Genomic DNA, 57,671 nt, shown 5'->3' with positions numbered 1-57,671 from the left:
TGCGCGTCCACCACGCCTTGCAGGCGTAACGCGCCCGCCATGTGATACGCCGTGCTCTCGGGCTGCAAATGCCAGAGGAACCAAAGGCGCTGCTGCGCATACGACAGCGGCAGGCGCTGTCGATCGCGCGACGCGCACGGCCGCAATGGCGGCACGCCACTGCCCGATGCACCGGCCAACGCCAGCGCAAGCGCGGCCACCGTCTGCGCATCGAAGAGTTGTCGGGGGGTGAATTGCAAGCCCACGTCATGCGCGCGGGCGACCGCCTTCAGGCTGAGAATCGAGTCGCCACCGAGCGCGAAGAAGTTGTCGTCGCGACCGATGCGCTCGACGCCCAACAGGTCCTGCCAGATCCGCGCCAGCGCCCCTTCCACGTCGCCGCGTGGCGCTGCATAGGCTTGCGCCGTCTGTATCGGCGCAGGCACCGGCAAGGCTTTGCGGTCCACTTTCCCACTGGGCGTCAGCGGCAGTCGGTCGAGCACGACGATCGCGCCCGGCACCATATAGTCGGGCAGCAAAGCGGCGAGCGCGACGCGCAGCGCCTCCGGTGTCGGCATCTGATCCGGCTGCGCCGTGACATAGCCCACCAATCGCGTCCCGCCCGCGACGTCCTGCGCCACGACCACGGCCTCGCGAACCGCGGGATGCGCCAGCAACTGCGCCTCGACTTCGCCCAACTCGATCCGGAAGCCGCGAATCTTCACTTGATGGTCGATTCGGCCGAGATACTCCAATACACCGTCGGCACGCCAGCGCACCAGATCCCCGGTGCGATACAGGCGACCGCCCTCGCCGTCGAAGGGATCCGGGACAAACCGTTCCGCGGTCAGCGCGGAACGGTTCAGATAGCCACGTGCGACACCCGGTCCGCCGATGCACAACTCGCCCGACACGCCGCGCGGCGCCAGTTCGCCGCGCGCATCGAGCACATAGACCCGCCGGCCGGGGAGCGCGCGTCCGATCGGCACGCGACCGTCGTGCGCGTGCGATGCGAGCATCGCTGCACAGTCGAACAGCGTCGACGACACCGTCGTCTCCGTCGGTCCATAGGTGTTGAGCAGCGTCACGTGCTGCAGCCCGGCCGCACGCCAGGCCTTCACACCTTCGAGCGCCATCGCCTCACCGCCCGCGATGGCCAGCCGCAGCGCGCCGTAGTCGCGTGGACCGGCCGCGGCGAAGTCCTGGGCGAGCAGATGCCAGTAGGCCGTCGTGACGTCGATGATGCTGATTCGATGCGCGTGCAGCTTCTGGTAGAGCGTCTTGCTGTCCCAGAGATCTTCGCCCCGGAGCACCATCGCCGCGCCGACCGACAAGGTCGGATACATTTCCTCGACGAATCCATCGAAGCTGAACGTTGCAAACTGCAGCACGCGATCGGCGGCCGTCATCCGACAGAAATCGATCGTCGCGGACGTATGGATCGCGAGCGCGCGCTGCGAAATGCCCACGCCCTTCGGTTTTCCCGTCGATCCCGACGTGTAGATCACATAGGCGAGACTGTCCGGATGCACGGCAACGCTCGGATTCCCCACCGGCTCGGCGGACAGATCGACGCGGTCGATTTCAATGACCGAGGACACGTGTGCGGCGGGAACGCGATCGCGTACGTGCGACTGCGTCAGCAGCAAGTCGACGCGACTATCCTCCAGCATGTAGGCGAGCCGGTCACGCGGATAGGACGGATCCAGCGGAACATAAGCGCCACCGGCCTTCAGGATCGCGAGCAGACCGACGATCATATCGATCGAGCGCTCGACCGCAATGCCCACGCGCACATCCTGACCGACGCCCATCTGGATCAGCCGATGCGCCAACTGATTGGCGCGTGCATTCAAGGCCTCATACCGAAGCGCGCCTGTCCCCTCGATGACCGCTATCGCGTCGGGATCGCGCGCGGCACGCTGCGCGATGGCGTCGATGACCAGCGGCGGCGCGTTATCGGCGGCCATGCTTCCCGACCATGACAGCAGGAGGCTGCGTTCGCTATCGCCGTCCGATAGCGCATCCGCCACGCGGCGATCGGTATCGGCGGCAAAGGCGGCGAGCAAGGCGCGGTAGCGCGCGGCGATGCCGTCGATCGTCTGCGGTGCGAACAGATCGGCTGCATAGGTAAAGGTGCCGGACACCTGACCGTCGGCTGCCTCGTAGGTATCGAGCGTCAGTTCGAACGGCACCGTTTGATCCGGCACCCTGAAACGATGCGCGGTAACGCCTGCCATCGCCTGCACGACGCCGTCGATGGCGGGCTGATGCCCGTACATCACGTCGAACAACGGCGCCCCCGCGGCTCCGCGTTCCGGCCGCAGCGCATCGACCAACAGGTCGAAGGGCAGATCCTGCTTATCTTGCGCGCCGAGCACGGCAGTACGCATCACATGAAGCGCCTCGCTCAGCGACGCGTGCGGCGCGATCTGGCATCGCACGACCTGCGTATTGACGCAGAAACCCACCAACTCGCGCAGCGCGCTTCGCGCACGGCCATCCAGCGGCACGCCGATGCGAATATCGCTTTCCCCTGTATAGGCATACAGCGCGAGCGCGAATGCCGCGATCGACACCGTGAAGAAGGTCAAGCCCTGTTCGCGCTCGACTTGCCGCAGCGCGTCGCGCAGTTCGTCGGGAATCGCAAACGGCAGATGGCCGGCGGGATGGTCCGTCGCCGGAGTCCGTGCCTGATCGACCGGAAGCACCAGCGGCACATAGGGCGGCGTGAGCTGCGCGCGCCAGTACTGCAGCTGCGCCGTCTTCTCGGCGGTCTCGACCCATCGACGTTGCCAATGCGCATAGTCCGGATAACGCAGCAGCGGCGGCGCGAACCGCTGTGCTTCGCCCTCGCTGGCCACGCCATAGCGGCGCGCCAGCTCGTCGAGCAGCAGATCGACTGACCACCCATCGGCGACGACGTGGTGCATCGCGAGCACGATGCGGCTGTCGGTCTCGCCCACGCGGATTATCGCGGCACGCCATAACGGCCCCGCGACCAGATCGAACGGCGTGCCCACGAAGGTGTGCAGTAACGCGTCCACGCGGTCGGCGCAATGCCGCGCGTCGATCTCGGCGATCGCGATCGGCGCGGGCGCCTGCACGATTTGCACGACGTCCGCCGCCTCGTCCGCCGCGAAGGTCGTGCGCAATGCGCCGTGCTGTCTGGCAAGCGCGTCGAGGGCGACGTGCAACGCGGCGATATCGACGACGCCATGGACCGCGAGGCCACCGGCCATATGATAGGCATTGCTAAGCCGGTCCATCTGCCACAGGAACCAAAAGCGCCGTTGCCCCAATGACGCCGGATAGCGTCCGATGTCGTCACTCGCGGCGACGATCGTCTCGGTCCGGTATGACTCGCCCGCTGCGATCCGCGCGGCAATCACGGCAGCGCAACGGCGCAGTACCGGCGCGGCAAAGAGATCGGCCATCTCGAAACGCAGTTGCCAGCGCTCTCGGATACGCGCGGTCAGTTGCGTTGCGCGCAGTGAACTGCCGCCGAGCGAGAAGAAGTGGGCGTCGGCCGTGGCGACCGTGCGTTCGAGGACGTCGGACCATAGCGTCGCCAGCTCGGTCTCCAGCGCGTCGAGCGGCACATCGGCCGCGTCACCCTGCGCCGCTGGCGCGCCATCGACAAACTGGCCCGCTTCATAGATCGCATAGGCGTCGAGGTCGCGTTGCTGCCATCGCTGGGCCGTGGCAGCGCGTTGAAGCTTGCCGCTCGACGTCTTCGGCAGCGCGCCCGGCTGCAGCAGCACGGCCAGCGACAACGGCTCGCCGCACGCGACGCTGACGGCTTCGTTCAAGGCATCGACGAGTGCTTGGGGCGGCACCAGCTTCTGCGTGCTGCGCGACACCTCGACCGCCACGCCGATCCCTTCGCGTCCGGCCAGCGTGACACCGAAGGCGGCGACCCGCCCCTTGCGCACGACGTCCACCTCGGCTTCGATAATCCGCTCGATGTCCTGCGGGTACAGGTTTTGCCCGCGCACGATGATCATATCCTTGCGACGCCCCACGACATACAAGCCGCCGTCGTGGCGGAAGCCCAGATCGCCGGTGCGCAGCCAACGCACGCCGTCGTGCTCGACGAATGTCTCGTTGCTGGCGGTCGCGTTTTGCCAATAGCCGTGCGCGATGCTCGGCCCGCTGACCCAGATCTCGCCCGAATCGCCGTCGGGCAACGTCGCGCGGCTGTCGGGATCGACGATCTGGATGTCGTGGGCAAAGGCCGCGCGACCGCACTGCACGAGTCGGGCGCCTTGCGCATCGGCGCGCGCACGACCGGCACGCAAGTCCGCTTCCGCAAAGGCCGCGCTCACCAGCCCGACACCGCGCGTGCCGCCGCTGACGAAGAGCGTCGCTTCGGCCAGGCCGTAGCAGGGATAGCGTGCATCGGCGTCGAAGCCTGCCGCCGCGAAGCGTTCGGCAAAGTCCTCTTGCGTGTCATGCCGGACCGGTTCCGAGCCGCAAAACGCGACGCGCCAGCTCGACAGATCGAGCCCGCCGATTTGCGTATCCCGTACTCGCTCACAGCACAGGCGGTACGCGAAATCCGGACCGCCCGAGATCGTGCCGCGATGACGCGCGATCGCTTCGAGCCAGCGCACCGGGCGTTCGAGAAAGAACTGCGGCGACATCAGCACCAGCGGGATGCCGCTATGGATCGGCTGCAACAGTGAGCCGATCAGCCCCATGTCGTGATACAGCGGCAGCCAACTGACAAACACGTCCTCGGTCGTGACGCCGAGGCCTGCTTTGATCGCGTTCTCGTTCGCAAAGATATTCGCATGCGAGACCATCACGCCCTTCGGCGCCGCCGTCGAGCCGGACGTGTACTGAAGAAACGCGATATCGTCGCCGCCGCCAATGACGCGCGGCGCGACCTGCATGTCGCCGAGGCCGGGATCGGCACAGACGCGATCGATCACGACGATGGCCGCGCCCGGCGCGATGGCGGCAAGCGCGTCGGCATGCTTCTCATCGATATCGCCGGTGGTCAGCACGTAGGCGGCATCGCAATCCTGCGCGATGCCACGCAGCCGCGCGAGGTGCTGTTCGCGCGCCGACTCCGGCGGATAGACCGGTACCGCGATCACGCCGGCATAGAGGCAGCCGAAAAATGCCGCGACGTAATCGATGCCACTGTCGGCAAGCAATAGCGCACGCCGGCCCACCGCGTCGTGCGCGACGAACCAGGATGCGATGCATCGCGCGCGACGTTCGAGGTCGGCATAGTCATGGCGGGTATCGCCATCGGCAGACACCGTGATGATCGCCGTCGCATCGGGATGCGTCGCGGCCAGTTCGCCGAGTCGGCATGCCACATTCGACGGTTGAGGGGTTTCAAGCAGCATGACTGACCTTGCTATTCAGGGAGGAAAGAAGCGTCCGCAGTTCCCGCACGAAATCGGCGTGGTGCGGAAGTCCCATATGATCGGCATCGACGAAGGCCGACAGCCGAACCGCGCCATCGATGTAGTGTGACCAGTCGGATTGGCGTTCGGAGACCAGAGGCGTCCCTTCGAAGGCGATGCGACGTGCCCACCAATGCGTCAAGGGCACCTGCAGCGATTTGCGCTGGCCCTGCCGCACGATCGACGTGAAATACTCGTTCATCAGCGCGGCGGTCCGCAGCAATTCGAGCGCATCGCCCTCGGGCAGGAAATCGGTCCATTTCTGCGCTTCCAGCAGGAATTTGCGGAACCCTTCCAGTTCGTCGTCACTGAGGCGGCGCGGCAGGATCGCCCGGGCGGCGATGGCACCATCCCTGGCCTCGACGATCTCGTGCGGGGCCGCCGAATCGAGCAGCCCGAGGAAATGCACCGCTTGCCCGTCCTGTTCGAGCAGATGCGCCACCTCTGCCGCCAGAACGCCGCCAAGCGACCAGCCCAGTAAATGATAGGGACCGTCGGGCTGCACTTGCCGGATGCGCGCGACATAGTCGGCGGCGAGGTCGGGCAGCGTTTCCGGCCACCAGGTTTTGTCGGTGTAATACGGCGCCTGAATGCCGTAGACGGTGGCCGACCCTTCGAGGGCCATGGCAAACGTGCGATATTCGGCAACCAGACCGTACAGCGGATGGATCGCGAACAGATTGATCGACGCCTCGCCGGACGTCATCCGGATGATGTTTGCCGGCAGATCGCGCGAGGCCGTCATGGCCTCGATCAGCGAACGAATCGTCGGATGCGTGAAGAGCTGTTCGAGCTGAAGCGCATCGAAGCCTTCGGCGCGGGCATATTGCACGAGTTTGAGCGCGCGCAGTGAATCGCCGCCGGCTTCGAAGAAGTTGTCGGTGACACCGATGTCGTCTCGGCCCAGCACCGCGCGCCAGATCGTCAGCAACCGCGTCTCGGCCGGCGTGCGAGCCGCCACCGGCTCCCGGCTCGCCCCCGCCTCCGGCTCGGGCAACGCGCGACGATCCACCTTGCCGTTCTGCATCACCGGCAAGCGCTCCAGCACCACGAACGCGCTCGGCACCATATAAGCGGGCAGCTTGCCTTCCAATCCCGCGCGTAGCGCCGCGACGTCGATTGCGCCCGCGCCCGCGGCACCCGACACATAGCCCACCAAACGACGACCCTCGCCCTCGCCGCGCAGTTCCACTGCCGCCTGCCCCACCCCCGGCACCTGCCGCAGCACCGACTCGATCTCCCCCAACTCGATACGGAAGCCGCGCAGCTTCACCTGCTGGTCGATCCGACCCAGGAAATCGATCGTCCCGTCTTCCCGGCGGCGGCACAGATCCCCCGAGCGATACAGCCGCGATCCCGCCGCACCGAACGGGTTCGGGATGAACTGCTGCGCGCTCAAGCCCGGGCGTCCCAGATAGCCTCGCGCCAGCGTCTCGCCGCCGATGCACAACTCACCGAGCCCGCCCAGCGGCACTTCATTGCCCGACGCGTCCAGCACATAGACATTGCGCGAAGCATAGGGCTTGCCAATCGAGACGATCGCCTGCGTCACGTCCTCGGCCGTCGTGCGCCGATACATGCACGCCACCGTCGTCTCCGTCGGGCCGTACAGATTGTCCAGCTGGATATGCGTGAGCGGGCCTTCGCGCCACTGCCGCAGCGCATCGCCCGGCAATCCTTCGCCGCCCACGGTGATCTGACGCAGCGCCGCAAGCCGCGAGGCCGCCGGTGGCTCGCGCAGCCACTGTTGCCAGTAGGCCGTCGGAATACGCGAGAACGTCACGCCTTCCTCGGCCAGATGGCGGCTCATCGTCTCCAGATCCCAGGGCTGCGCTCCACGCATCTCTACTTGCCCGCCACACATCAACGCCGGCAGCATCTCGTGCAGCGACACGTCGAAGTTGATCGTCGAGGACTGCAACTGCTTGTCCTGTGCGCTGATCCCGTACGTCTCCAGGAAGTCCGCCAGGTGCAAGGCCAACGCGCGCTGGCTGATCGCCACGCCCTTCGGACGCCCGGTCGAACCCGACGTGTAGATGACATACGCCAATTGCTCCGGATGGATCGGCACCTCGAACGGTGCTGTCGCCGGCGCGGAAGAGGAGGTCGCAACCGCCGCCTCTTCCACCACGATCACCTCACGCCCCTGCAGCAGCGTCTGACGCGCCTGGGCCGTCTCGGCATCGGCCAGCACGCAGCCCACGCCCGCATCCTCGATCATGTAGGCAAGCCGGTCCTCCGGATACTCCGGATCCAGCGGCACGAAGGCCGCACCGGACTTCATCACGCCCAGCAACGCCGCCACCAGCCCCACCGAGCGCGTCATGCAAATGCCGATGCGCACATCGGCGCGCGCCCCGTGCTGCAGCAAGCGTTGCGCGATCGCGGTCGACCAGGCGTCCAGTTGCCCGTAGTTCAGGCGCACGCCCTCGCAGTGCAGCGCCGGCGCCAGCGGCTCGCGCCGCGCCTGTGCCGCGAACCGTCGAACCGCCGGTTCGTACGCCCGGCGTGGCGGTTCGTGCTGGAACCGCTGATCCACGCCCAAGCGCAACTGCCCCAAGGCGATATCGGGCTGCGCACCAATCTGCTCCAGCAACTCGACATAGTGATCCAGCATGCGCTGCACCACCGCCTCGTCGAAGAGATCGCGGGCATACGTCAACGACACCGACAACGTATCGCTCTCCACCACGTTCAACACCAGATCGAAACGCGCCGTCTCCGTCCCCGCCGAGATCGACGACACGGTCAAGCCGGGCAGCGTCAGCGCCGCGCGCTCGGCCACGACGTGGTTGAACATCGCCTGGAACAGCGGCGTGTGGCTCAAGCTCCGTTGCGGTTGCAGCACTTCCACCAGTCGTGCAAAAGGCACGTCCTGGTGTGCTTGCGCCGCGACGACTTGCTCGCGTACATAGGCCAACAAAGCGCCGAAATCACGGAGGTCCGTCAGATCGGTGCGGATCACCAAGGTGTTCACGAAGAAGCCGATCAGCGCCTCGATTTCCGCACGATCGCGACCGGCAGCGGGAACGCCCACCCGAATGTCCTGCTGACCGCTGTAACGCGAAAGCAAGACGTTGTAGGCGGCGAGCAGTGTCATAAACATCGTCGCGCCCCGTGCGCGCGAGACTTGCCGCAGCGCTTGGGACTGTTGCACCGTGAGATCGCGCGTCACGCGCCCGCCGTCAGCGGTACGTAAACCGGTGCGTTTGCGCGAGACCGGCAACTCCAGTATCGGATGCTCGGTGCCCAGTTGCTCGCGCCAATACGCGAGCTGCGCATCGAGCCGTGCCGGGTCAAGCCGCTCACGTTGCCAGGCGGCAAAGTCGCCGTATTGCACCGGCAGCGGCGGCAATGCACCAATCACGCCGTCCTGCAGCGACGCATAGTTTCGGACGAACTCACGCGTCAGAATCCCGAGCGACCAGGCATCGGAGACGATGTGATGCATCGCGAAGTGCAGAACATGTTCCTCGTCCGACATTCTCACCAGCGACACCCGCAGCAACGGACCGCGCTCGAGATCGAACGGCGCCCGCGACAGCGTCGATAGCAGTGCGGCCAGGGACGTCTCGCGTTCGGACAGAGCGAGCGACGACAAATCGTGCTCATGCCAGTCGAAGCGATCGTTCGAGACGATCTGACTGACGCCATCCACGCCTTCCTCGAAGCGCGTCTGCAAGATTTGATGACGGGCATGGATGATCGCGAAGGCACGCCGGACATTGCTGCTATCGATCGCGCCATGCAAGCGCGTCGCGCCGGTCGTGTTATAGGCCGCGCTGCTCGGGTCCAGACGCCACAGGAACCAGAGACGCTCCTGTGCGTGCGACAACGGCGCGCGCGCGTGATCCCCTATGCGACGCACCGGCCCATCGAACACACCGCGCTCGGATCCGTCCTCCACCGTCGCGGCCATGATCGCGGCCAGTTCGTGAAGGGCCGGCTGCGCGAAAACCGCCTGCAAAGGCAATTCGCGGCGGCACGCTTTCCGAATGCGCGACACCAGCCGGATTGCAAGGATCGAGTCGCCACCGAGTTCGAAGAAGTTATCGTCACGTCCAACACGCGCGACGCCGAGCACGTCCTGCCAGATCTGCGCCAACGCCTGCTCCACCGCACCGCGTGGTGCGTCGTAGCGGCGACCCGCATACTCCGGCGACGGCAGCGCCTTGCGATCGACCTTCCCGTTCGGGCTTAGCGGCAACGCCGCCAACACCACTATCACCGACGGCACCATATGGTCCGGCAGTTGCCGTCCCAGCGCCTCGCGCAGTGTGCCGACGTCGATGGTCACGTCCGGCTTGGCCGTCACATAAGCGACCAGACGCGTGCCTCCCGCTCCTTCCTGCGCCGTCACCACCGTTTCGGCAACCTCGCCTTGCGCCAGCAATTGCGCCTCGACCTCTCCCAACTCGATGCGGAAGCCCCGGATCTTCACCTGATGATCGATCCGACCGAGATAGTCCAAGGCGCCAGCGTCGTTCCACCGCACCAAATCGCCGGTGCGGTACAAGCGTGCCCCGCCCGCGTCGAACGGATCCGGCACGAATCGCTCCGCGCTCAGCCCGGCACGTTTCAGATAGCCGCGCGCCAGTTGCACGCCGCCCAAATACAGCTCGCCCGCCGCGCCGTGCGGCGCCAGATTCATCGCCCCATCCAGCACATAGGTGCGCACGTTCGCAATTGGGCGACCGATCGGCACGCTCTGCGCGCCCGCTTCGCACGTCCAGTGCGTCACGTCGATCGCCGCCTCCGTCGGGCCGTACAAGTTGTACACGCTCGCTCGCGGCAATAAGGCCAGCGTCCGGTTCGCCAGATCCGCCGGCAACGCTTCGCCGCTGCACACGATGCGCTTGAGCGAGGTACACGTGTCCACGCCCTCGTGTGCCACGAAGGCCTGCAGCATCGACGGCACGAAATGCAGCGTCGTTACGCCGTGGGTATTGATCGCATCGACCAGACGCTGCGGATCGCGGTGTGCGCCCGGCTCGGCGATTGCCAGCGTCGCCCCTGTCATCAGCGGCCAGAAGAACTCCCACACCGATACGTCGAAGCTGAACGGCGTCTTCTGCAGCACGCAGTCACGCTCATCGAGCCCATACGCCGACTGCATCCATGCCAGCCGATTCGACAAGGCGTCGTGATGGTTCGCCGCGCCCTTCGGGCGACCCGTCGAGCCCGAGGTGTAAATCACGTAGGCCAAGTTCTCGCCGCGCACCCGAATCGGCAGCGCCGTGCTTGGCTCCTCACGCACGTCCACCTTGTCCAATTCGAGAATCGGCAAGCCGTCTGGCACCGGCAAGTCCGCGCGCAGCCACGATTGCGTCAACAGCAGCGCCACCCCACTGTCCTCCAACATATACGCCAGACGCTCGCGCGGGTACTCGGGATCCATCGGTACATAGGCGCCGCCGGCCTTCAGAATCGCCAGCAATCCCACCACCATCTCGATCGAGCGCTCCACCGCGATACCGACGCGCACCTCGGCACCCACGCCCCGCTTCACTAAACGATGCGCCAGACGGTTCGCCGCCGCATCGAGCGCGTCATAGCGCAGCGTCGTCTCGCCATACATCAGCGCGATCCGGTCTGGATACGCCTGCGCCATCTCGGCAATGCGATCGTGCACCGTTGTCCGGTCTTTATACGGCTGGAGATCGGGATTCAGACGCAACAGCGCCGTCACTTCCTCGGCGACCGGAAGCACGACGTCACCGAGCCGCGCGACACGTGCCGACGCGAACGCCGACAGCACATTGCGCAGTTGTTCCGCGATCCGTTCGACCGCGTCTTTGCTGAACGATGCATGCGCAAAGCCGAATCGCATCCCCAGCGTCTCGCGTTGGAGAATCGCCAGCGTCAGCGGATAGTTGGTCTCTTCGCGGTTGGCGATCTCGCCGAACGTCAATCCGCCGGGCGCCGCCTGCTTCAACGCGGCATCCACCGGATAGTTCTCGTAGACCACCAAGGTATCGAACAAGGCTTGCCCGTTCGATCCGGCCCATCGTTGGATCTCGTTGAGCGGCGTATGCTCGTGCTCGCGCATCGAGAGCCCTTGCGCCTGGACATCGCGCAACCATTCGCCGGGCGCCCGATCCGATCGCGGCGCCACCACCACCGGCAGCGTATTGATGAACAAGCCCAGCAATTGCTGCGCGCCGGCCAACGCTTCCGGCCGACCCGACACCGTCGCACCGAACGCCACCGCCTCCTGCCCGGTATAGCGCTGCAACAGCAGCGCCCATGCACCCTGGATCACCGTGCTCACGGTCACGCGCTGCGCGCGCGCCCATTCGGTCAGCTGCCGCGTCAATGCCGCATCCAGTTGTAGCCGGTATTCGCCATAGCCGGATGCCGCTGCCGGCGAGGCATAAGACAAGGCGCCAGACAGCAAGGTCGCCCCGTCGAGCGGGCGAAGCTGTTCGCGCCAGAATGCTTCGTCTGCCTTGGCATCGCGCCGCTGCAGCCAATCGATGTAGTCGCGGTAACGTCCCCGCTGCGACGACAGGCCCGCGCCTGCGTAATGGGAAAGCACATCGCCCAGCAGTTGCGACACGCTCCATCCGTCGAGCAGCGCATGATGATGCGTCCAGATCAGCGTATGTCGCTGCACGCCCGTGCGTACCAGCGTCAAACGCATCAACGGGCTGCGCGTCACGTCGAACCCCTTGGCCTGCTCTGCTTGCGCCAACGCCTCCAACGCCGCTTCCGGCTGCGGCACATCGCGCCAATCCAATGCCACAAACGGGATCTCGGCGGCGTTCGACACCCATTGCAACCAGCCGTCGCCATGCTGCACGAAGGCGGTACGCAACACGGCTTCGCGCGCCACCACGGCGGCCCATGCCGCATGGAAGCGCGTCACGTCGAGTCCGTCCACCGCCACGCGCAGTTGGCTGACATAGGCGCTGTCTTGCGGGGCATAAAGCGTATGGAACAACATCCCCGACTGCATCGGCGTGAGCGGATAGAGATCGTCCAACTGCGCCGCCGGCAAGCCCAGCGCATCGAGTTCCACCTGATTCAGCGTAACGAGCGGAAAGTCCGAAGGCGTGACACCGCGTGCGCCACCGGTGCAATGCGCGATCACGTGCGCCAGTTCCGTTTGCAAGCGGCCGGCGAGTGCATCGATCGATTCTTGTCGATGACGCGCGCCACTGAAGCGGATCGTGAAATCCAGCCTGCCGTCATAGACGCGGCCATTGACCGACAATGCATGGCTCGCAACGGCGCCGGTATCCACCGTCACACCCGAGGATTCCTGCGCGGGCCGCCATGTGCTTGCGCCGTCGAATCCGGCATCGAACTGTCCGAGATAGTTGAATAGCACCTGAGACGGCGCCGCCGCCGCGAGTTGCCGCTGAGTGTCCGGTTCGCCCGCATAGCGCAGCAATCCAAAACCCAGACCCCGCCCCGGGATCGCGCGTAACGACTCCTTGACGGCGCGAATCGCGTCATCGAGCGCGCCCGACGGTTTCAACGTGATCGGATAAATAGTCGTAAACCAGCCGAGCGTGGCGCTGACATCCAGACCGTCCTCGATCTCCTCGCGACCGTGTCCTTCCAGATCGATGCGAATACTGTCGCGGCCGCTCCACGTGCATAAGGCCCGGCCGAGTGCCGTCAGCAGCAGGTCGTTCACCTGCGTCCGATACGCGGCCGGTGCTTCGTGCAGCAACGCGCGGGTCTGTTCACGCGTCAGGGAAACGGCGACGGACGCCGCATTGTCGAGCGTCTGTGAACCGTCGGGATCGTCCACCGGGATCTCCGCCGGCGTCCGCAGGATGTCGCGCCAATAGTCGCGCTCGCGCTCGCACGTTGCCGCATGGGCGACAAGCGCTTTCGACCAACGGCCAAAGGACGCGCCGCGACGCGGCCATTCCGGCGACCGGCCGCTGCAAAACTGCGTGTAGGCATGCTGCAGGTCTTCCAACAACACCCGCCAGGACACGCCATCGATCGCCAGGTGATGAATCACCAGGAGCAGGCGTGCGCTGCCATCGGCAACGCGCATCGACACGGCGCGCAACAGCGGGCCGGTTTCGATATTCAGACTGCGCTGTGCCGCGTCGCACAGTGCTTCGATCGCCGACGCATCGGCCACATCCCGCGTCCACAGATCAAGCGATGCCGGAGTGAGGGGCGCATACGTTTGGCGCCATTGCCCCTCGTCGCCTTGCTGAAACTGCAAACGCAACGCACCGTGCCGATCGATCAATGCCTGCAACGCCCGCGTCAGCGCCGCCGAATCCAAATGGGCGGGGGCTTCGAGCAATACGGCCTGATTCCAATGATGCCGATTTGGAATGGCTTGTTCGAAGAACATGCGCTGGACCGGCAGCAGCGGCACGTCGCCGACCGCATCGTCGACCATCGGTTCCGCGAGATCGACATGGCGCGCGCCGACACCGAGCGCGGCCACGGTCTGCTGCTCGAACAGCTGGCGTGCACTGAACTGCCAGCCCGCCCGGCGCGCACGCGCCACGATCTGCAAACTGAGGATGGAGTCGCCACCGAGTTCGAAGAAGTTATCGTCACGTCCAACACGCGCGACGCCGAGCACGTCCTGCCAGATCTGCGCCAACGCCTGCTCCACCGCACCGCGTGGTGCGTCGTAGCGGCGACCCGCATACTCCGGCGACGGTAGCGCCTTGCGATCGACCTTCCCGTTCGGGCTCAGCGGCAACGCCGCCAACACCACTATCACCGACGGCACCATATGGTCCGGCAGTTGCCGTCCCAGCGCCTCGCGCAGTGTGCCGACGTCGATGGTCACGTCCGGCTTGGCCGTCACATAAGCGACCAGACGCGTGCCTCCCGCTCCTTCCTGCGCCGTCACCACCGTTTCGGCAACCTCGCCTTGCGCCAGCAGTTGCGCCTCGACCTCGCCCAATTCGATGCGGAAGCCCCGGATCTTCACCTGATGATCGATCCGACCGAGATAGTCCAAGGCGCCAGCGTCGTTCCACCGTACCAAGTCACCGGTGCGGTACAAGCGTGCCCCGCCCGCGTCGAACGGATCCGGCACGAATCGCTCCGCGCTCAGCCCGGCGCGTTTCAGATAGCCGCGCGCCAGTTGCACACCGCCCAAATACAGCTCGCCCGCCGCGCCGTGCGGCGCCAGATTCATCGCCCCATCCAGCACATAGGTACGCACGTTCGCGATGGGGCGACCGATCGGCACGCTCTGCGCGCCTGCTTCGCACGTCCAGTGCGTCACGTCGATCGCCGCCTCCGTCGGGCCGTACAAGTTGTACACGCTCGCTCGCGGCAATAAGGCCAGCGTCCGGTTCGCCAGATCCGCCGGCAACGCTTCGCCGCTGCACACGATGCGCTTGAGCGAGGTACACGTGTCCACGCCCTCGTGCGCCACGAAGGCCTGCAGCATCGACGGCACGAAATGCAGCGTTGTTACGCCATGGGTATTGATGGCATCGACTAAGCGTTGCGGATCGCGGTGTGCGCCCGGCTCGGCGATTGCCAGCGTCGCCCCTGTCATCAGCGGCCAGAAGAACTCCCACACCGATACGTCGAAGCTGAACGGCGTCTTCTGCAGCACGCAGTCACGCTCATCGAGCGCATACGCCGACTGCATCCATGCCAGCCGATTCGACAAGGCGTCATGGTGGTTCGCCGCACCCTTTGGGCGGCCCGTCGAGCCCGAGGTGTAAATCACGTAGGCCAAGTTCTCGCCGCGCACTCGGATCGGCGGCGCGGTGCTTGGCTCCTCACGCACGTCCACCTTGTCCAATTCGAGGATCGGCAAGCCCTCCGGCACCGGCAAGTCCGCGCGCAGCCACGATTGCGTCAACAGCAGCGCCACCCCACTGTCCTCCAACATATAGGCCAGACGCTCGCGCGGGTACTCGGGATCCATCGGCACATAAGCGCCGCCGGCCTTCAGAATCGCCAGCAGCCCCACCACCATCTCGATCGAGCGCTCCACCGCGATACCGACGCGCACCTCGGCACCCACGCCCCGCTTCACCAGACGATGCGCCAGACGGTTCGCCGCCGCATCGAGCGCGTCATAGCGCAGCGTCGTCTCGCCATACATCAGCGCGATCCGATCCGGATGCGACCGCGCCATCTCGGCAATGCGATCGTGCAACGGCATCGCGTCGACGACCGTTTCGGCGCCTGTTCCCAACGCCAGCCATCGGCGACTATGCTGATCATCCTGAAGCGATACGTTGCCTAATGTGCCATCTGCGTCATCGCACAGCGCACCGAGTACCTGCGTCATCGCGGCAGCCAGCGCGGCGATCGCGTGATCGGTGAAGCTAGCGCGCTCATATCGATACTGAAGAACCATCTGCTCCGACAGCGTCGCAATGATGCTCAACGGATAGTTGGTTTGCTCGCGTGCCAGACGCATCTCGAATGCCAGGCCGGCCGGCGCGGCTTCCTTCAATGCGGCGTCCACCGGATAGTTTTCGTAGACGAGCAAGGTATCGAACAGGCCATGGCCGCCGACGCCGGCCCATCGATGGACCTCACTGAGGGGCGTATGTTCATGCTCGCGCATCGCCAGGCCTTGCGCCTGCACCTCGCCCAACCAGTCGGCAACCGTCTGGTCCGCACGCGGCGTCAGCACGACCGGCAAAGTATTGATAAACAAACCGAGGAGCTGCTGCGCGCCCGCCAGATCCGCAGGTCGGCCCGACACCGTCGTACCGAACACGACCGTGCCTTGGCCGGTGTAACGCTGGAGCAGCAAGGCCCATGCACCTTGCACGACCGTATTGAGCGTGACCTGCGTCGAGCGCGCCAACGCGACCAGACGTTGCGTCAACGGCACGCCAAGCGCCAGCCGATGCTCGTCCTGACCGGAGGCGGCCTGTTGCTGGCCATACGGCAAGGCACCAGATAGCAAGGTTGGCGCTTCGACGTGCGTCAGGCGCTCTCGCCAATAGGCCGCGTCGACCTTCGCGTCGCGGCGCGCCAGCCAGGCGATGTAATCACGATAGCGACCGGCGTGGACTGGCACGGCAGCCCCCTCGTACTCTGCCAGAACTTCGCCCAGCAGTTGCGACACACTCCATCCGTCGAGCAACACGTGATGATCGGTCCAGACCAGATCGTGATGGCCATCCGGTCTGCGGAAAACGTTGAAGCGCATCAGCGGCGGCTGGGTCAGATCGAATCCGCGCGCCACGTCGGCGACCATCCACTCGGTCAGCGCGTCCTCGTAGCGCTCCCCTTTGCCGTACCAGTCATGCACGTCGTAGGGCACGCGAACATCGCGGTAGACGAGCTGAACGATCTGGCCGCCATGTTTCCACTCGAACGCCGTCGCCAGGCTTTCATGCCGTGCAAGGGCGGCGTTCCATGCGTTCTGCATGCGCCCGTGATCCACGTTGCCGCGCACCGTCCACCGCTTCTGGTTCACATACACGCCCGAGCGCGGACCATCTTGCACGGCATGGAAAACCACGCCCTGCTGCACCGGCGAAGCCGCATAGATATCGCTGACCCGCGTCAGATCCGGCGCGAGCAGCGCGTATTCGGGCTGCGCGAGTTGCGCCAACGGAAAATCCGAGGCGGTAGCGCCGCTCTCGGCGACACGACAATGGGCGATCAGCGCATGGAGGCGGGTCTCGAAATCCCTGGCCAGGGCGGTGACGACGTCGTGATGCAATTCGCCTTCACGGTACTTCCAACTGATCGACAGACGACCCTCGACGATCATGGCGTTGAGGTCCAGCGCCATATCGGCCGGCTCATTGGCGGCCAGGGCCGGGCCGCTCGATTCGCTGGCAAAACTAAAACGGCCTCCGGTATCGAGGCTCTGATCGAATTGACCCAGGTAGTTAAAGCCAATTCGCGGCGACGGCAAGGTGTCCAGCCGATGCCGCAGCCAGCCATAGCCGATGCCATGCGGACGGAAGCGACGCAAGGTTTCCTTCGCCTCACAAATCGCCTGCGCGGGATCCGCGTGCGCCGACAGCCATACCGGGAATTGCGTCGTAAACCAGCCGACCGTGCGGCTGACGTCGATGGCGTCGTGATCCGGCAGCGCGCGACCATGGGCTTCCAAGCTCACCAGAAGACCCGGCGTCTCGCTCCACGCTGCCACGGCCTGCGTCAACGCGGCAAGCAGCACGTCTTCCACGCCGGCACGCCATGCTCGGGGCGCGCCGCGCAGCAACGCATCTGTCGCCTCGCGATCGAGTTCGATCTCGATCGCCGTCGCGGCCCATGTCGCGGGGGCGGCAATGGGGGCGAGCGGCAAATCGGCGCGCGCCGCCGTCAGTGCCTCGCGCCACCATGCGAGATCGGTTTCCAGTGCACCGCTCCGCGCCCAGGCATCTTGTTCGGCGACCCAATTTCCCCATGGCATCGACGCTTCTTGCGCAACGGTATCGCCCGTGGCCAGCGCTTCATAGGTCGATTGGAGCGTTTCGAGCAGAATCCGCCACGACACCCCGTCGACCACCAGATGATGCGCGATTAGCAGCAATCGGGACGTCTGCTGCATCTCGAAATAACCCACGCGGAATAGCGGTCCCTGTTCGAGATGCAGGCTTTTCTGCAGTCTTGTGGCGTGCTGCAATAGCGCGTCCGACCCTTCCGACCGATCGCGCAAATCGATGTACTCCAGCACCGGTTGCGTTTCTTGCGGGGCGACCCGTTGGTGCCAGCGTCCCTCGGCATCCCGCTGAAAGCGCAGCCGCAGCGCATCGAAGTTTTCCGAAAGCGCCGATAGCGCGGACCGCAATATCGTGCGATCGAGCTGCCCTTCGACGTTCAGTAGCACCGCCTGATTCCAATGGGACTCGCCGAGCGGAAAGCGCTCGAAGAACGATTGTTGAATCGGCGTCAGCGGCAATGCGTCGTGAATCTCGGCGAAGCCGACCGACTCGCCATCCTGAACGTCGGCGATGGCCGCAAGCGAGACGACGGTCGGGTGTTCGAACACCTGTCGCGGCGTCAGTTTCAGGCCGACGTCCTTGGCGCGCGCGATGATCTGCAAACTCAGAATCGAATCGCCGCCGGCTTCGAAGAAGTTGTCGGTGACACCGATGTCGTCTCGGCCCAGCACCGCGCGCCAGATCGTCAGCAACCGCGTCTCGGCCGGCGTGCGAGCCGCCACCGGCTCCCGGCTCGCCCCCGCCTCCGGCTCGGGCAACGCGCGACGATCCACCTTGCCGTTCTGCATCACCGGCAAGCGCTCCAGCACCACGAACGCGCTCGGCACCATATAAGCGGGCAGCTTGCCTTCCAATCCCGCGCGTAGCGCCGCGACGTCGATTGCGCCCGCGCCCGCGGCACCCGACACATAGCCCACCAAACGACGACCCTCGCCCTCGCCGCGCAGTTCCACTGCCGCCTGCCCCACCCCCGGCACCTGCCGCAGCACCGACTCGATCTCCCCCAACTCGATACGGAAGCCGCGCAGCTTCACCTGCTGGTCGATCCGACCCAGGAAATCGATCGTCCCGTCTTCCCGGCGGCGGCACAGATCCCCCGAGCGATACAGCCGCGATCCCGCCGCACCGAACGGGTTCGGGATGAACTGCTGCGCGCTCAAGCCCGGGCGTCCCAGATAGCCGCGCGCCAGCGTCTCGCCGCCAATGCACAGCTCACCGAGCCCGCCCAGCGGCACTTCATTGCCCGACGCGTCCAGCACATAGACATTGCGCGAAGCATAGGGCTTGCCAATCGAGACGATCGCCTGCGTCACGTCCTCGGCCGTCGTGCGCCGATACATGCACGCCACCGTCGTCTCCGTCGGGCCGTACAGATTGTCCAGCTGGATATGCGCGAGCGGGCCTTCGCGCCACTGCCGCAGCGCATCGCCCGGCAATCCTTCGCCGCCCACGGTGATCTGACGCAGCGCCGCAAGCCGCGAGGCCGCCGGTGGCTCGCGCAGCCACTGTTGCCAGTAGGCCGTCGGAATACGCGAGAACGTCACGCCTTCCTCGGCCAGATGGCGGCTCATCGTCTCCAGATCCCAGGGCTGCGCTCCACGCATCTCTACTTGCCCGCCACACATCAACGCCGGCAGCATCTCGTGCAGCGACACGTCGAAGTTGATCGTCGAGGACTGCAACTGCTTGTCCTGTGCGCTGATCCCGTACGTCTCCAGGAAGTCCGCCAGGTGCAAGGCCAACGCGCGCTGGCTGATCGCCACGCCCTTCGGACGCCCGGTCGAGCCCGACGTGTAGATGACATACGCCAATTGCTCCGGATGGATCGGCACCTCGATCGGTGCTGTCGCCGGCGCGGAAGAGGAGGTCGCAACCGCCGCCTCTTCCACCACGATCACCTCACGCCCCTGCAGCAGCGTCTGCCGCGCCTGGGCCGTCTCGGCATCGGCCAGCACGCAGCCCACGCCCGCATCCTCGATCATGTAGGCAAGCCGGTCCTCCGGATACTCCGGATCCAGCGGCACGAAGGCCGCACCGGACTTCATCACGCCCAGCAACGCCGCCACCAGCCCCACCGAGCGCGTCATGCAAATGCCGATGCGCACATCGGCGCGCGCCCCATGCTGCAGCAAGCGTTGCGCGATCGCGGTCGACCAGGCGTCCAGTTGCCCGTAGTTCAGGCGCACGCCCTCGCAGTGCAGCGCCGGCGCCAGCGGCTCGCGCCGCGCCTGTGCCGCGAACCGTCGAACCGCCGGTTCGTACGCCCGGCGTGGCGGTTCGTGCTGGAACCGCTGGTCCACGCCCAAGCGCAACTGCCCCAAGGCGATATCGGGCTGCGCACCAATCTGCTCCAGCAACTCGACATAGTGATCCAGCATGCGCTGCACCACCGCCTCGTCGAAGAGATCGCGGGCATACGTCAACGACACCGACAACGTATCGCTCTCCACCACGTTCAACACCAGATCGAAACGCGCCGTCTCCGTCCCCGCCGAGATCGGCTCGATCGTCAGACCGGGCAGCGTCGCATCGCCGGGCCCGGCGGCGGCATAATTAAACATCGCTTGAAACAACGGCGTATGGCTCAAGCTCCGTTGCGGCTGCAGCGCCTCGACCAATCGCGCGAACGGCACATCCTGATGCTCCTGTGCCTCGACCATGCGCTCGCGCACCTGCGCGAGCAATTCGTCGAAGCGCCGCACGCCCTCCAATTCGGCACGGATCACAAGGGTATTGACGAAAAAGCCGATCAGCCGCTCGACTTCGGGCCGATCGCGTCCTGCCACCGGGACGCCGATGCGAATGTCCTGCTGACGGCTGTAACGCGCCAGCAAGACGTTATACGTCGCGAGCAGGGTCATGAACAACGTCGCGCCTTGCCCACGCGACAGCGTGCGGAGTGCCTGCGTCAGCGGCGTCGACAAGGTGCGGATAAGTCGGCCGCCCTCGCTGCGTCGCAAACCCGTTCGCTTGCGCGCCACCGGGAGATCCAGCACCGGATGCTCGGTGCCGAGGCGCGTTCGCCAATACGCCAATTGCGTATCGAGACGCGCCACGTCGAGCCATTCGCGTTGCCAGGCAGCATAATCGACGTACTGCACCGCAGGTACCGCCGACGCTGCCGTCGTCCCCGATTGCAGTCGTATATAGTGCCGCGCGAAGCCCTGTGTCAGCACATCGAGCGACCAGGCATCGGAGACGATGTGGTGCGTCGCGAAGTGCAGCACATGCGCTTGCGCCGATAGACGCAGCAATGTCACGCGGAGAAGCGGACCGTGCGCGAGGTCGAACGGCGCGCGCGACAGCGCCGCCAGCCGTTCGTGCAACACCGATTCGCGCTCGGCCGACGGGATCGCCCGCAGATCGTTCTCATGCCAGGAATACGCATCCTGTCCGATCGTCTGACGCGGCACGCCATCGCGTTCGATGAACCGCGCCTTCAAAATTTCGTGATCGGCGCCGAGTGCCTGCAGCGCTCCCTGAACGAGACCCGGATCGAGCACGCCGAGCAAGCGGACGGCACTCGCCAGGTTATATCCGGGGGCGTCTGGTTCGAGACACCATAGAAACCACAGCCGCTCTTGGGCGTAGGACAGCGGAAAATCGGTGCCGCGTGCCGCGAACGGAAGGATCGGGAGCTGCTGCCCCGACATCCCTTTGTCCCAGAGTCGCTGCCGAAAAATGCGCCGTTTTTCTTCGGGCAACGCCGCGTAGGCGGCAGAAATGGCAAGCGATTCGCTGGCTCTATTACTCATCTTGAAATATACCCAAAGTCCCGTTTCCGCAGCCCGATCGACCGGAGCCGATGACGGCGCGCCAAGCCCCTCACCTTTCGTAGCAGGCTCAACCGTCGCGCTCGTCGTGAGCGCGCGATGCGCTTTCATGGCGAGGCGCGCTCTCGCGCGATGCGTCGCCGTCGAAGCGTCGCGATCCGTCGCGCGACAGGGAAAAGGGCTCGGAAGCGCCGGAAACCCCGCGGGCCACGTTCATGGCGGCGATCCGCTGCTCCGGGGTGAGTACGCCGCCGGCCGGAGGCGTCGCGCCCAATACGTCGGCTGCGACGATCGGGGCATTCGAAGGAGCCTTTTCCGCCATCGCGGAGCGTTGCTGCAACGTCGCATGACGACGGTTCAGGAAAGGACATTTATCGATCGCCGCGACGTTTTCATCGGAGAGGAAGTACTGCTTCCATTCGAGGTTGCCGGGATCGCCATAGAAACCGAGATCCGGATGCGGCTCGACGGCATCCCACTCGCGCAAACGCGCACGCACCTGATTACGCGCCTCTCGACCGATGACTTTGTTCGTAATGGTGTCGACGAACACCGCGCGCGGCTGAAACAGCAACACCATGCCAGGACCGAGATTGCGACTGTGACGCGTCTCGAAAGACGGACAGGCGCAGACGACGAACGTCTGCAGACCGGCGAAAGAAAACTCCCATGCCTCGTCATGCGGATCGGGTTGATAGTCGGCTTCCGGATCCGGATCGACATCATGCAGATGCTGCAAGGTGCGCCAGAAATGATCGTGATACGCCTGATGCGACAGGGGCTCGGCATCCGGCTCGAAAAACACGGCGATATTGTGTTTGCGATAGGCCGGTTCGTCGGCAAGCCGTGCGAACGTCGCCATCGTGGCCGCCATGCCGCTGATGTCCTTGCCCTGCACATAGGAATAGAACATCTCGCCGCGACGCTCCGCCTGCGTACCGAAAAAGCACGGATAGCGCGGGTCGATCACGATGTCGTAAAGCGTCTTGTACGACTGCGGCATCCAAGCGGGCGGATCTTCCACGCCGAGTTGGTCGCCGACGATGATGCGCGTGCGCCAGTCGCTTGTCTGTGGTTTTCGGCTGTCCTGTTTCGATCCGCCGCTTGCTTCTGACTGCATGATCCCCTCCACCTGCAACGGTGTTGATATGTGCCCGCTCACTTGTCTCGATCCGATATCGGCCTATGCGACGCTCGACACCGGCTCGGCCTGTTCGTCGAGCAGCGCCTCGATCCATTCGTCCGGGATGATCGGCTGGTCGTAGGTGCACTCCTCGCAAACGACGGTGGAGCCATGCAAACGGCCGTCGGGGATCAACACCTTGTCGCCCTCTTTCATTTCATGACGCATGCCGAGATTGCCCCAGAAATGCATCTGAATCGTCCCTTCCGGCGCCGGGCTGCGGATCACGACCAATCGGTGATCGTTATGCACATGGGTGGTCGAACACATGTCGCGCGGTTCGACGAAGGTCTCCCGATCGATTTCGGGACATTCGCGATTGACCCGCGTATCGATCTTCTCGGCGAATGCCACATAGCGCTCGATTGCCGAAAGCCACTTCAATTGCTCACCCAGATCCCAACGGGCGCGGTCGGCGATTTTTTCGCCGGCGCCCATCCCTTGTCCAGCGCGCAACAAACCTTCGGCGCCGAAGCGCGTTTGAATGGCGCTCAACGCACGCGCGAAACGCGCGACCACGGCCTCTAGCGCACCGGCAGCGTCCTGCGGGCGAGTGGCCGAGGGCACCAGATGCGGACAGGCCGTCGCCAACGCCGCCGAAAACGCCAGCGCTTCCGCTTCGGCGACGAAGGCGGCACCCAGCAAGGCAAACGCGCGATCGGGCCGCGAGCCCAGCGCGTACAACAAATTGCACTTGACCATGCTGGTCGGCAGATAGAACTGCCAGTACGAATGCTCACGCCGCGTCACGCCGACGAATTCGGCGACCCGGGCAAGCGTGGCATCGTCTGCAGCCGACGCGACATCGGGACGATCGTGCTCGGCCACGCAGTCGAAGAATCCGGACGCGGCGGCCCGCGCGACGGCGGACCGTCTGGACGGCGCAAGGCTCCAACGCTGGATCATGATGAAGCGCAGCCCCTCCACCAGATAATCGTTGCGCGACAACATCGCGAACATCTGCGCCCAGAACGCGGTTTCCTGCGCGATCAGCGCGCGAAAACGCCCGGTGAAGTCGCCGATGGTTTCGCTGGGATGCGCTTCGTTACCGAGAAACGTGAAACCGTAGTGCTCGAGATAGGGCCGGATGCGTGCGCCCAACAGTTGATTCTGCTCACCGTAGAACGCATCGAACCGGGCGTACTCCGCTGCCGCGTCGACCTGCGACCCGAGCACGTCCTCCGCCCGAGGAAAGCGCGCAATGGCCACCTCGTTAAGACTCAGCAGCAAGCGCTGCGTCGCCAGTGACGGCAGCCGACTGACCCGCTCCGAGAGAACCGGTTTCTTGAACTGCAGAAATTCCAGGTCCTCGGGGCGCAACGGTCGGCGATAGAAATCTTCATCCAGCTCCAGCTCTTCCACTGCCGCGCTGCGAAACGCCTGATGCGAAGCGAATTCGCGAATCAATTCGAGCACCGTCTCGCGCTGGGCGAGATACGGCGTGAAATCGAAAAGGGGCGACGACTTGATCACGATACAAACCTCCTCGATGGCCGCTGACTGTCAACCGTGCAGGCGTGTAGCGGCGTGGCATAGGGCCTGGATAGATGAACCGCACGCGCGAGACTGTCGACGACCATGTCGATCAATGCATCGCGATGCGTGTTGATGAAAAAATGTCCCGCGTCTATCACGCGTCGATCGCAGGTACCAAGGGTTTCTCTTGACCATTCGCTCAGCGTCAATGGATCGGCATGCATTTCGTAGTCCTCAGTGCCATTGACAACAAGCAAAGGACAGTGCAACGGTGTCATACGACCTGCATCGGGATACAGATAACTGCCGGACAAATGAAAATCGGCGCGCAGATAAGGGAGTACCAACTTCATGAATTCACGGTCCTGCAGCAGCGCCTCCGGCATGCCTTTCAGCGCCCTGACCTCGTCCAGAAATTCGTCTTCCGGGCAATCGAGCCAATGCAGCATCCGGGGTCGATGACTCGGGGCCTTGCCGGCCGATGCACCCACCCACACAGGCGGCCTGCCATGCCGGGCATCGAGGGCATAGGCCAGCTCGATGCCGACAAGCGACCCCAAGCTGTGACCGAAAATCGCATAAGGGCCGCTGACATGCGGCAAAGCGTCGGCCACCAGCAGATCGATCAATTCCGGCCAGCGATGCATGGGCCGCATGGCGAGTCGCACACCGCGCCCCGGCATATGCAACGGCATCAGCTTGATCCAGTCGGGCAAACGCGCCGTCCATTCGCGATAAAGGCTCGCGCTGCCGCCGGCATACGGCAAACAGAGCAAGGTCACCGTCTCGCGTCGTACGTCGGGTCGCATTCCATGTCCTGCGCTGTGCATGACGTGGATCAGTGCATCGGCTGGGTCGCGGGCGCAGACTCCGCCGCCGCCCCGTCCATTGCCTTGCGCAAGCTGGCCGGCCGCATATCGGTCCAGTGTTCATCGATATAGGCCAGGCACTCCGCCTTCTTTCCACGCTTGCCCACCGCGCGCCAGCCTCCTGGAATCTGCTTATAGCTCGGCCAGATCGAATACTGCTCTTCGTGGTTCATCACCACGTCGAACTCCGCGTTCTCGTCGTCCCAACTCATTGCATGCCCTCGCCTGAAAAGTTAGGCCCATGGCCCCCGCCGACGGTCGACGCGGGTTCCGCTTCGCACGTGCAACGCACGCCGCGTTCGACCCGCTCACGCCGTCGCCAGCCCGTGAGCCGTTACATCGATACGAACATTAGGAATGAGAATGATTCTCAATCGTGGGCTAAAATTATGCGAAGCTTAAGCCGATGTCAAGGCGTTTCCGAATCGTTAGCCACGTCGCGTTCCCGAATATCGGCTAGAAAGCACGCGTTTTATTTATTACATTTATCTTTCGACCGTTTCCTAAGTAATGGTATCCAAAGTGATATCTCAGAACCACGCCACATCGGTGCTGCGGCCCGGAAGTGACAGAATGGTCTAATGCGCGCTAAGGGATATCCCTGTCGTAAGAAAGGGCGTTACATCCGGTCACGCTAAATTCACATGGTAATGCGGCGTAATGCGCTTATAATCTCAGCCGGACCGCGATCCTGCCCCGCAGCCGGGCAGCACAGAGCGCACATGACAGGACGCCAAACGCAGCATTTAAGCGCCGCATAAAACGCCAAGATCGCTTCGTACGGCCAATATTACGAAAATCGTAATGGCGGACGATGACCGGTTCGTGAACGCGCGATGTCGGATACGCGTTCGCGGCACGAAGCATGTCGAAGCACGTCCACCTTCCCCCTCTGCATCATCCGCTGCGCCACTGCTTGGCTCGAAAGAATGTCGCGCCGGGCGTCGACGCGGCCGTCTCCACCTCGCTGTTGAACGACCGAACTTTTTCTATCGACGATGAAGCAACGCAGTCGCAGACACCTCCGATCCGGCCTCCTCGTCATCGTGGTGCTCGCGGTCGCCTGGATTCTTTGGATATCGTTCTTTCGTAGCGTCGAGAAGATCACGACCGTGCCGATCGCGCGCGGCAATATCGAAGTCAATGTGACCGCGCTCGGGACCTTGCAGCCGCATAGCTATGTCGATGTCGGCGCGCAGGCGTCGGGTGCCATTCGTCGCCTCTACGTGCAGGCAGGCGACACCGTGCATCGCGGCCAGTTGCTGGTGGAAATCGATCCGAGCGTGCAGCAGGCACAAGTCGACGCCGATCGGGCAACGCTCGACAGCCTGCGTGCGCAGTTGGCCGGCGCCCTCGCGCAGCGCGATCTCGCCGAGACGCAGTACCGACGCCAGCAGACGATGAATGCCAGCGGGGCCACGCGCCAGGAAGACCTGGAAACCGCACGGGCGGCATTGCGTGCCGCCCGCGCGTCCGCGGACAACGTGCGCGCGCAGATCGTCGGCGCGCAATCGACACTGCGCGGCGCCGACGCGCAACTCGGCTATACACGGATCTATGCGCCGATGGATGGCACCGTCGTGAGCCTGGATGCGCGAGAAGGGCAGACACTGAACGCCACCTACCAGACGCCGACGATTCTGCGCATCGCCGACCTGTCGACGATGACGGTCTGGACGCAAGTCTCGGAAGCCGACATCCTCCACGTGCAGCCGCGGATGCCGGTGTATTTCACGACGCTCGGAGCGCCGGATCGACAATGGGCAAGCGAGGTAAGGCAAATCCTGCCGGCGCCGCCGAATCGATCGGCGGCGGCAAGCAATGGACAGGGCACCGCGTCGTCGTCCAATGCGGCCCAGGGCAAGGTCGTGCTCTACACCGTCCTTTTCGATGTCGCGAACCGCGACCGGCAGCTGATGCCGCAGATGAGCGCGCAGGTCTTCTTCGTCGAAGCGCGCGCGAAGGACGTGGTCGTCGCGCCGCTATCGGCCATCACGCCGGTCGACGGGCAGCCCGATCATTACCTGGCCAAGGTGCGTGAAGACGGCAAGGTCGTCTCGCGCGATGTGCGCATCGGCGTGCACGACCGCTTGAGCGCCGAGGTCCTGTCCGGCCTCCGGCCCGGCGACCGCTTGGTGACATCGATCGACCATACAAGGGCATCGGCGGGGAGGTTCGAATGGTAAGCGCCGCGTCGCCATCGCCATCGCCCGCGTACGGACAAGCACATGCCGCAACGCACGAGTCGGTGGATACGCCGATCGAGGAGGCGTCCGTGCCCCTGATCGCGCTCCAGGATATCCGCAAGTCGTACGGCGGCACGTCGGCAGATGCCGATGGCGTGCCGGCGCCGCGCGTCGATGTACTGCGTGGCGTCACGCTGTCCATCCGTGCCGGGGAGTTCGTCGCCATCGTCGGCGCCTCCGGCTCCGGTAAATCCACCTTGATGCATCTGCTCGGTTGTCTGGATCGGCCGACGTCCGGCAGCTATCGCTTTGCCGGACGCGACATCGGCGATCTCGATTCCGACGAGCTTGCCTGGCTTCGACGTGAAGCATTCGGCTTCGTCTTTCAGGGATACCATCTGATTGCCACCGAGACGGCGCGGGAGAACGTGGAGATTCCGGCGATCTACGCAGGCATGCCCACGGCGGCTCGGCAGGCGCGCGCGACCGCGCTCCTCGCGCGACTCGGCCTCGATAGCCGTCTCGATCATCGGCCGCCCCAACTCTCCGGTGGTCAACAGCAGCGCGTGTCCATTGCACGCGCGCTGATGAACGGCGGCCATATTCTGCTCGCCGACGAGCCAACCGGTGCGCTGGATTCCAAAAGCGGCGCGGAAGTGATGACCTTGCTCGAAGAACTCGCCGACGCGGGCCATACGATCATCCTCATCACGCACGACCGCGGCGTCGCGGCCCGCGCGCGGCGCACGATCGAGATTCGCGATGGCGAGATCGTCAGCGACTCGACCCGCGACGATCGACCGACGCGGGCGCCATCGATGAACGCCGCGGCGCTGATCGCATCGATGGCCGAAGGCGTCTCCCATACCGCGTCCCTGGCCACCGATACGGTCGAGGCGCTGCGCGCGGCGTGGCGCGTGCTGTGGACCAATCGCTTCCGCACGCTGTTGACGCTGCTCGGCATCATCATCGGCGTGGCATCGGTCATCGTGATGTTGGCGATCGGTGCCGGCACCGAACGCGAAGTCATCGCCAAGATCTCCAGCTTCGGCACCAATCGGATGTATGTCACACCAGGCGGCGACAATCCACGCGGCCCGGGCGGCACGCTGTCCGAAGCCGATGCCGACATTGTCCGCGCGGTTCCCAACGTCACGGCGGCGATGCCCTTCCTGTCGGGCGCCGTGACGCTGCGCTACGGCAACCTCGACGTCCAGACGACGGTCTGGGGCGTCACGCAGGATGCACCGCGGGTGCTGGATTGGGCGCCCACCCGCGGCTTGTTTTTCAATGCACAGGACGAGCAGGACTTGTCCGCCGTCATGTTATTGGGCAAACGCGTTTCCGAAAAACTCTTCGGCGCCGCCGATCCAGTGGGGCACTACGTGCTCGTCAACAACGTGCCGTTCGAGGTCATTGGCGAACTCGCCGAGAAAGGCGCCACCTCCGGCAATGCCGATGACGACGACGTCGTGTTGATGCCGTTCTCCTCGGCCAGTCGCCGGATCGTCGGAACGACCGATCTGTCGTGGATCTCGGTGCTGATCGATCGGCTCGACCAGGCCAGCCAGACCGCCGCACGCATCGGCGATACGCTGCAGAAGGCGCACCACATGCGGGATTTCCAGATCTACGATCGTGCCGCATCGATCAAGGCGCAGACTGAAACCCAGAGCACCTTGACGCTGATGCTCGGCTTGATCGCCGCGATCTCGCTGATCGTCGGTGGCATCGGCGTGATGAATATCATGCTGATGTCGGTCAAGGAGCGCACTCGAGAAATCGGGATACGCATGGCGACCGGGGCACGGCAGACCGATATCCTGCGCCAATTCCTCACCGAGGCCACCTTGGTGTCCGGCATCGGCGGCGTGTTGGGGGTGCTGACGGGCATGCTGATCGGCGCGGGTCTGATCGCCTGGCACGTCTCCGCCATCTTCTCGGTCTCGGCGATGTCGCTGGCGTTTGGCTCCGCCTTACTGACGGGGCTGGTATTCGGTTTCATGCCGGCCCGTCAGGCGGCGCGGCTCGACCCGGTGGTGGCGCTCGCGAATGAATGAACGCCTAAGATACGGCATCGCTTACGCCGTCCTGACGCTGACAGGTGCCGGGTGCACGCTGCACGCCCCCGACACCGCGCTAGGAATCACCCCGCCGCCGACGTGGCGCTATGCGCCCCCGGCCGCGCCCGCCAGCGCCGTCACGTCGCAGTGGTGGCACGACTTCGGCAGCGCGGAACTCGACCGACTCGTCGCCCAGGCCGCCGCGAATAGTTTCGACGTCGAGGCGGCGGTGGCGCGCGTACAGCAAGCACAAGCGAGCAGCCGGATTGCCGGCGCGACCTTACTGCCCACGGTGACGGGTTTTGTCGACGGCAGTCATCAGGGCGGCTTTGTCACCAATACGAATGTGCAGGGGACCGCCTTCGATCTGGGCCTGGCCGCCACCTACGAACTCGATTTCTGGGGACGCAATCGCGCGCAGCGCGATGCCGCGGTCGCGCAGCTTCACGCGTCCGAATTCGATCGTGACACGGTCACGCTGACGGTCACGGCCGATGTCGCCACGACCTGGCTGCAGGCGGTGAGTCTGCGAGAGCGGCTCGCTATCGCCAAGCAGAATGCCCAATCGGCGGCCGACATCCTGACAGTGATCACGGCCCAGGCGCAGGCCGGTGCCGCCACGCCGCTCGAACTCGCTCAGCAGCGCGGCCTGTTGGCGGCGCAGCGCCGGGTCGTTGCCGAACGCGCACAAGCCGCCAACGATGCGGCGGCGTCATTGGCCACCTTGCTCGGCATGCCGCCAAGCGCCTTGACCCTTTCCACCGATGCCCTCGAACCGTTGCAGGTGCCGCGAGTCGATGCAGGCATTCCGTCGTCGCTGCTGACGCGCCGTCCCGATCTGGCCAGCGCGGAGGCGCAATTGCGCGCGGCAGACGCGAATATCGTCGCCGCGCGCGCGGCAATGTTGCCAGCGATCACGCTGACCGGCAATGCGGGCTTCGGCAACGACCGACTCCGCACGCTGTTCGACAGCTCTCTGTATAGCATCGCGGCCGGGCTTACGGCGCCGATTTTCGATGCCGGCTCGCTCGCCGCGCAACGCGACCTCGCCGTCGCGCAGAAATCCGCCTTATTGGCCACGTATCGGCAATCGATCGTCTCGGCGTTTGCCGATGTCGAACGCGCGCTCAACGCCATCGCGGGCACCGAGGCACAACAACGCGCGCAGGACGACGAGCTGGCGCAGGCGCAGCAGGCGTTGACGCTCGCCGAATATCGATATCGCGCAGGCGGGGAGACGATGCTGGTCGTGCTGAATGCGCAGCAGACCTTATATGCGGCACGCGACGAAGCGGTGCAATTGAAGTTGGCGCGGCTGCAAGCCGCGGTGTCGCTTTACCGTGCGTTGGGTGGCGGCTGGCGGCAAGCGGCGCAATAGCCGCGCAACACGAGATGATGGCTGTCCAAGGTATAGCCCAACTCTTCGGCCATGAGTTTCTGCCGCGCCTCGATCACCGGATCGGAAAACTCATCGACGCGGCCGCAACGCACGCAGATCACGTGATCATGATGCGGACCTTCGTTGAGTTCATACACGGCCGCCGCGGAATTCAGCGTGCCGCTCGCAAGGATGCCCACCTCGACGAGTTGGCCTAGCACGCGATAGACAGTGGCGAGCCCGATGTCGACATCGGCACGCGCCAAGTGACGGAACACCTCTTCCGCGCTGGCGTGCCGACGTTTCGTGCCGCGAAAAAAAGACAAGACCTGAATGCGCGGGATGGTGGCCTTCAGGCCCGCACTTTGAAGCTGACGTTCTATCTGCTGCATGGGCATCGTTTCCATCGCTCCATCGGGATGACGGCGATGGACGAACATACCGTCGCGCGCCATCCCTGTTCTTGTGTAACGCCTGCATGTCTCTTGCAAGCGGATGTATTCGATAAAGCGGGGAACGATCAAACGTCCCGCCTTCGCGCCTCTCGTCGCCTGTTTCGTCAAGCGCCGTCGCACGCGATCCTTTCCGACGCCACTGTTGCCGGGCTAGCAAAGGCCAGGCACCCCATATAGCCGGGTATATCGAGCAACCAGCAATAGCGAAGGTCATTCATGCCGGCCATCGATGGCCCGAGCGTTGCCGCGAGGGGTCGTACGCCCGCCGAAAAATCGATGGACAGTGACTGCAAACCATCCGCGATGCCGAGTCCCCGTGCCTTCAACAACGCTTCTTTTGCCGTCCAACACTGAAAGAAGCGCTGTCGCAGCAGCGCCGGCGACAGCGTCGTATCGGATAGCAGCAAGCGCTCGGAAGGCGTACACACGAGATCGAGTAAGGTGCGCCAATCCAAGGTCGGATCGATCCGCTCCACATCGATACCGACATCCCGCGTATCGGACAACGCGATCAAGGCATGATCGCCTGCGTGAGAAACGTTGAAGGACAGCGCGGACTCGGTGTCGCGCAACGCCGGTCGTCCGCGCGAGCCAGTCTTAAAACGCACCGAGGAAGGGTCGATATCAAGGTGCCGACCCAACACGTTTCGCAGCGCACTGCGCGTCGCCTGAAAGCGGCGTCGGTCACTGTCTTGCCGATAAAGGGCCGCACGTGCATGTTCGCTTGCATCGAGGACCGCAACGTCTATCGCTTGCTCGGAGGCCGGAATGGCGACATGCCATATCGCCAGGTCCGACGGCCAGCGCCCTTCACTCCGCAGCAGTACAGCCTGTTCGATCATTACGCATTCCTTTCGCGTGCGTTGATGCTACGACGCCGGAAAAAGGCATGACAGAAGGATAAAACATCATGCAGCGAGACGCAATTAAATGAGAATCATTTGCAACTGATATTCTACGGACTCATTTCGCGATCGATGTTTCCCATCGTTCGATCGCCATCGAGACGAAGGTTTCAGCGACCGGCGGCAAGGTCCTGCCGCGCTTCTTGATCAACGCGATCGGCCGCAAGAACGTGGGATCGACGATCGGTCGGACCTTCAACTCCGGTTCTGCGCGCACCTCGCGCGCGGACGCCGGCAAGATCGTCACGCCCAGTCCCGCGCGCACCATCGCCACCGCCGTCATCATGTACATTGGTTCACACGTGATCTCCGGCAGATATCCCGCCGCGGCAAACGCCTCATCGACGACCGCACGCACGCTCGTACCCCGAGCGGTCAATACGAGAGGGAGGCCGGCGAGATCGGCCAAGGCGATGCGTTTGCGTCGTGCCAGCGGATGGCGTACCGGCAGCACGGCGACGAGCCGATCGACATCGGCGTGCAGCACCTCGAACGCACGGTCGGTAAGTTCGCCGCCGGTAAGACCGATGTCGACATCCTCGTTACGGACCAGCGTGTTGACCATGCTGGCAACGACGTCGCGCACATGAAAGCGGGCACGCGGCACGACAAGCTTGACCTGCTGAATCAACTCCGGCAAGACGCTGGCCGCGAACGTCGGCAGACAGCCGATGCGCACCACGCCGCTAGAGCCATCGCCGAGGGCCCGCGCATCGCGCAACACCTGCTCCATGTCATGCAGCGACTTCTCCAGTACCGGCAGCAAGGCACGTCCCGTCGGCGTGAGCGCGACGTTACGACTGTTGCGGTCGAGCAGACGCACGCCGATGGTCGCTTCCAGTCGTCGAATCTGCACGCTCAAGGCCGGTTGCGACAGATGCAAGCGCTGCGCCGCACGGGTGAAGCTTGCCGTCTGCGCCACGGCGATGAACGCGCGAATATCCCGAAGACTCAGATCCATGATGTTTTGTAATCGCTGCGATCAAATCATTTCAATTGTTCTATTGCACGATCGAACTTACGCTGAACCGCATTAAAAAACAATATTGGAGACAAGCACATGCTGCCATTACTGGGGCTGGCTACGATCGTCGTGCTATTAGCCGCGATTTTGTCGAAACGGATGTCGCCGTTGGTCGCGCTCATCATCGTGCCGATCGCCGCGTCGCTGATCGGCGGATTCGGCTTTCAGACCAGCAAATTCGTGATCGACGGGCTCAAGAGCCTGGCGCCCGTCGTCGGCATGTTCGTCTTCGCCATCCTGTATTTCGGCACGATCACCGATGCCGGCACGCTCGACCCGATCATCGACCGCATCCTGCGCGCCGTCGGCACGCGGCCCACGCGCATCGTCATGGGCACGACGCTGCTCGCCCTACTGATTCACCTCGACGGCTCGGGCGCCGTCTGTTTTCTCGTCACGATCCCGGCCATGCTGCCCTTGTACGATCGCCTAAAAATGGATCGGCGTGTGTTAGCCGCTGCCGTGTCCTTGGCTGCGGGCATTAACTTTCTGCCATGGACAGGACCGATGATCCGTGCGTCCGCGTCCCTCCATCTGCCGATATCGGCGCTGTTCAATCCCTTGATTCCGGTGCAGGCCATCGGGCTCGTGTTCGTCTTCGGCGTCGCTTACTGGCTTGGACGACGCGAGGAAAAGCGCCTCGGCCTCACCGGCGCCCTAGGCTCGGTACCGATGCCGAAACGCGAATTGACGCCCGACGAGCAAGCGCTGCGCCGGCCGCGCCTGTTCTGGTTCAATCTCGCGCTCACGGCCGTGGTGCTGGGCACGATGGTCGTCATGGGCGAGAAAGTGCCCCCGACGATCATGTTCATGGTCGGCCTGTGCGTGGCCTTGATGATCAATTATCCGAACGTCGATATGCAGCGCAAGCGGATCGATGCGCATGCGCGCGCGGCCTTGATGATGGCCGGCATTCTGCTCGCTGCCGGCGTCTTCACGGGCGTGCTGCAAGGCAGTGGCATGCTGAAGGCGATGGCGCAAGCCGCCGTTGGATTCGTACCGCCGTCGATGGCAGGCCATATTCCGGTCGCCCTCGGTCTGCTGTCGATGCCGCTCAGCCTGTTGTTCGATCCGGACTCTTTCTACTTCGGGGTGCTCCCGGTGATTGCCGAGGTGGCCGGACAGCTCGGCGTGGCGCCGGTGCATGTCGGGCAAGCGGCACTGCTCGGGCAGATGACGACGGGCTTCCCGGTCAGTCCGCTAACGCCCGCAACATTCCTGGTGGTGGGTCTGTGCGGCATCGATCTCGCCGACCATCAGAAATTCACCTTCCCACTGCTGTTCGGCGCGTCGATCGTCATGACGATCGCCTGTGTCGCGCTGGGTGTTTTTTCATTATGAGATTCATTGAACGGATGAGGTCAGCATGACTGCCACGCAAGACCACCGCCGCGTGCGGATCGGCGCCGGCGCCGGGTATTCGGGCGATCGCATCGAACCCGCCGTCGAACTCGCGGAACACGGCGCGCTCGATTTTCTCGTCTTCGAATGCCTCGCGGAACGGACCATCGCCATCGCGCAGGAAGCACGGCGCAAGGATCCGCAACAAGGCTATGATCCTTTGCTGGAAGCGCGGATGCAGGCCGTCCTTCCCGCCGCGATCCGTCATGGCGTACGGATCATTTCGAACATGGGCGCGGCCAATCCCATTGCCGCCGCGCGGAAGACTGCACAGATCGCACAGGCGCTTGGGCTAGGTGACATCAAAATAGCCGCCGTCACCGGCGACGACGTGCTCGATGTCGTGATGCAGGGCGACTTCCGTTTCGAGGAATCGGGAGACGATGTCGCATCGTACAAGGACCGCATCGTCTCGGCGAATGCTTACCTGGGCGCCGCGCCCATCGTCGATGCGCTCGCCGCAGGCGCGCAGATCGTACTGACCGGCCGCGTGGCCGATCCGGCGCTGTTTGCGGCACCGCTGGTGCACGCATTCGGGTGGCGCATGGATGACTGGCACACGCTGGGACAGGCCACCGTCATCGGTCATTTGCTCGAATGTGCCGGGCAGGTTACCGGTGGCTATTTTGCCGATCCTGGCGTCAAGGACGTTCCGAATCTCGCGCGCCTGGGCTTCCCCATCGGCGAAGTCGCGGCCGATGGGTCGGTCGTCGTCACGAAGCTGCCTGATGCCGGCGGCCGTGTGACCGAAGCGACGTGCAAGGAACAGTTGCTGTACGAAATCCATGATCCGCGGCGTTATTTACAACCGGATGTCGTCGCCGACTTCTCGCAGGTCAGTGTCCTTGAAGAAGCGCGCGACCGCATTCGCGTCACCGGCGGAAGCGGGTCGGCCCGCACGCCGACGCTGAAGGTATCGGTTGCCTATGTCGACGGCTTTATCGGCGAAGGCCAGATCTCCTATGGTGGCCCGGGAGCGGTAACGCGAGCACGGCTCGCGCTCGATATCGTGCGAGACCGCCTCTCGCTGACCGGTGTGCGGACGAGCGAGCTGCGTTTCGACTTGATCGGCGTGAACTCCTTGCACGGCGATACGGTGGGCTCGCGTGCCGGCGAACCCTATGAGGTACGCGCACGCGTGACGGGGCGAACCGCGTCCGCGGCAGAAGCCCGACGCATTGCAAACGAGGTCGAGACGCTATACACGAACGGTCCGGCAGCCGGAGGCGGTGTTACCAAGTCGGTGCGTGAGGTGCTCGCCGTGCAATCGATATTGCTGCCGCGCGAACACGCGAAGCCGACGTTTTCATTTGTCGAGGGATGAGATGAAACTACGGGACATCGCGCACTCGCGCACTGGTGACAAGGGCAATACGTTGAATATATCGGTCATCTGCCTTGACCCTGCGCATTATGAAGCGCTGCGTATCGCATTGACTGCGGCGCGCGTGAAAATCTTTTTAGGCGGGGTCGTACGCGGAGAGGTGGTGCGTTATGAGCTGCCGCGTCTGGCGGCTTTTAATTTCGTACTCGGCGATGCACTCGGTGGCGGCGTAACGCGCTCGCTGGCACTCGACGCACACGGTAAATCGATGAGTTCGGCGCTATTGGATCTTGACGTGTCGGATATGCAGTTTGACTGTCCAGCATCTTGAAATTACGTCGTTTTAGCGACATTAGCAATGCTTGGCTGGCTTTCTCACCGCCTGCAACGTGCAAGCAGTGAGAAAGACCAACGACGGACGCGCCCGCGCGTTAGCGCAAAAGGCGGCCCGTCGTTACTACCCGTGAGAGCACGGTAACGCCGGGATTACTTCGCTTCGGCGCGATAGGCATTGCGCAAATCGCGAATGCGATCGTGGTTGCGCAGCACGCCCTGGTATTGTTTCTCGACCAGAACGCGTACCTCGCTCGGCAGTTCTTGCGCAAGCGCATCGCTGTAATTCTTCTTGGCCGAATCCTCGCCGCGCTCCACTTCTTCCAGCACAGCCAGATCGTCATTCGACGTCACCGACGATTTCACTGCAACCCAGCCGCGATGCAGTGCGCCCGCGATCGAGCCGTCCTCTTCGGGCTTGCCGCCCAGACGTGTCACTTCTGCACGCAATTCGACGACAGCATGCGCGCATTCGCCCGCACGCTCGTTAAATAGGCCCTTAAGATCAACGCCCTTCGCATCTTCGGCAGCCTTCCGGAAGCCCTTCTCGCCGTCGATGGATGTCTCGATCAAGCCGTTCAAAATTTTGGTGGTGGATGTCATCGCTAATCTCCTTGTTATCGTTAGTCGAGCGCAAAGTATGAGCAAGGAGCGGGCCTGAGCGGCAAATTAGCGACGCCATCGAGACGATTGGACGACATTCCCACGTTGCAGCGCACGCGCTTGCACCGAACGATGCGGCGGCCGCAACCGAGGCGGCACTCATTCGGACAGCGTGTTTCTGCCGTCCAGCTTCGCGCGATACAGCGCGCGATCCGCGCGTAGAAATGCGTCGCGCCACGTCGACTCGCCATGCTCGACCGTCGCCCGGCCGAGACCGACTGTCCATTCGGGCATGTCACTCGTGTAACGACGGCAAGCCTCCTGGATCTGCGCGGCGCAGGCCTGCGCGTAAGGGGCGCGCCACGCGGGGAGGACCGCCAAAAATTCATCACCGCCCAGTCGGCCGAATTCGCCACCCAAGGACTCCACCTCCGAGCCCGCAAGGCCGGCCACGGCCTTGAGCACGCTGTCACCGACCAGATGGCCGTAGCGATCGTTGATCTGCTTGAAGTGATCGAGGTGCAAAACCAGAATGGTCGCGCCGGGCACGATCAGCGCGCGCGAATGCACTTCAAATCCGGCGCGGTTCCACACGCCGGTAAGGGGGTCGCGCAATGCCGTGGCGCGCAAGCCTTGCTGCGCACGTTCGGCGGCCATCGCAAGCAGACCGAGATTCAGGACAGCCGGCAGCAATTGGTCCGATAGCATCGGAATGAGTGCCAGCAAATTCGGATGTGGAATGGCATCCACTGATGTCAGGGCATGACATTGCCACGGACCATGCCCGATTGCAGCGCCCCACCGGCAGCGGGTGAGTCGGCCCGCGACGATCGATTGGCTCGGCCTCAGTGCTGGCCAGGGCAAGATCGTCGTACGGCGCCATACTCACACGTCTAAATGCGCACGTGGCTGGTATCCGTGCCGGGCCCGACCATATCGCCATGCCCGGCCGGGTAGCGCTCGGCTATTACTTCTTGCAAACACCGCCCTTGTGATGTTTGCCCGTGCCGCCCGTCAAATGCGTGCCCTTCGGGCAAGCTTGAGCAACCGACGATGCGAAGACCGCAACCAACATGACAGCCAAGATTTTTTTCATGTCTATTTCCAGGTAGCGCGTTTTCCGGTGCGCCGTTAGCCGTCCCACAAAAATGCCGAAAGCGGCATTCCACGGTGAATAACGCGCCAGCGCGCCATTGGTTGACAGCGGTGGGGGGGACTAAGTTATCCAGTCGACCACATCCAATCTCGCCTGTGCCCGCGTTTCGTATCGGCACCGCGACTCCAGCAATACTTCGCCCGGATGGACAGGGCTCATACAATTCTTAAACATACTCACTCCTATCAATGCGGGTCTTCGATTCGAACATCATAAGGCCCACTATTGCCCCATTTGAAGCTCAACCTGAACTGGTCGTTGATCCGCACGTGCCAGGCGCCGTCATACTCCGTTAAGTCATTACCAGGCGGAACCTTCATGAAGTTCAGCGACGAGGCCACATCAGCTTGCGCGATCCGCAGTATTGCAATTTCGCGAAATAAGACCAGTCTCATTGGCTTTTATTATAAAAAAATGCGAAACTCTATAATAAAGACGCGAAATGAGGGTGCGTGTTATGCAAGCTTGTCATTCCAGGGCCGGCAAGACCGTTCCGCAAGGAAGCGGCTATTTGGCATATGTCCCGGCAAAGTTGCCGCCAAGCATCGGTTTCGACGGTAAAATGATCCGACTCCTGTCGGAGGCAGATATTGCGCTAGGGCGTCTCGCAGGGATTACCGAGATTCTGCCAAATCCAGATTTGTTCGTTGCGATGTACGTACGTAAAGAGGCTGTGCTGAGCTCGCAGATCGAAGGAATTCAATGCACACTCGATGAGGTGCTGGAAGCCGAGGTACATGACGGAGGCGCACGCACCAAGGACATCGCCGAGGTCGTCAATTACGTAGACGCAATGAACTACGGGATGGAACGACTGGCGACGCTGCCACTGTCGCTGCGGCTCATCCGTGAGACCCACTCGCGCTTGATGGACGGCGTGCGTGGGGAGCACAAAGATCCGGGTGAATTCCGCAAAACGCAAAACTGGATCGGCCCTCAGGGCTCCACGTTAAGCAACGCGTCCTTCGTCCCGCCGCCAGTTCCGGAAATGAACGAAGCGCTGTCCGACCTTGAACAGTTTATGCATGACAGGCACTCCCTGCCTGTATCAATCCAATGCGCCATAACGCATCTTCAGTTTGAAACAATCCATCCTTTCCTCGATGGAAATGGTCGTGTCGGACGACTGCTTGTGCCCTTGATGCTCCATCAACGTCAGGTAATGGCCAAACCACTGCTTTACATTAGCCACTACCTGAAGGCAAACCGGTTCGAATACTACGACCGCTTGATGGATGTACGGGTGAATGGAAACTGGGAGGGATGGGTCAAATTCTTCCTCACCGGTGTCGCGGCCGTCGGACATGAGGCCGCCGACACAGCAAAACGCATCGTCCAATTCCGCACGGCCGCACAGCAAGCTTCCGTCAAGATGGGAAAGCCGGAGTTAGCGCTGATCGATCATCTGTTCAGGCATCCGATCATGGACGCTCGCGCCGCAGAGCGACTACTTGATGTCACCTATGCGACGGCGAATAATGCGCTCTCTAACCTCGAAAACGAAGGACTTGTTAAAGAGACGACCGGCAAGAAACGCAATCGCGTGTTTCGATTCCAAGGATACCTTCAACTTTTCGACGATACACCCAACGAGGCGCACAACATCTACGATCGCGAGAAAGCGCGCGGGTATCAGCACGGCGCTTAGAGCCGTTCAGGTAACGATGTCCCGCATCGATTCAATGAAGGGCTAGCACCGGATCGGAGGGGCAAGTGTGTCGAACTAGTCTCGCATTTTCGCGCCCGCCCATGTCCACTCTCGCGCGTCTTTGAGAAAGGCGGCAAGGTAATCGATATTGTCATCCGTCTTGCGCGTGCCGAGGAAAATCTGCTTTGCAATCCCCTTCTTTCCAAGCTGCACGACCGTTAGCGGCATCCAGCTCGCATACTCCTCCACGAGCCAGCGCGGCAATGCCGCGACGCCGCGGCCGCTCGCCACCATCTGCAGGATGATGTCGGTCGTCTCGATCACCTTGTGGCGTTTCGGCACCGTGTTCGCTGGCGTAAGGAACTGCGTGTAGATATCGAGCCGTTCGGTTTCAACGGGATACGTTATCAACACTTCCTCCGCCAGTTGCTCCGGTGTGACATACGCTTCGCCCGCCAACGCATGGTCATCGCCGACCACCAGTACCTGCTCGTAATCGAATACCGGCTGAAAATGCAGCTCCGCCCGCTTGAGCGGATCGGGTGTGACGAGCACGTCGATTTCATAGCCTAGCAACGCGCCAATGCCGCCGAACTGGAAGCGCTGCTTTACGTCGACATCGACATCCGGCCAGCGCGTCAAGTACGGCGACACGACCTTCAGCAGCCACTGGTAGCACGGCGCGCATTCCATGCCGATCCGCAATGTGCCGCGTTCGCCCTGCGCGTACTGTTTCATGCGCGCTTCGGCGAGCTCGAATTGCGGCAACAACCGGTTCGCAAGGCCGAGCAGATACGCTCCGGCCTGCGTGAGCCGCAAAGCGCGCCCCTCACGCGTCCATACCGGTGTACCCAACTGCTGCTCGAGCTTCTTCACGGCATGGCTCAGCGCCGACTGCGTGAGATTGAGCGTATCGGCCGCGGCCGTGAGCGAACCCTTCCGCTCCACTTCCCGCACGACCAGCAAATGACTGCGCTCCAGCATCGCTTACTCCATGAACAAAGTTAATGCTTTCATGAAATAAATCCATTTTTATTCATGAAGCGGAAACTATATCATCCTCCGCAGTTCTGCTACTTCCGATCGGCACAAAGCGCATGGCCGCCGCGCCGTTCGACGCATGCCGTTTGAGCAAGGCGCGTTGAAAAGCAAAGAGCAGGCAGCGCGCCCATCTCAGAAATCAAGGTGCAAGATCACTATGCGTAAAGAATTCACCTTTCTCATCGAGAGCATGCATTTCGATGAAGACTATTGCCCGTCAGAAAACACCCGCATTACGACGAACTTTGCCAACCTGGCCAGAGGGCCAAGTCGCCAGGAGAACTTGCGCAACACTTTCAGGATGATCGACCGGCGCTTCAATGCATTGGCACATTGGGATAACCCAGAAGGTGATCGCTACACCGTCGAGATCGACATCGTTTCAGTCGGAATGCATGTCGAGGGCGTCAACAACTGCAACGCGCTGCCGTTGATAGAAATATTGAAAACGAACATCCTCGATCGGAAGGCCGGGAAACGCATCGATGGTATTGCTGGAAACAATTTTTCCTCCTATGTCAGGGACTATGACTTCAGCGTGCGATTGCCCGAGCACAACAAGGATCAGCCTGACTTCAGCAAGCCCGAGGGCTTTGGCGAGTTGCATGGGAGGCTGTTCAAGCACTTTGTCAGCTCGCGCGCCTACAAGGATCGTTTTGCAAAGCCGCCCGTCATCTGCCTGAGCGTTTCGAGCAGCAGGACCTATCGACGGACCGTCAATCTGCATCCCGTGTTGGGCATCGAGTACCAGCAGAACGACTATTCGTTGACGGACGAATATTTCGAAAAGATGGGCTTGAAGGTCCGTTATTTCATGCCGCCACACAGTGTTGCGCCGTTTGCTTTTTATTTCGTCGGCGATCTGCTTGCCGATTACACCGATCTCGAGCTCATCAGCACCATCAGCACGATGGATAGCTTCCAGAAAATCTATCGACCGGAAATCTACAACGCGAATTCTCCAGCCGGCCCGCTTTTCAAGCCGAGCCTGAAGCAGCAGGACTTTTCGCTGACGCGGATTGAATACGATCGCGAAGAACGCAGCCGGCTGGCTGTCGAGCAGGGGCGATTCGTCGAACAGCAATTCATCAAGCCTTATCAAGCAATGCTCGAGCAGTGGTCTGCCGAATACGCTCTCTGATCAACAAAACACAAGGTTTTCTACCATGAAGAAAGTGCTCCCCACATCCACTGCCGGAAGTTTGCCGAAACCGTCCTGGCTCGCTCAGCCCGAGACACTGTGGTCGCCGTGGAAATTGCAAGACAAAGCATTGATCGAGGGCAAACAAGATGCCTTGCGCCTGTCGTTGCAGGAGCAGCAACATGCGGGGATCGATATCGTCAGTGACGGTGAACAGACACGCCAGCATTTCGTGACCACGTTCATCGAGCATCTCCACGGCGTGGATTTCGCCAACCGTAAGACAGTCCGTATTCGCGATCGCTACGATGCGAGCGTGCCCACGGTCGTGGACGCGGTTGCGCGCCAAAAGCCGGTCTTCGTCGAAGATGCCAAGTTTCTGCGCCAGCAAACCAAGCAACCGATCAAGTGGGCGCTCCCAGGTCCGATGACGATGATCGATACGCTTTACGACGATCACTACAAGAGCCGCGAAAAGCTTGCGTGGGAGTTCGCAAAGATCCTGAACGAGGAAGCGAAGGAATTGGAGGCTGCAGGCGTCGACATTATTCAATTCGACGAGCCCGCGTTCAATGTGTTCTTCGATGAGGTGAACGAGTGGGGCGTGGCAACCTTGGAACGCGCGATCGAAGGGCTGAAATGCGAAACCGCCGTACATATCTGCTACGGCTACGGCATCAAGGCCAACACGGACTGGAAGAAAACGCTGGGATCCGAGTGGCGGCAATACGAGGAAGCGTTTCCGAAGCTGCAGAAGTCCAGTATCGATATGATTTCGCTGGAGTGTCACAACTCCCACGTTCCGATGGATCTGATCGAACTCATCCGAGGCAAGAAGGTGATGGTCGGCGCTATCGACGTCGCGACCGATATCATTGAAACCCCGGAGGAAGTCGCCAGCACGCTGCGTAAGGCACTTCGCTTTGTGGATGCGGACAAGCTCTATCCGTGCACCAACTGCGGCATGGCGCCCTTGTCGCGTGCTGTTGCTAGGGGCAAGCTAAATGCTTTGAGCGCGGGGGCGGAACTGATCCGGCGAGAGCTGGCACCCATCTAAAGGCACTTTCAAGATAGGATGACCGGGCGCTTACTGAATATCGCTGGCAAGAGGGATTGTGCCCGAGAACAACTCAAAGAGTTATAAGGCGCTTCGTAAGTGCTGTTTGAAAAACGTGTGTTTGACCGCCCTACTTCGGCGATAATGACTTTTACGCTTGCGAACCAAGGAGGCGCATGCCTGTTCAATCGGTGGCCCCACGCACGCAGCGAATAAGCGATTCCGCGAAAGTCGGCGGCTTATGTTTTGCCGCCGCCGGGTTGCTCTACCTTGCCGCGGAAACGATATCGGCCGCCGCATGGCATACGCCGCCCTACAGTTACGCCCGGAATTACATCAGCGACCTCGGCGTAGCAGGATGCGGCATCCTCTTTCATGGCCGACCGATCTGCTCACCACTGCATGGACTGATGAACATCGGTTTCATGCTGGAAGGCCTACTCTTCTTCATCGCCAACCTCATCGTGTCCGGACAGACGACGCGGCCCTGGCGATTTGGCATCGTAATGCTGGGCTTATTGCATGGCGTGGGCATGCTCCTGGTGGGGTACTACCACGGATCGGAAGCGGCGCTGGAAGACGGATCGCTACGCTACCATCTGTTAGGTGCCCAACTGGCGATCGTCTCTGGCAATGTCGCGCTGATCGCATACGGGTGCGCGCATCGCCAGATCGGCCTATCTCGACGGTTCGCGTCGTTGAGCATCGTCCTCGGAAGCGTCGGCCTTCTCAGCGCCGTAACCTTGGTCTCGCTCCTGACCACGCTCCCGCGCGGTCTTCTCGAACGCGGATCGGTCTATTCCATCATGATATGGGAAATCGTCACAGGGTCGATGATGGCGTGGCGCAACCGCTCGGCCAAGCGCCGTCGTTGAACGGCGCATCGGCTTCGTTACCGCCACAGGCGGCGCGGGCGCGGCCCGGGCCGCGCGCATCGTCTATCAGTATGCGGCAGTCAAGGCGAACGGCTTGAAGCCCTTCGCCTTGATCAGGTGCGGCACCATCAGGATCAGCGCTTCAGTGGCGCGCGCCGTCTCGATGCCGCCAAGGTCGATGATCCACTCGGCGGACCAATCCAGATCCAACAGTAGCGCTTGCACCTGCGCTTTCGCGGCTTCATCGTTACCGCTTAAAAATGCCTGCGGCGGCGTTGCCACACTGCGCGGCGCCACCATGACGCTGAAGATCATCGTATTGAGCGCTTTGACGACGCGCGTCTCCGACAGCGCCGCTTGCAGCCGTTCCGCCACGCTGTCGCCGGGGTAAAGCAGCCCACCCGGCAAGCCGTTCGGCAGACGCGTCGTCGCGTTCGACACGTCCAGCAGCGTTTTACCCGCCAGCGATGCGGCAAGCGCCGTGACGCTAACCAGCGCCGTATCGCCAGGCAGCGCGTTGATCACCAAGTTAGTCGACGCCGCCGCGTCCACCAGCGATGCATGCCGTACCGCCGCACCCTGCCACTTTGCTCGTGCAGCTTGTGGATCGCGATGGCCCACGGTGATGTCATGGCCCTTGGCGGCCAATGCATTCGCCAGTGTGCCGCCTACGCGTCCCGCGCCGAGAATGCCGATTTTCATGCTGTGCTCCATTGAAATAGTGAGGGTCAGTCTTTCCGACGAGCGTGCGATTCAGCGCACCTTGTCGAGCGCATCGAGAAATGCGCGATGTATGCCGGGCGCGCAGACCAGGAAGTCATCACTGGCAAGGGTCCAAGGCCGACCGTGAATATCGGACACCACGCCGCCGGCTTCGGCCACGAGCAATGCGCCGGCAGCCTGCCCGGACCGTACATTGCTGTACTGCCAGAAGCCGTCGATCCTTCCGGCCGCCACGTGGGCAAGTTCGAAGGTCGCGGGAACCGTCGTGCGCACGACGAGCGCGGCATCGAGCATCGCGGTCACCGACGCGCCGATCCGACGATGGGTTTCAGTGCCTTCACCCGGGCGCGCCTGTCCGGTACTCAGGATCGCCGCGCTCAATGCCGTTTTCTGAGATACGCGCATCGGCACGCCGTTCGCGTATGCCGCGCCGTGGCCGCGTGCCGCCGTATAGAGACGTCCCGCGACCGGTTCATAAATGGCGGTTAGCACGGGCACGTTATCGCGAATCAATGTCGCGCTGACGCCCCACTGCGCAATACCCTGAACATGGTTGATATTGCCCTCCACAGGATCGACGAGCCACCATTCCCCCGCGGGCAATGCGCCGCCCGCCAGCTCGTCCTCCACCCACCCGGCCTTTGGACGGGCTTGCTCGAGGAGACCCCGCACGATGTCGAGCGACAACGCATCGTTGACCTCTATTGCTCGCACGATATCCGACGGATCCGCGGGCGGCGGCGCCATCTCATCGAAATGACGCAGCAATTCGGCGCCTGCAACGCGCACCGTCGCGACCATGGCCGCAAGCAGCGCATCGTCACGCGCACTGAGCGTTGCAGCCGCTGCCAGGCGCTGCGCCGTCTGCAGCATTGGTGTGACTTGATTCATGGTTTCTCTCCTTTGCTAAGCAAGGTGTAGTGGTTCCGAACCGCATGGACTTCATTTTTCGGCTTATCTCAATTAACATCAAGTCAACTCTTCTTACCTGTTAGATAACGCATATGCAACTGGATATGAATCTGCTCGTCGCGCTCGACGCCCTGTTGGACACGGGAAGCGTTGGCGGCGCCGCGGCACGCATGCACGTCAGTTCACCGGCGATGAGCCGCACGCTCGATCGGATCCGTCATATGACGGGTGATGCCGTCCTGGTACGCGCGGGACGCCACATGACACCGACGCCATACGCCGAATCCATTCGAGACGAGGTTCGTGCGATCGTCGCGCGGGCCCAGGCGGTGCTGGCGCGCGAGCAGCGTTTCGATCCCGCGCTGATCGAGCGACACTTCACTGTCCAGTGCCACGACGCCTTGGCCTGTGCATTGGGTCAGGGCCTGCTTGCCGATCTGCGTCGTACCGCGCCGCACGTAAAATTGAGATTGCTGGCTGAAGATCCCTTTTCCGACGCGCCGATGCTACGGCACGGCGATGTCGACTTACACATCGGCGCAGCGTTGCCCACGCAGTCGGATGTCTCGCATAGTCTGCTGGGCCATGACACGCTTGTCGTTGCAATGCGAGTTGGCCATCCGCTATTGAAACGCAAGCTGAGCAAGGAACGATATGCCGCTGCAGAGCATGTGATCGTGTCGCGTCGCGGGCGACTGAGAGACCGCGTGGATGAGACGCTTTCGTCAGACGGACTGGCACGCAGCGTCGTCGCATCGGCGCCTTCCGCGGCGTCGGCGCTATGCATGGTGAGCGCATCCGATCTCCTCGTGACCGTGCCTAGCAGAGGATGCGCATCGATGGCGAGGGCCCTTGCATTAGGCACCGCAACGCTACCGCTTACCGTGCCCGCGCTTCCGGTGATCAGTACATGGCATGTCCGTCACGATGGCGACCGCGCGCATGTCTGGCTTCGAGAGGAAGTCGCGCGCATTGCAAAGGGGATGTTGGCATCGGCATAAGCCGATCACGTTGCCGCGTTCGTTCGTCCGAACGTTTCATTATTTTGGCCAACTGTTTTATTCGATCGACCTCTTATTCGATGCGTTTTACGCGCTAAAAACAGCCCGCTGAAACGGTCGTTCTATCACGTTGCTTATGGCTTTCAGGCCCGACGATTGCTGCTCTACCTTCGGCGGCACGAGAAAGCGCGTAACGACTTTCCGGGCTCTTTGTTCCACTACCGCACTTCATCCCTGGCCCGATTGCTTAGTGGCGGCCAGCATCAACGCCATGAGCGCCTGCAATCCTTTCCACAATCGTCACCTATAGATTGCGCAGGAAGAAGCAGAAGGTACAGATAAAGCGGTATCGGACAGACTATATTCAGGAGTACGTATGTATACCTACAGACGTTTCAACATCCTGACAGCAAGTGCGAAACGGGCGCTTACCTTCCTGGCGATATGTGGCGGTGCCACATCGCCCTTGGCACCGGCTGCTACAACGACGCCGGTCGTTCAAATCAGCGTGGATGCACAGGCGAATCGGCACTTCATCAACCCGTATATTTACGGTATCAATTTCGGCACGACGGAAACCCTATACGATTTGCGTGCAACGGTGAATCGCGCAGGTGGCGATAGTGCCTCGATGTACAACTGGCGGCTCGATGCCCGGAATGCCGGCTCCGATTGGTATTTCGAAAGCGTTCCCGTTGATGTCAACGATCCGAACAACCAATTCGGCGGGCGCTTCGTGGCCTCGACGATGGCGGGCAGCGCCACGCCGATCATCACGTTACCGATGATCGGTCGCGTGGCGAAAGTGGGTACGAACAACGCGAAACTGGCGAGTTATTCGCTGGCCAAATACGGCGCTCAAACGGGTTCCGACGCGTATTTTCCCGACGCTGGAACCGGGGTCTATGCGAATGGCACGATGATCACGAACAACAATCCTGACGATGCCACCACGACCGATTCGGCCGCGAACGAGCAGGCCCGCGTGACGGCACTCGTTCAGCAATTCGGCACGGCAATGACCGGTGGCGTGCGGTATTACGCGATGGATAACGAACCGAGCCTCTGGCAGAACATCCATCGTGACGTACACGCCACGGGCGCCCATGCCAGCGAAATCGCCAATAGCGTCATCACCTATTCGGCAGCGGTAAAAGCGGCGGATTCCGGCGCGAAAGTGGTGGCGCCCGAGGAGTGGGGCTGGGGCGGCTATTTCCACAGCGGATATGATCAGCAATACACCGCCACGCACGGCTATGCAGTGACGCCGCCGGATGCGACGAACCAGACCGGCGGCATGGATTATGTGCCTTGGTTACTGAAAACATGGAAGGCGGCAGGCCATCCGATTGACGTCTTCAGTTTGCACTTTTACCCGCAAAGTGGAGAGTATTCGGCGGATGCCAACTCGCAAACGACCGCGCTCATGCTCCAGCGCAATGTCTCCACGCGTGATTTATGGGACAAGCAGTATAAGGATCCGACCTGGATCAACAGTGTCGTGGCCCTGATCCCGACGATGCGCTCGTGGGTGAACAAGTATTATTACGTCGGGACGCCGATCGCGATCACCGAATATAACTGGGGTGGCGACACGATCATGAACGGTGCGACGGCGCAGGCCGATATTCTCGGCATCTTTGGTCGCGAAGGTCTGGACATGGCCACGCGTTGGGGCACGATCGACTCGACGATGCCGGTCTATAAAGCGTTCAAGCTGTATCGCAATTATGACGGCAAGGGGTCGGGATTCGGATCGACGAGCATCGCCGCGACGGTGCCGAATCCCGATAACGTCTCCGCTTTCGCCGCGATTCGTAGCGACAAGGCGGTGACAGTGATGCTTATCAACAAGCAGTTGAATACGTCGGCGAATGTCAACGTATCGCTGGCGAATATGGCGACGGCCGGCACGGCGCAGGTGTGGCAGTTGGCAAGCAATGCCACCACGCGGCTTTCCGACACCAGCTATTCGAGCGGGCAGTTGAACATGACCGTGCCCGCGCAAAGTGTCACCCTGCTGGTGCTGCCGAACGCAGCGCAATAGGGTGACGGCTGGCTTACATCTGTACCAGATTCGGGATCGGCACGACGGGGTTCGTGTCGGCCTCGTAATCCACACCATCGATTTCAAAACCGAAAAGTCGCAAAAATTCCTTCTTGTACCCCGCGAAATCGGTGAGTTCGTAAATGTTGTCGTTGGTCACCTTATCCCACAATTGCACGACCTCGGCCTGAACCGCCGGATCGAGCTCCTTGTAGTCGGCGCGCAGGCGACCTTCTTCGTCCACATGCGGCGTTTTGCCGTACAGGCTGTCCTTGTATAGCCCGTACACCTGCTCGATACAGCCTTCGTGCGTGCCCTTTTCCTTCATGACGCGGAAGAGCAGCGACAGATACAGCGGCATCATCGGGATGGCAGAGCTGGCTTGCGTCACGACGGCTTTCAATACGGACACGCGTGCATCGCCGCCAGCGGCCGCCAGCTTCTGGCGGATCGCGATGACCTTCTGGTCGAGATCCTTCTTCGCTGCACCAATCGAGCCGTTCCAATAGATATCGTGCGTGATTTTCTCGCCCAGATACGTGAACGCGGTCGTCTTCGCACCGTCGGCCAGCACACCAGCGTCGGACAATGCGTCGATCCACATCTGCCAGTCTTCACCGCCCATCACGGCGACGGTATTGTCGATTTCCGTTTGCGTCGCTGCCGCGAGAACGGTGTCCTTGATCACTTCCTTATCGGTATCGAGTCCGCGGAACGTCGCATCCTTACCGACAGGCTTCAAGGTCGAGTTAAAGACCTCGCCCGTGATCGGATGCGTCCGGCGGGGCGATGCCAGGCTATAGACCACCAGATCGACCTGGCCCAGATCGCGCTTGATGATATCGATCGTTTCCGTCTTGACCGCGGTCGAGAACGCATCACCGTTGATGCTGCGGGCATACACGCCCTTTTCGGTGGCCAGCTTCTCGAACGCCGCCGTGTTGTACCAGCCGGCGGTACCCGGCTTGTCTTCGCTGCCGGCACGCTCGAAGAACACGCCCAGCGTATCGGCGCCACAGCCGAAAGCTGCAGAGATCCGGGCCGCCAGGCCATAGCCGGTCGATGCACCGATCACGAGCACCCGCTTCGGCCCGTTCTCGATCGCGCCATGCTTCTGGACATAGGCGATTTGTTCTTTGACGTTGGCTTCGCAGCCGGCCGGGTGGGTCGTCACGCAGATAAAGCCACGGACACGCGGTTTGATGATCATGAAGCTCCTCACATTGGATTAAGCAATTGAATTGCAACTGCCGTTTCCGATATTGTAAGGGACAGGGGTCTCAAGAATGCAAAATGCAGTGTATCGGGACGCTGAAACGTTGCACGTCTGCGCGCGCCGGAGCCCGAAAAGTAAGCGAATGCGGAACGGCGGATCGATTTCGTTTATCATCGGTTCCCCACCTTTTTAAATCAGTTACCGCCATGCCGACCTTCGAAAACAGCGACTCAACAGCGGATAACGTGCATTCCGATCGCCGCTTTGGCGTTGAGCATGGCGGGATCCACAAGCCGATTCACACCTCGGTGCAGTACGGCTTCGACCGGATCGAGGAACTGATCGGCGTCTTCCAAGGGACGTTGAAGGGCGGCTATAGCTACGCACGTCAAGGTACGCCGACATCCGCAGCGCTGGAAACGAAGATTACGCGGCTCGAGCAAGGCGTCGGCACCATCTCGTTCGCGACCGGGATGGCCGCGATTTCGGCGATCTTTCTGACCTTGCTCCGCGCCGGCGATCACGTCGTCTCCAGCCGTTATGTGTTCGGCAACACGAACAGCATTCTCGATACGATTCAGGGCTTTGGCATCAATGTCAGCAAGGTCGATGCGGGATCCGTCGCCGCGGTCGAGGCGGCATTGCTGCCGACCACGCGAATCGTCTTCGTCGAGACGATCGCCAATCCCGGCACGCAAATCCCCGATCTCGTCGCGATCGGCGATCTGTGCCGCGCGCGCGGCATCGTCTACGTCATCGACAACACGATCCTGTCGCCGGCCTTGTTCCAGCCCCGCGCGGTGGGCGCGAGCCTGGTCGTTCAGTCGCTGACCAAGACCATCGCCGGTCACGGCACCGCGCTCGGTGGCGCGGTGACCGACACCGGGCTGTTCGACTGGACGCAATATCCCAACATTGCGGCAACGTATCGCAAAGGCGATCCCACGTTATGGGGGCTGCAACAGATCCGCAAGAAAGGGCTGCGCGATATGGGCGGCACGCTGTCCCCGGAGCAAGCGCACAGCATCAGCATCGGCGCCGAGACGCTGAATCTGCGCGTGCAACAGACGAGCGCAACGGCACTGGCCCTCGCCGAGTGGCTCGCGGCCCATCCGAAGATCAGCGCCGTGCATTACCCGGGCTTGCCGTCGCATCCGCACCACGCGCAGGCCAAGCAGCTGTTCAAGGCTTATTCCTGGCTGTTGAGCTTCGAGCTGCATGACGCGGCGGCGATGTCCGACGTCCTGAATCGCCTGCAGTTGCCGATCAAGGCGACGGGCCTTGGCGACACGCGCACGCTGATCATTCCTGTCGCGCCGACGATCTTCTGGGAAGCGGGTGCCGAAGTCCGCGCGCAGATGGGCATTGCGGACGGCCTGGTACGCCTGTCGGTCGGCCTGGAAAGCCTCGACGATCTCATCGCGGACTTTGCACAAGCGCTGGCCTGAAGTTGGTAGAAAAGTATCGCGCCGTAAGGCGCGATAAGGTGGAGCCGCGCGAGAACGCGCGGCATTCTCCCCTCAGTTAAACAGGCGCCACGCCGTCATCTACGGCAATCTCGGCGCCTGTCTTCACGCTTGTCACCGGCGCCAGCAACCGCTTCCGCGCGCCGCATCCCTTCCCTACCTATGACATTAGTGCCACGGCCCGGCACATAGCCGGCGCAGGCCGCGCCGATTTTGTCGGTCGTCTTACCCGACGTACCCCCTCTCGGACTTATTTTGTATCGATAGGTATATAAATATCTCGCACGTTCGCGCGCCGATATATATATTGCTCGATACATTAATTGAACGCGTACCTCTTGCGACCCGCACCCGCGCCGAAAGACGGATTTCGGGACAGCGTCAATCGCGCGAGGAACGCCTCACTGACCGGGGAGAAAGAATGTCAGACCGAAACAATACGGTCCTTGTCTTGTTGAATGGGAGGCGCCTGAGCGGGTCACGCGCCCTTGGCCGATCGTACCGCTGCCCTGCTCGACCGAATCGGGCCGGCCATTTTGATCACGCACTCCGCCTCGGGTCCCGACGGCTGGCTGATCGCCGACCGGCGGCCGCATCTCGTAAAAGCCATCGCCGCCGTCGAACCCATGGGGCCACCATTCGCATTGATTCCCAATATCGGCCATATGCGTTGGGGTGCAACGGCAGCGAAGATGCAATTCGAACCGATGGTGGACGATCCCGAGGTGTTGCGGGACGCCAAACCGGGTACGTATCGCTTGCCATCGCTTGCCGGCTTGCCGATTCTCGTCGTCACCGCGGAAGCGTCGGCGTTTGCGGCGGCGAGCCCGCCCACGGCGGATTTCCTTAACGCATTCGGCGCATCGGTCGAGGTACTGGCCCTGGAAGATCACGGCGTTCGGGGCAATGGCCATGGGCTGATTTATGAGAAAAATTCCGATGCCGCCTTGGCCCCCGTGTTGGCGTGGCTAATACGACAGACGGAGCACGACGTTTAAACGCCGACACCCATCAACCAGGCAATACCGGCATCGACGTGCAGTGCGGTCGTATCGAACACGGGGAGCACGGTATCCGCCTTGCCGATCAACATCGTGACCTCCGTGCAGCCCAGGATGACACTATCGGCACCTTGCATCCGCAAGGTCTCGATCACCTGTCGATATCGAAGGCGGCTTTCGTCGCGCACAATGCCTTGGCATAGTTCGTCATAAATAATGCGGTGAACGAGTTCGCGGGACTCGGCATCCGGAACTAATGGCGCGATACCGAAGCGCGATTGCAGCCTGTCGCGATAGAAGGCCCCTTCCATGGTGAACCGCGTCGCCAGCAAGGCGGGGCGCCGACAAGCTTGCTGCTGCAGCGCTTCCCCCGTCGCATCGGCGATATGCAAAACGGGCAGCCCGCTACGGTTTTCGATCTCCGCATGCAGGCGATGCATGGTGTTGCTGCATAGGAGCAATGCTCCGGCGCCTGCTCGCGCCAAGTGCGCCCCGGCGTCACCTAGTTGCTGTGCTAGCACCGGCCATTCGTCGGCCGTTTGATGTGCCGCGATGGGCGCGAAATCTGGCGACGACAGGAGGAGCGGCGCCGAATGCAGTCCCCCACGCCGCTGCCGCATCCCTTCGTTAAGGAGGCGATAGTAGATCGCCGTACTTTCCCAACTCATCCCGCCCAACAAACCCAGCGTCCGATCCATGCGCGCCGTCGGGATCGAATGTTGTATTGCATTCATCGATACACTCCTTGACAATAAGGCGTCGGTTCGTCGTAACGATCCTGATCCAGGCCCATCCTAGGGAAGTCGCTCGCCAATTTCTTGTATGAAATGCACATGACACACCCGCTGAAGGCGTTGCGCGTGGATGGCTGTACCTTGACGCTATGGTCCAAAGCCGGCTATGAGGTGCAGGACGTCAGTGATGAAGACGTCGTCGGCTTTGCGTTCGAGGCGCAAAGCGGTGTCGATGCGATCGGTAGCGATAAGAAGCGTGCTTTCAGCCGCCCGGCCAATACCCTTTCCTGGATTCCCCGCGAGTGTCCGGTCTACTCCTGCTCGAAAGAAGGCGGCGAGTATTTGGTCATTCGCAATCTCGCTGGCGCATCCCTGGCCTATCCGCGCGCTGCCGAAAGACCCTTGAACGCGATCGTGGATGTCGATGCCGTAAAAGCAGCGTATCTCCTTCGACGCATGGTGATAAGCGGCCAAGGCGGAGATGCGCTCGTCACGGCGTTGGATACGTTGGGCGCGACGCTCCATCACCATTGTCACGACGTGACACCGACGACGCCGTGGATTAGCGACCGGCGCCTGGCCGCGACCGATCGCTTTATCGATCGACATCTGCACGAGTCCCTGACAATCGATCGACTCGCCTCGGAACTCGCGCTATCGGTCGGCTTTCTGGTCAGGGCGTTTCGACAAAGCCTCGGCATGACGCCGCATCGCTACATCATGGAGCGACGCCTCGCCCATGCGCGACGTTTGCTGACCGGTAACACGCCCATTGCCACCGTTGCCTTCGAATGCGGCTTCACCGATCAAGCGCACCTGACACGCATCATGCGGCAGACAATCGGCGTGACGCCATCGCGGTATCGCCAGACGTGCGGAAAACGCGGATCCTCAGGCAGTCCGCCAATTTGACCTATCGGTCAAATTGCACTATATTCGCGATATGGCACGAGAACGCTCCTTTTCCGAACCCGAGGTGTTGAACCGTCTGACCGACGTTTTCAACACGCATGGCTATGCCGGCACCAGTTTGGCGCTGTTGCAGGAGGCCACCGGGCTCGGCAAGCAAAGTCTGTACAACACGTTTGGCGACAAGCAGACGATGTATTTGCAGGCGATCGCGTGCGCGGTGCACCGCGGCGATCACGTCATCGCCGCCATGCGAGATGCGGCGGATGGACGAGCCGCCCTGCGCGTTTTCTTCGACGCCATGGTCGAAAGCTGCGCCAGCAACAACCCGGTGCATCAGAATTGCATCGTGACCAGCGGGTTGCTGGAGGGCGTCGACGAGGCGCCGTTGGCATCGGCATTGACAAGCCGGTGGCACGCCACCTACGGGCTCCTGCACGCGGCAGTCGAACGCGGGCAGGCCGATGGTTCGATCGTCAACGCGACGCCTTCGGCCGAACTGGCGGAATGGCTGGTTGCATTGATCAGCGGGCTGCGCGTGGCGGCCCGTGCTGGAAGGAGCCGCACGCAAATGGATCGCTTGGTCGCGCTGACCTTCGGACTTCTCGATATGCCTTGATTTCAGGCACGCTTCACACTGGCCGCGATTGCGGCTTTTCTTTTCACTTATTTTGACCGATCAGTCAAATTGGAGTTTCAGATGAACAAGCCTCTCGAAGGAAAGATCGCTTTGATTACTGGCGCCTCGCGTGGCATTGGCGCCGCGATCGCGCAACGGCTGTCGAACGATGGCGCCGAAGTGGTGCTGCACTTTGGCAACAGCCAGGCAGAGGTCGAGAAACTGGCTTCGACGTTACAAAGCGCTGGCGGGACAGTGCATTTGTTGCAAGCCGATCTCTCCGCAGCCGATGGTGCCAGACAACTTGTCGCGCGTCTGAATGCATTGGCACTGCCGCGCATCGACATTCTGGTCAACAACGCCGGCATCGCGGTGTTTGGCGATCTGGCGCAGACACCTGCCGATGCTTTCGAAAAGCTCGTCAGCGTCAATATGCGCAGTTTGTTTTTCATCACGCAAGGCGTGGTGCCGCTGATGCCCAATGGCGGACGCCTCATCAATATCAGCACGGCGGCGACGCGCGTGACGTTTCCGGGAATCACCGCTTACGCCGCCAGTAAGGGCTTTGTCGATGCGCTGACGCTGCAAGTCGCGGCGGAGCTGGGACCGAAAGGCATCACCGTCAACGCCGTGGCCCCGGGTGCGATCGATACCAGCATGAGCGGCTGGATTCACGAGCCGGGCGGGAAAGAGATGTTGGCACAGGTGCAAGCATTGCCGGGCATTGGCCAAGCAGCACACGTCGCGGGTGTCGTGGCGTTTCTGGCGGGGCCTGACGGCGCATGGACAACGGGGCAGATTATCGATGCGAGCGGCGGGACGAAGTTGTAAGTCTGGGCTGTGACGGTAGGGCGCTACTTCAACCACATCGGAATAATCGACGCCACCAGCAAGCACGCCAGCAAGACATTCACAGCGCGCCATTGGATCTCGCTGCGTAGCAATCGCGCCAGCACTTGGCCGGCTGCGCACCACAGCCCCAATGAAAGCGACGATGCGATGCCAAACGCCAGCGCAAGAACAAGCGCCAAATGCACCGGCCCAGCGACGATGGAACCGAACGACGCCGCAGCGCCCACCGTCACAGCCCATCCTTTCGGGTTATGCCACAGCATCCACACACCGCCGATAAATGTCAGGGGCTTGCTTCCCGTACCCGCGGATTTCGGCGCACCGGCACGCCCCATCTTCCAGGCGAGCCAGAGAAGATACAGCGATCCCATCGCTTTCATCACGAGCTGCAACGTGGGAGCCGCCAGCAATAACGCCGCCAGCCCGCACCCGGCCGCCGCGGCCATCGACGCCAAGCCCACGGCGATACCGCTCAACACGGGGAGGGATTTCCGGAAGCCGAAGTGCGCGCCAGACGCCGTCGCCATCGTGGTCGCGCCGCCCGGCGTGATCGTCGCGGAAATGACGAATAATCCGAGCGGTAAGAAAGAAGCCAAGCCCATTTCAAGACATCCCAAGGCAAAAAGCCTCAAGCTATCGCAAGGCTTGGCATTACAAAATCGAATTCTTGTGATGCCTCGCATTAGCAATCATAATGCGACGATGTACCGAAACCTCGACCTTCAACTAATCCGAACGTTCTCCGTCGTTGCGCACCATGGCAGCATGACGGTAGCCGCCAATGTGTTGTCGCAGACGCAGGGAGCGGTCAGCCAACAGATCAAGCGTCTGGAAGCAATTCTGGACTGTGCGTTGTTTATCCGCGGCCAGCGCAGTCTGCGGCTCACCGCATCCGGCGATAGGCTGCAGGGGCACGCACGCCGTCTGATCGAGCTGAACGATGCGGTATGGCATGACATGGCCCAATCCACCGCTGCGGGCAAGGTCCGGCTGGGCGTACCCTATGATCTGGTGGGAACCTGCATCGCCCCCGTCTTGCGCAGCTATGGCACGCTCCACCCAATGGTGGAAATCGGCTTGACCTGTGCGGCGTCACCCGATCTCTTGATCGCGTTACGCAATGGCGAGATCGACCTTGCGATCGTCGAAGAGCCGGTCGGCCCCTCGGCGGGGGAGTGTCTCAGCGTCCAGCGTCTGGTGTGGGTGGGCGCCAAGGAGGGCAATGCGCATCTGAAGCAGCCCCTGCCGATATCGATCGTGTCGGACACCTGTGCCTTCCGTCCAGCGCTCCTCGACGCGTTGGCCGTGCATGGACGCGACTGGCGCGCCGTTTTCGAGAACGGCAATCTAGAAGCCACGACGGCAACGGTCAGCGCCGACCTCACCGTCGGCGCCTGGCTGGCCGGCACGGTGCCGGCCGATCTTCACATCCTGTCGGCAAGCGACGGCCTGCCGCCGCTTCCCTCCTATGCCATCAACCTGTACCTCCCGTCTCATGCACTGCCTGTCGCGGTACAGCGCTTCGCGAAACACATGCGGGATACCTTGACGCGCGCCTGGCCGTCGACGATCGCACGCTGAGCGATCGATCCGGCAGGACAAGCCGTCGTAGTCAGGCGTTGATGTCCGAAAGACTTCGGTGATATTGGCCCGGCCGAATCCCCAGCACTTTATTGAAGGCGGCACTGAAAGCGCTTTCGGATTCGTAACGGACCTCGTGCGCGACTTCGGCAACGTTGCGTCGCGTTTTCTCGAGCAGCGTGCATGCGATCTGCATGCGCCAGTGCAAGAGGTAATTCAAAAGCGATCTTGAGCCCCTTATCCTGGAGCGATGAAAGATGACTGGCAAGGGAAACGCGATCTGTCCGGGCGGTGGCATTCCGCCTCGGCACGTACGACGGTCCGGCTCGCGCACGGCTTACCCCACTGCGTCCAACAAATCCAAGGAGGTTCACGTGAAAGCATCGGTCTATGACAACGCCGGCCCGCCCGATGTATTACGTTACGCGACGTTGCGCGATCCGGTCTGCAAGGCAAACGAGGTCTTGCTGCGCGTCGCGGCGATTGCCATCGAAGGCGGTGACCTCTTCGCGCGCAGCAGCATGACGCCACCCGCGCCAAACTACGTGCCGGGTTATGCAGCGGCAGGGACGTTCATCGCGGTTGGCAGCAGTGATCTCGGCTAGCGTATCGGCGACCGCGTGGCCAGTGTCGGCATCGAGGCGATCCAACTCGCCGCTGCCACGCGGCCGTTTGGTCGGATATTGCTTATCGGCAGCGCCAGCCAAAAACCGATGCGGCCCGACCTCTGGCCCGCGATGACGAACAATATCTCGCTGCTGGGCGTAAGCCTGCGTGCGAGCTTCACTGCACCGAACACCCAGAAAGACGTCGAGGCACTCCTCGGGCAAGTAGCGCGAGGCGAGTTGGAAGTGGTTCTCGACCGCAGGTTTCGGCTCGAGGAAGCCGCAGCGGCACATCGCTATATCGAGGAAAACGCGGTGCTGGGCCGGGTGATCCT

General features: G+C 62.4%; 39 protein-coding genes (2 of these 39 cut by a window edge). 20 read left to right on the top strand and 19 right to left on the bottom strand.

Going from position 1 to position 57,671, the window contains the following annotated elements:
* The 6 genes from ABEG21_RS18270 to ABEG21_RS18245 form a co-directional block, all read right to left on the bottom strand.
* On the bottom strand, positions 1-5,342 hold the 5' end (the start) of the coding sequence (locus tag ABEG21_RS18270; RefSeq protein WP_347556843.1) for a non-ribosomal peptide synthase/polyketide synthase. The gene continues 10,156 nt to the left of window position 1, outside the view; 5,342 of the gene's 15,498 nt are visible here — the first part of the coding sequence; it begins with the start codon at positions 5,340-5,342; the stop codon falls past the left edge of the window.
* On the bottom strand, positions 5,332-21,534 hold the full coding sequence (locus ABEG21_RS18265) for a non-ribosomal peptide synthase/polyketide synthase (protein WP_347558045.1): 16,203 nt from the start codon (positions 21,532-21,534) through the stop codon (positions 5,332-5,334). The genes ABEG21_RS18270 and ABEG21_RS18265 overlap by 11 nt, the downstream gene beginning before the upstream one ends.
* Before the next feature lie 88 nt (positions 21,535-21,622).
* The gene (locus ABEG21_RS18260; RefSeq protein ID WP_347558044.1) at positions 21,623-22,672 is read right to left on the bottom strand and encodes a YqcI/YcgG family protein; all 1,050 of its coding nucleotides are present in this window, start codon (positions 22,670-22,672) and stop codon (positions 21,623-21,625) included.
* Positions 22,673-22,735: 63 nt separating this feature from the next.
* Entirely contained in the window at positions 22,736-24,208 is a 1,473-nt protein-coding gene (locus ABEG21_RS18255; protein WP_347558043.1) for a peptide synthetase, read from the bottom strand.
* On the bottom strand, positions 24,205-25,020 hold the full coding sequence (locus tag ABEG21_RS18250; RefSeq protein WP_347558042.1) for an alpha/beta fold hydrolase: 816 nt from the start codon (positions 25,018-25,020) through the stop codon (positions 24,205-24,207). Before ABEG21_RS18250 ends, ABEG21_RS18255 begins: the two co-directional genes overlap by 4 nt.
* 29 nt (positions 25,021-25,049) lie before the next feature.
* Entirely contained in the window at positions 25,050-25,292 is a 243-nt protein-coding gene (locus tag ABEG21_RS18245; protein ID WP_347558041.1) for an MbtH family NRPS accessory protein, read from the bottom strand.
* Between the two features lie 786 nt (positions 25,293-26,078).
* On the opposite strand from ABEG21_RS18245, the gene ABEG21_RS18240 reads away from it, so the two are divergent.
* The 3 genes from ABEG21_RS18240 to ABEG21_RS18230 are packed head-to-tail and all read left to right on the top strand — an operon-like array spanning position 26,079 to position 30,707.
* The gene (locus ABEG21_RS18240) at positions 26,079-27,266 is read left to right on the top strand and encodes an efflux RND transporter periplasmic adaptor subunit (protein WP_347558040.1); all 1,188 of its coding nucleotides are present in this window, start codon (positions 26,079-26,081) and stop codon (positions 27,264-27,266) included.
* Positions 27,260-29,326 (top strand): MacB family efflux pump subunit, encoded by a 2,067-nt coding sequence (locus tag ABEG21_RS18235; RefSeq protein ID WP_347558039.1) that lies wholly within the window; start codon positions 27,260-27,262, stop codon positions 29,324-29,326. The genes ABEG21_RS18240 and ABEG21_RS18235 overlap by 7 nt, the downstream gene beginning before the upstream one ends.
* Complete coding sequence (locus tag ABEG21_RS18230) at positions 29,319-30,707, top strand: efflux transporter outer membrane subunit (RefSeq protein ID WP_347558038.1); 1,389 nt, start codon at positions 29,319-29,321, stop codon at positions 30,705-30,707. Before ABEG21_RS18235 ends, ABEG21_RS18230 begins: the two co-directional genes overlap by 8 nt.
* Here ABEG21_RS18230 and ABEG21_RS18225 read toward each other — a convergent pair.
* From ABEG21_RS18225 to ABEG21_RS18215, 3 genes are all read right to left on the bottom strand, one after another.
* On the bottom strand, positions 30,665-31,099 hold the full coding sequence (locus ABEG21_RS18225) for a Fur family transcriptional regulator (RefSeq protein WP_347558037.1): 435 nt from the start codon (positions 31,097-31,099) through the stop codon (positions 30,665-30,667). The two genes, ABEG21_RS18230 and ABEG21_RS18225, sit on opposite strands and share 43 nt — an antisense overlap.
* A gap of 167 nt (positions 31,100-31,266) precedes the next feature.
* Positions 31,267-32,004, bottom strand: a complete 738-nt coding sequence (locus ABEG21_RS18220) for a 4'-phosphopantetheinyl transferase superfamily protein (protein WP_347558036.1) — start codon at positions 32,002-32,004, stop codon at positions 31,267-31,269.
* A 121-nt stretch (positions 32,005-32,125) separates the two neighbouring features.
* Complete coding sequence (locus ABEG21_RS18215) at positions 32,126-33,028, bottom strand: LysR family transcriptional regulator (protein WP_347558035.1); 903 nt, start codon at positions 33,026-33,028, stop codon at positions 32,126-32,128.
* 99 nt (positions 33,029-33,127) lie between these two features.
* Between ABEG21_RS18215 and ABEG21_RS18210 the strand changes: the two genes are divergently transcribed.
* From ABEG21_RS18210 to ABEG21_RS18200, 3 genes are read left to right on the top strand one after another with little or no spacing between them, the layout of a single operon-like run.
* A complete protein-coding gene (locus tag ABEG21_RS18210; RefSeq protein WP_347558034.1) occupies positions 33,128-34,432 on the top strand; it encodes a citrate:proton symporter in 1,305 nt (434 codons plus the stop codon).
* 25 nt (positions 34,433-34,457) lie between these two features.
* Positions 34,458-35,816: an acyclic terpene utilization AtuA family protein gene (locus ABEG21_RS18205; RefSeq protein ID WP_347558033.1), complete on the top strand. Its 1,359-nt coding sequence runs from the start codon at positions 34,458-34,460 to the stop codon at positions 35,814-35,816.
* A gap of 1 nt (position 35,817) precedes the next feature.
* Positions 35,818-36,147, top strand: a complete 330-nt coding sequence (locus ABEG21_RS18200; protein WP_347558032.1) for a hypothetical protein — start codon at positions 35,818-35,820, stop codon at positions 36,145-36,147.
* A gap of 155 nt (positions 36,148-36,302) precedes the next feature.
* On the opposite strand, the gene ABEG21_RS18195 is transcribed toward ABEG21_RS18200, so the two are convergent.
* The 3 genes from ABEG21_RS18195 to ABEG21_RS18185 all read right to left on the bottom strand — a co-directional run bounded on the left by ABEG21_RS18195 (position 36,303) and on the right by ABEG21_RS18185 (position 37,848).
* The gene (locus ABEG21_RS18195) at positions 36,303-36,752 is read right to left on the bottom strand and encodes a PA2169 family four-helix-bundle protein (RefSeq protein WP_347558031.1); all 450 of its coding nucleotides are present in this window, start codon (positions 36,750-36,752) and stop codon (positions 36,303-36,305) included.
* A gap of 159 nt (positions 36,753-36,911) precedes the next feature.
* Complete coding sequence (locus ABEG21_RS18190; protein WP_347558030.1) at positions 36,912-37,502, bottom strand: GGDEF domain-containing protein; 591 nt, start codon at positions 37,500-37,502, stop codon at positions 36,912-36,914.
* 217 nt (positions 37,503-37,719) lie between these two features.
* The gene (locus ABEG21_RS18185; RefSeq protein ID WP_347558029.1) at positions 37,720-37,848 is read right to left on the bottom strand and encodes a hypothetical protein; all 129 of its coding nucleotides are present in this window, start codon (positions 37,846-37,848) and stop codon (positions 37,720-37,722) included.
* Between the two features lie 517 nt (positions 37,849-38,365).
* Between ABEG21_RS18185 and ABEG21_RS18180 the strand changes: the two genes are divergently transcribed.
* On the top strand, positions 38,366-39,556 hold the full coding sequence (locus ABEG21_RS18180) for a Fic family protein (protein ID WP_347558028.1): 1,191 nt from the start codon (positions 38,366-38,368) through the stop codon (positions 39,554-39,556).
* Between the two features lie 75 nt (positions 39,557-39,631).
* On the opposite strand, the gene ABEG21_RS18175 is transcribed toward ABEG21_RS18180, so the two are convergent.
* Complete coding sequence (locus ABEG21_RS18175; protein WP_347558027.1) at positions 39,632-40,540, bottom strand: LysR substrate-binding domain-containing protein; 909 nt, start codon at positions 40,538-40,540, stop codon at positions 39,632-39,634.
* A 214-nt stretch (positions 40,541-40,754) separates the two neighbouring features.
* On the opposite strand from ABEG21_RS18175, the gene ABEG21_RS18170 reads away from it, so the two are divergent.
* The 3 genes from ABEG21_RS18170 (at position 40,755) to ABEG21_RS18160 (ending at position 43,670) form a co-directional block, all read left to right on the top strand.
* Entirely contained in the window at positions 40,755-41,738 is a 984-nt protein-coding gene (locus ABEG21_RS18170; protein WP_347558026.1) for a DUF1852 domain-containing protein, read from the top strand.
* A gap of 25 nt (positions 41,739-41,763) precedes the next feature.
* The gene (locus ABEG21_RS18165; protein ID WP_347558080.1) at positions 41,764-42,795 is read left to right on the top strand and encodes a methionine synthase; all 1,032 of its coding nucleotides are present in this window, start codon (positions 41,764-41,766) and stop codon (positions 42,793-42,795) included.
* A 176-nt stretch (positions 42,796-42,971) separates the two neighbouring features.
* On the top strand, positions 42,972-43,670 hold the full coding sequence (locus tag ABEG21_RS18160) for a DUF998 domain-containing protein (protein WP_347558025.1): 699 nt from the start codon (positions 42,972-42,974) through the stop codon (positions 43,668-43,670).
* Positions 43,671-43,736: 66 nt separating this feature from the next.
* Here ABEG21_RS18160 and ABEG21_RS18155 read toward each other — a convergent pair whose 3' ends face one another.
* Positions 43,737-44,372 (bottom strand): NAD(P)-binding domain-containing protein, encoded by a 636-nt coding sequence (locus ABEG21_RS18155; protein ID WP_347558024.1) that lies wholly within the window; start codon positions 44,370-44,372, stop codon positions 43,737-43,739.
* Between the two features lie 51 nt (positions 44,373-44,423).
* Positions 44,424-45,284 carry an inositol monophosphatase gene (locus ABEG21_RS18150; protein ID WP_347558023.1) on the bottom strand — a complete coding sequence of 287 codons (861 nt, stop codon included), beginning with the start codon at positions 45,282-45,284 and terminating at the stop codon, positions 44,424-44,426.
* Between the two features lie 113 nt (positions 45,285-45,397).
* Here ABEG21_RS18150 and ABEG21_RS18145 point away from each other — a divergent pair, with 113 nt between their 5' ends.
* Both ABEG21_RS18145 and ABEG21_RS18140 read left to right on the top strand, forming a co-directional pair.
* Complete coding sequence (locus ABEG21_RS18145; RefSeq protein WP_347558022.1) at positions 45,398-46,306, top strand: LysR family transcriptional regulator; 909 nt, start codon at positions 45,398-45,400, stop codon at positions 46,304-46,306.
* A gap of 376 nt (positions 46,307-46,682) precedes the next feature.
* Positions 46,683-48,353: a glycoside hydrolase family 44 protein gene (locus ABEG21_RS18140; protein ID WP_347558021.1), complete on the top strand. Its 1,671-nt coding sequence runs from the start codon at positions 46,683-46,685 to the stop codon at positions 48,351-48,353.
* Positions 48,354-48,366: 13 nt separating this feature from the next.
* Here ABEG21_RS18140 and fabV read toward each other — a convergent pair whose 3' ends face one another.
* Positions 48,367-49,563 carry an enoyl-ACP reductase FabV gene (fabV, locus tag ABEG21_RS18135; RefSeq protein ID WP_347558020.1) on the bottom strand — a complete coding sequence of 399 codons (1,197 nt, stop codon included), beginning with the start codon at positions 49,561-49,563 and terminating at the stop codon, positions 48,367-48,369.
* Positions 49,564-49,775: 212 nt separating this feature from the next.
* Between fabV and ABEG21_RS18130 the strand changes: the two genes are divergently transcribed.
* Positions 49,776-51,017 (top strand): cystathionine gamma-synthase family protein, encoded by a 1,242-nt coding sequence (locus tag ABEG21_RS18130; protein ID WP_347558019.1) that lies wholly within the window; start codon positions 49,776-49,778, stop codon positions 51,015-51,017.
* Between the two features lie 506 nt (positions 51,018-51,523).
* Positions 51,524-52,033: a hypothetical protein gene (locus ABEG21_RS18125; protein WP_347558018.1), complete on the top strand. Its 510-nt coding sequence runs from the start codon at positions 51,524-51,526 to the stop codon at positions 52,031-52,033.
* On the opposite strand, the gene ABEG21_RS18120 is transcribed toward ABEG21_RS18125, so the two are convergent.
* Positions 52,030-52,770 carry an aspartate/glutamate racemase family protein gene (locus ABEG21_RS18120; protein WP_347558017.1) on the bottom strand — a complete coding sequence of 247 codons (741 nt, stop codon included), beginning with the start codon at positions 52,768-52,770 and terminating at the stop codon, positions 52,030-52,032. The two genes, ABEG21_RS18125 and ABEG21_RS18120, sit on opposite strands and share 4 nt — an antisense overlap.
* 99 nt (positions 52,771-52,869) lie before the next feature.
* Here ABEG21_RS18120 and ABEG21_RS18115 point away from each other — a divergent pair, with 99 nt between their 5' ends.
* From ABEG21_RS18115 to ABEG21_RS18105, 3 genes are all read left to right on the top strand, one after another.
* Entirely contained in the window at positions 52,870-53,682 is an 813-nt protein-coding gene (locus tag ABEG21_RS18115; protein ID WP_347558016.1) for an AraC family transcriptional regulator, read from the top strand.
* A gap of 31 nt (positions 53,683-53,713) precedes the next feature.
* Positions 53,714-54,298 carry a TetR/AcrR family transcriptional regulator gene (locus ABEG21_RS18110; protein ID WP_347558015.1) on the top strand — a complete coding sequence of 195 codons (585 nt, stop codon included), beginning with the start codon at positions 53,714-53,716 and terminating at the stop codon, positions 54,296-54,298.
* 81 nt (positions 54,299-54,379) lie between these two features.
* Positions 54,380-55,129 (top strand): SDR family oxidoreductase, encoded by a 750-nt coding sequence (locus ABEG21_RS18105; protein WP_347558014.1) that lies wholly within the window; start codon positions 54,380-54,382, stop codon positions 55,127-55,129.
* A gap of 23 nt (positions 55,130-55,152) precedes the next feature.
* Here the strand turns inward: ABEG21_RS18105 and ABEG21_RS18100 are convergent, their stop codons facing one another.
* On the bottom strand, positions 55,153-55,752 hold the full coding sequence (locus tag ABEG21_RS18100) for a LysE family translocator (protein WP_347558013.1): 600 nt from the start codon (positions 55,750-55,752) through the stop codon (positions 55,153-55,155).
* 70 nt (positions 55,753-55,822) lie between these two features.
* Here ABEG21_RS18100 and ABEG21_RS18095 point away from each other — a divergent pair, with 70 nt between their 5' ends.
* Entirely contained in the window at positions 55,823-56,731 is a 909-nt protein-coding gene (locus tag ABEG21_RS18095) for a LysR substrate-binding domain-containing protein (RefSeq protein ID WP_347558012.1), read from the top strand.
* Between the two features lie 31 nt (positions 56,732-56,762).
* Here ABEG21_RS18095 and ABEG21_RS18090 read toward each other — a convergent pair whose 3' ends face one another.
* Positions 56,763-57,029: a helix-turn-helix domain-containing protein gene (locus ABEG21_RS18090; RefSeq protein WP_347558011.1), complete on the bottom strand. Its 267-nt coding sequence runs from the start codon at positions 57,027-57,029 to the stop codon at positions 56,763-56,765.
* 76 nt (positions 57,030-57,105) lie between these two features.
* On the opposite strand from ABEG21_RS18090, the gene ABEG21_RS18085 reads away from it, so the two are divergent.
* Positions 57,106-57,336 carry a hypothetical protein gene (locus ABEG21_RS18085; protein WP_347558010.1) on the top strand — a complete coding sequence of 77 codons (231 nt, stop codon included), beginning with the start codon at positions 57,106-57,108 and terminating at the stop codon, positions 57,334-57,336.
* Positions 57,337-57,351: 15 nt separating this feature from the next.
* Positions 57,352-57,671, top strand: partial view of a zinc-binding dehydrogenase gene (locus ABEG21_RS18080; RefSeq protein ID WP_347558009.1) — the 5' portion only. 10 nt of this gene lie beyond the right edge of the window; the window shows 320 of its 330 coding nt (coding positions 1-320); the start codon lies at positions 57,352-57,354; the stop codon falls past the right edge of the window.

It is taken from the genome of Robbsia sp. KACC 23696, from assembly GCF_039852015.1.
GTDB lineage: Bacteria > Pseudomonadota > Gammaproteobacteria > Burkholderiales > Burkholderiaceae > Robbsia.
This window is presented reverse-complemented; position numbering and strand designations above follow the sequence as displayed.

What these genes read in the sequence shown, in the direction of transcription:
- ABEG21_RS18265 (WP_347558045.1), bottom strand. Translation starts at nt 21,534, where the DNA reads ATGAGTAATAGAGCCAGCGAATCGCTTGCCATTTCTGCCGCCTACGCG.
- ABEG21_RS18260 (WP_347558044.1), bottom strand. Translation starts at nt 22,672, where the DNA reads ATGCAGTCAGAAGCAAGCGGCGGATCGAAACAGGACAGCCGAAAACCA.
- ABEG21_RS18250 (WP_347558042.1), bottom strand. Translation starts at nt 25,020, where the DNA reads ATGCGACCCGACGTACGACGCGAGACGGTGACCTTGCTCTGTTTGCCG.
- ABEG21_RS18245 (WP_347558041.1), bottom strand. Translation starts at nt 25,292, where the DNA reads ATGAGTTGGGACGACGAGAACGCGGAGTTCGACGTGGTGATGAACCAC.
- ABEG21_RS18240 (WP_347558040.1), top strand. Translation starts at nt 26,079, where the DNA reads ATGAAGCAACGCAGTCGCAGACACCTCCGATCCGGCCTCCTCGTCATC.
- ABEG21_RS18235 (WP_347558039.1), top strand. Translation starts at nt 27,260, where the DNA reads ATGGTAAGCGCCGCGTCGCCATCGCCATCGCCCGCGTACGGACAAGCA.
- ABEG21_RS18230 (WP_347558038.1), top strand. Translation starts at nt 29,319, where the DNA reads ATGAATGAACGCCTAAGATACGGCATCGCTTACGCCGTCCTGACGCTG.
- ABEG21_RS18225 (WP_347558037.1), bottom strand. Translation starts at nt 31,099, where the DNA reads ATGCAGCAGATAGAACGTCAGCTTCAAAGTGCGGGCCTGAAGGCCACC.
- ABEG21_RS18220 (WP_347558036.1), bottom strand. Translation starts at nt 32,004, where the DNA reads ATGATCGAACAGGCTGTACTGCTGCGGAGTGAAGGGCGCTGGCCGTCG.
- ABEG21_RS18215 (WP_347558035.1), bottom strand. Translation starts at nt 33,028, where the DNA reads ATGGATCTGAGTCTTCGGGATATTCGCGCGTTCATCGCCGTGGCGCAG.
- ABEG21_RS18210 (WP_347558034.1), top strand. Translation starts at nt 33,128, where the DNA reads ATGCTGCCATTACTGGGGCTGGCTACGATCGTCGTGCTATTAGCCGCG.
- ABEG21_RS18205 (WP_347558033.1), top strand. Translation starts at nt 34,458, where the DNA reads ATGACTGCCACGCAAGACCACCGCCGCGTGCGGATCGGCGCCGGCGCC.
- ABEG21_RS18200 (WP_347558032.1), top strand. Translation starts at nt 35,818, where the DNA reads ATGAAACTACGGGACATCGCGCACTCGCGCACTGGTGACAAGGGCAAT.
- ABEG21_RS18195 (WP_347558031.1), bottom strand. Translation starts at nt 36,752, where the DNA reads ATGACATCCACCACCAAAATTTTGAACGGCTTGATCGAGACATCCATC.
- ABEG21_RS18185 (WP_347558029.1), bottom strand. Translation starts at nt 37,848, where the DNA reads ATGAAAAAAATCTTGGCTGTCATGTTGGTTGCGGTCTTCGCATCGTCG.
- ABEG21_RS18180 (WP_347558028.1), top strand. Translation starts at nt 38,366, where the DNA reads ATGCAAGCTTGTCATTCCAGGGCCGGCAAGACCGTTCCGCAAGGAAGC.
- ABEG21_RS18175 (WP_347558027.1), bottom strand. Translation starts at nt 40,540, where the DNA reads ATGCTGGAGCGCAGTCATTTGCTGGTCGTGCGGGAAGTGGAGCGGAAG.
- ABEG21_RS18170 (WP_347558026.1), top strand. Translation starts at nt 40,755, where the DNA reads ATGCGTAAAGAATTCACCTTTCTCATCGAGAGCATGCATTTCGATGAA.
- ABEG21_RS18165 (WP_347558080.1), top strand. Translation starts at nt 41,764, where the DNA reads ATGAAGAAAGTGCTCCCCACATCCACTGCCGGAAGTTTGCCGAAACCG.
- ABEG21_RS18160 (WP_347558025.1), top strand. Translation starts at nt 42,972, where the DNA reads ATGCCTGTTCAATCGGTGGCCCCACGCACGCAGCGAATAAGCGATTCC.
- ABEG21_RS18155 (WP_347558024.1), bottom strand. Translation starts at nt 44,372, where the DNA reads ATGAAAATCGGCATTCTCGGCGCGGGACGCGTAGGCGGCACACTGGCG.
- ABEG21_RS18150 (WP_347558023.1), bottom strand. Translation starts at nt 45,284, where the DNA reads ATGAATCAAGTCACACCAATGCTGCAGACGGCGCAGCGCCTGGCAGCG.
- ABEG21_RS18145 (WP_347558022.1), top strand. Translation starts at nt 45,398, where the DNA reads ATGCAACTGGATATGAATCTGCTCGTCGCGCTCGACGCCCTGTTGGAC.
- ABEG21_RS18140 (WP_347558021.1), top strand. Translation starts at nt 46,683, where the DNA reads ATGTATACCTACAGACGTTTCAACATCCTGACAGCAAGTGCGAAACGG.
- fabV (WP_347558020.1), bottom strand. Translation starts at nt 49,563, where the DNA reads ATGATCATCAAACCGCGTGTCCGTGGCTTTATCTGCGTGACGACCCAC.
- ABEG21_RS18130 (WP_347558019.1), top strand. Translation starts at nt 49,776, where the DNA reads ATGCCGACCTTCGAAAACAGCGACTCAACAGCGGATAACGTGCATTCC.
- ABEG21_RS18120 (WP_347558017.1), bottom strand. Translation starts at nt 52,770, where the DNA reads ATGAATGCAATACAACATTCGATCCCGACGGCGCGCATGGATCGGACG.
- ABEG21_RS18115 (WP_347558016.1), top strand. Translation starts at nt 52,870, where the DNA reads ATGACACACCCGCTGAAGGCGTTGCGCGTGGATGGCTGTACCTTGACG.
- ABEG21_RS18110 (WP_347558015.1), top strand. Translation starts at nt 53,714, where the DNA reads ATGGCACGAGAACGCTCCTTTTCCGAACCCGAGGTGTTGAACCGTCTG.
- ABEG21_RS18105 (WP_347558014.1), top strand. Translation starts at nt 54,380, where the DNA reads ATGAACAAGCCTCTCGAAGGAAAGATCGCTTTGATTACTGGCGCCTCG.
- ABEG21_RS18100 (WP_347558013.1), bottom strand. Translation starts at nt 55,752, where the DNA reads ATGGGCTTGGCTTCTTTCTTACCGCTCGGATTATTCGTCATTTCCGCG.
- ABEG21_RS18095 (WP_347558012.1), top strand. Translation starts at nt 55,823, where the DNA reads ATGCCTCGCATTAGCAATCATAATGCGACGATGTACCGAAACCTCGAC.
- ABEG21_RS18090 (WP_347558011.1), bottom strand. Translation starts at nt 57,029, where the DNA reads ATGCCACCGCCCGGACAGATCGCGTTTCCCTTGCCAGTCATCTTTCAT.